45 protein-coding genes (1 of these 45 running past the window's edge) are annotated in these 57,671 nt (G+C 72.1%); 31 read left to right on the top strand and 14 right to left on the bottom strand.

Going from position 1 to position 57,671, the window contains the following annotated elements:
• Positions 1 to 683: the 5' portion of a DUF5685 family protein gene (locus ACFY9I_RS21275; protein WP_391003816.1), read on the bottom strand. The gene continues 682 nt to the left of window position 1, outside the view; only the first 683 of its 1,365 coding nucleotides appear in the window; its start codon is at positions 681 to 683; the stop codon falls past the left edge of the window.
• Between the two features lie 395 nt (positions 684 to 1,078).
• On the opposite strand from ACFY9I_RS21275, the gene ACFY9I_RS21270 reads away from it, so the two are divergent.
• Positions 1,079 to 2,227, top strand: a complete 1,149-nt coding sequence (locus ACFY9I_RS21270; protein WP_391003814.1) for a hypothetical protein — start codon at positions 1,079 to 1,081, stop codon at positions 2,225 to 2,227.
• Between the two features lie 288 nt (positions 2,228 to 2,515).
• On the opposite strand, the gene ACFY9I_RS21265 is transcribed toward ACFY9I_RS21270, so the two are convergent.
• Entirely contained in the window at positions 2,516 to 3,397 is an 882-nt protein-coding gene (locus ACFY9I_RS21265; protein ID WP_391003812.1) for an LLM class flavin-dependent oxidoreductase, read from the bottom strand.
• Between the two features lie 96 nt (positions 3,398 to 3,493).
• On the opposite strand from ACFY9I_RS21265, the gene ACFY9I_RS21260 reads away from it, so the two are divergent.
• Positions 3,494 to 4,288 carry a methyltransferase domain-containing protein gene (locus tag ACFY9I_RS21260; RefSeq protein WP_391003810.1) on the top strand — a complete coding sequence of 265 codons (795 nt, stop codon included), beginning with the start codon at positions 3,494 to 3,496 and terminating at the stop codon, positions 4,286 to 4,288.
• Here ACFY9I_RS21260 and ACFY9I_RS21255 read toward each other — a convergent pair whose 3' ends face one another.
• Together ACFY9I_RS21255 and ACFY9I_RS21250 are read right to left on the bottom strand one after the other, a co-directional pair.
• Positions 4,289 to 4,723: a cupin domain-containing protein gene (locus ACFY9I_RS21255; protein ID WP_391003808.1), complete on the bottom strand. Its 435-nt coding sequence runs from the start codon at positions 4,721 to 4,723 to the stop codon at positions 4,289 to 4,291.
• A 153-nt stretch (positions 4,724 to 4,876) separates the two neighbouring features.
• Positions 4,877 to 5,440: a snapalysin family zinc-dependent metalloprotease gene (locus ACFY9I_RS21250; protein ID WP_391003806.1), complete on the bottom strand. Its 564-nt coding sequence runs from the start codon at positions 5,438 to 5,440 to the stop codon at positions 4,877 to 4,879.
• A 203-nt stretch (positions 5,441 to 5,643) separates the two neighbouring features.
• On the opposite strand from ACFY9I_RS21250, the gene ACFY9I_RS21245 reads away from it, so the two are divergent.
• The 5 genes from ACFY9I_RS21245 to ACFY9I_RS21225 all read left to right on the top strand — a co-directional run bounded on the left by ACFY9I_RS21245 (position 5,644) and on the right by ACFY9I_RS21225 (position 10,294).
• Entirely contained in the window at positions 5,644 to 6,381 is a 738-nt protein-coding gene (locus ACFY9I_RS21245) for a DUF1524 domain-containing protein (protein ID WP_391003804.1), read from the top strand.
• A 160-nt stretch (positions 6,382 to 6,541) separates the two neighbouring features.
• Positions 6,542 to 7,309, top strand: coding sequence for a restriction endonuclease (locus ACFY9I_RS21240; protein WP_391003802.1), 768 nt, complete (start codon positions 6,542 to 6,544; stop codon positions 7,307 to 7,309).
• A gap of 102 nt (positions 7,310 to 7,411) precedes the next feature.
• Complete coding sequence (locus ACFY9I_RS21235; RefSeq protein WP_391003801.1) at positions 7,412 to 7,837, top strand: DUF6003 family protein; 426 nt, start codon at positions 7,412 to 7,414, stop codon at positions 7,835 to 7,837.
• A 223-nt stretch (positions 7,838 to 8,060) separates the two neighbouring features.
• Complete coding sequence (locus ACFY9I_RS21230) at positions 8,061 to 9,164, top strand: hypothetical protein (RefSeq protein ID WP_391003799.1); 1,104 nt, start codon at positions 8,061 to 8,063, stop codon at positions 9,162 to 9,164.
• Between the two features lie 137 nt (positions 9,165 to 9,301).
• Positions 9,302 to 10,294 (top strand): alpha/beta fold hydrolase, encoded by a 993-nt coding sequence (locus ACFY9I_RS21225; protein ID WP_391003797.1) that lies wholly within the window; start codon positions 9,302 to 9,304, stop codon positions 10,292 to 10,294.
• A gap of 295 nt (positions 10,295 to 10,589) precedes the next feature.
• Here the strand turns inward: ACFY9I_RS21225 and ACFY9I_RS21220 are convergent, their stop codons facing one another.
• Entirely contained in the window at positions 10,590 to 10,880 is a 291-nt protein-coding gene (locus ACFY9I_RS21220; protein WP_391003795.1) for a hypothetical protein, read from the bottom strand.
• A gap of 532 nt (positions 10,881 to 11,412) precedes the next feature.
• Between ACFY9I_RS21220 and ACFY9I_RS21215 the strand changes: the two genes are divergently transcribed.
• The 15 genes from ACFY9I_RS21215 (at position 11,413) to ACFY9I_RS21145 (ending at position 27,409) form a co-directional block, all read left to right on the top strand.
• Positions 11,413 to 11,718 carry a hypothetical protein gene (locus tag ACFY9I_RS21215; RefSeq protein WP_391003794.1) on the top strand — a complete coding sequence of 102 codons (306 nt, stop codon included), beginning with the start codon at positions 11,413 to 11,415 and terminating at the stop codon, positions 11,716 to 11,718.
• Positions 11,719 to 11,942: 224 nt separating this feature from the next.
• On the top strand, positions 11,943 to 12,461 hold the full coding sequence (locus ACFY9I_RS21210; RefSeq protein ID WP_391003792.1) for a DUF4396 domain-containing protein: 519 nt from the start codon (positions 11,943 to 11,945) through the stop codon (positions 12,459 to 12,461).
• A gap of 21 nt (positions 12,462 to 12,482) precedes the next feature.
• Positions 12,483 to 12,938 (top strand): DUF6153 family protein, encoded by a 456-nt coding sequence (locus tag ACFY9I_RS21205; protein ID WP_391003790.1) that lies wholly within the window; start codon positions 12,483 to 12,485, stop codon positions 12,936 to 12,938.
• 83 nt (positions 12,939 to 13,021) lie between these two features.
• Complete coding sequence (locus ACFY9I_RS21200; protein ID WP_391003788.1) at positions 13,022 to 13,702, top strand: DUF305 domain-containing protein; 681 nt, start codon at positions 13,022 to 13,024, stop codon at positions 13,700 to 13,702.
• Positions 13,703 to 14,264: 562 nt separating this feature from the next.
• Positions 14,265 to 15,896: an ATP-binding cassette domain-containing protein gene (locus ACFY9I_RS21195; RefSeq protein ID WP_391003786.1), complete on the top strand. Its 1,632-nt coding sequence runs from the start codon at positions 14,265 to 14,267 to the stop codon at positions 15,894 to 15,896.
• Positions 15,897 to 16,322: 426 nt separating this feature from the next.
• On the top strand, positions 16,323 to 17,267 hold the full coding sequence (locus ACFY9I_RS21190; protein WP_391003784.1) for a C45 family autoproteolytic acyltransferase/hydolase: 945 nt from the start codon (positions 16,323 to 16,325) through the stop codon (positions 17,265 to 17,267).
• A 257-nt stretch (positions 17,268 to 17,524) separates the two neighbouring features.
• Positions 17,525 to 17,665 carry a hypothetical protein gene (locus tag ACFY9I_RS21185; protein WP_391003782.1) on the top strand — a complete coding sequence of 47 codons (141 nt, stop codon included), beginning with the start codon at positions 17,525 to 17,527 and terminating at the stop codon, positions 17,663 to 17,665.
• A 213-nt stretch (positions 17,666 to 17,878) separates the two neighbouring features.
• Positions 17,879 to 19,087 carry an RNA ligase gene (locus tag ACFY9I_RS21180; RefSeq protein WP_391003780.1) on the top strand — a complete coding sequence of 403 codons (1,209 nt, stop codon included), beginning with the start codon at positions 17,879 to 17,881 and terminating at the stop codon, positions 19,085 to 19,087.
• A gap of 2 nt (positions 19,088 to 19,089) precedes the next feature.
• Positions 19,090 to 20,004: an AAA family ATPase gene (locus ACFY9I_RS21175; RefSeq protein ID WP_391003778.1), complete on the top strand. Its 915-nt coding sequence runs from the start codon at positions 19,090 to 19,092 to the stop codon at positions 20,002 to 20,004.
• A 119-nt stretch (positions 20,005 to 20,123) separates the two neighbouring features.
• Positions 20,124 to 21,557, top strand: a complete 1,434-nt coding sequence (locus ACFY9I_RS21170) for a DEAD/DEAH box helicase (RefSeq protein WP_391003777.1) — start codon at positions 20,124 to 20,126, stop codon at positions 21,555 to 21,557.
• A gap of 97 nt (positions 21,558 to 21,654) precedes the next feature.
• A complete protein-coding gene (locus ACFY9I_RS21165) occupies positions 21,655 to 21,828 on the top strand; it encodes a hypothetical protein (protein WP_391003775.1) in 174 nt (57 codons plus the stop codon).
• Positions 21,829 to 21,904: 76 nt separating this feature from the next.
• Complete coding sequence (locus ACFY9I_RS21160) at positions 21,905 to 23,899, top strand: GDSL-type esterase/lipase family protein (RefSeq protein WP_391003773.1); 1,995 nt, start codon at positions 21,905 to 21,907, stop codon at positions 23,897 to 23,899.
• A gap of 153 nt (positions 23,900 to 24,052) precedes the next feature.
• Positions 24,053 to 24,403: a VOC family protein gene (locus ACFY9I_RS21155; protein WP_391003771.1), complete on the top strand. Its 351-nt coding sequence runs from the start codon at positions 24,053 to 24,055 to the stop codon at positions 24,401 to 24,403.
• A 244-nt stretch (positions 24,404 to 24,647) separates the two neighbouring features.
• Positions 24,648 to 26,810 (top strand): SpoIIE family protein phosphatase, encoded by a 2,163-nt coding sequence (locus tag ACFY9I_RS21150; RefSeq protein ID WP_391003769.1) that lies wholly within the window; start codon positions 24,648 to 24,650, stop codon positions 26,808 to 26,810.
• 155 nt (positions 26,811 to 26,965) lie between these two features.
• Entirely contained in the window at positions 26,966 to 27,409 is a 444-nt protein-coding gene (locus ACFY9I_RS21145; protein WP_391003767.1) for a hypothetical protein, read from the top strand.
• 118 nt (positions 27,410 to 27,527) lie between these two features.
• Here the strand turns inward: ACFY9I_RS21145 and ACFY9I_RS21140 are convergent, their stop codons facing one another.
• Both ACFY9I_RS21140 and ACFY9I_RS21135 read right to left on the bottom strand, forming a co-directional pair.
• A complete protein-coding gene (locus ACFY9I_RS21140; RefSeq protein WP_391003765.1) occupies positions 27,528 to 28,130 on the bottom strand; it encodes a hypothetical protein in 603 nt (200 codons plus the stop codon).
• A 120-nt stretch (positions 28,131 to 28,250) separates the two neighbouring features.
• The gene (locus ACFY9I_RS21135; protein WP_391003763.1) at positions 28,251 to 29,288 is read right to left on the bottom strand and encodes a GNAT family N-acetyltransferase; all 1,038 of its coding nucleotides are present in this window, start codon (positions 29,286 to 29,288) and stop codon (positions 28,251 to 28,253) included.
• 116 nt (positions 29,289 to 29,404) lie between these two features.
• Here ACFY9I_RS21135 and ACFY9I_RS21130 point away from each other — a divergent pair, with 116 nt between their 5' ends.
• The 5 genes from ACFY9I_RS21130 (at position 29,405) to rfbH (ending at position 37,914) form a co-directional block, all read left to right on the top strand.
• Positions 29,405 to 30,265 (top strand): hypothetical protein, encoded by an 861-nt coding sequence (locus ACFY9I_RS21130; protein WP_391003761.1) that lies wholly within the window; start codon positions 29,405 to 29,407, stop codon positions 30,263 to 30,265.
• Positions 30,265 to 33,075 (top strand): ABC transporter substrate-binding protein, encoded by a 2,811-nt coding sequence (locus ACFY9I_RS21125; RefSeq protein ID WP_391003759.1) that lies wholly within the window; start codon positions 30,265 to 30,267, stop codon positions 33,073 to 33,075. Before ACFY9I_RS21130 ends, ACFY9I_RS21125 begins: the two co-directional genes overlap by 1 nt.
• A complete protein-coding gene (locus ACFY9I_RS21120; RefSeq protein ID WP_391003757.1) occupies positions 33,075 to 35,327 on the top strand; it encodes an ABC transporter substrate-binding protein in 2,253 nt (750 codons plus the stop codon). Before ACFY9I_RS21125 ends, ACFY9I_RS21120 begins: the two co-directional genes overlap by 1 nt.
• 71 nt (positions 35,328 to 35,398) lie before the next feature.
• Positions 35,399 to 36,331 carry a hydroxymethylbilane synthase gene (gene hemC / locus ACFY9I_RS21115; protein ID WP_391003755.1) on the top strand — a complete coding sequence of 311 codons (933 nt, stop codon included), beginning with the start codon at positions 35,399 to 35,401 and terminating at the stop codon, positions 36,329 to 36,331.
• Between the two features lie 284 nt (positions 36,332 to 36,615).
• A complete protein-coding gene (rfbH, locus tag ACFY9I_RS21110; protein ID WP_391003753.1) occupies positions 36,616 to 37,914 on the top strand; it encodes a lipopolysaccharide biosynthesis protein RfbH in 1,299 nt (432 codons plus the stop codon).
• A 16-nt stretch (positions 37,915 to 37,930) separates the two neighbouring features.
• Here the strand turns inward: rfbH and ACFY9I_RS21105 are convergent, their stop codons facing one another.
• Positions 37,931 to 38,461 carry a GNAT family N-acetyltransferase gene (locus ACFY9I_RS21105; RefSeq protein ID WP_391003751.1) on the bottom strand — a complete coding sequence of 177 codons (531 nt, stop codon included), beginning with the start codon at positions 38,459 to 38,461 and terminating at the stop codon, positions 37,931 to 37,933.
• Positions 38,462 to 38,705: 244 nt separating this feature from the next.
• Here ACFY9I_RS21105 and ACFY9I_RS21100 point away from each other — a divergent pair, with 244 nt between their 5' ends.
• Positions 38,706 to 39,947 carry an activator-dependent family glycosyltransferase gene (locus tag ACFY9I_RS21100; protein WP_391003749.1) on the top strand — a complete coding sequence of 414 codons (1,242 nt, stop codon included), beginning with the start codon at positions 38,706 to 38,708 and terminating at the stop codon, positions 39,945 to 39,947.
• A 139-nt stretch (positions 39,948 to 40,086) separates the two neighbouring features.
• Here the strand turns inward: ACFY9I_RS21100 and ACFY9I_RS21095 are convergent, their stop codons facing one another.
• From ACFY9I_RS21095 to rfbA, 5 genes are all read right to left on the bottom strand, one after another.
• Positions 40,087 to 41,229, bottom strand: a complete 1,143-nt coding sequence (locus ACFY9I_RS21095) for an aminotransferase class V-fold PLP-dependent enzyme (protein WP_391003747.1) — start codon at positions 41,227 to 41,229, stop codon at positions 40,087 to 40,089.
• Entirely contained in the window at positions 41,226 to 41,981 is a 756-nt protein-coding gene (locus ACFY9I_RS21090; protein WP_391003745.1) for a methyltransferase domain-containing protein, read from the bottom strand. The genes ACFY9I_RS21095 and ACFY9I_RS21090 overlap by 4 nt, the downstream gene beginning before the upstream one ends.
• A gap of 69 nt (positions 41,982 to 42,050) precedes the next feature.
• On the bottom strand, positions 42,051 to 42,668 hold the full coding sequence (locus ACFY9I_RS21085; protein WP_391003743.1) for a dTDP-4-dehydrorhamnose 3,5-epimerase family protein: 618 nt from the start codon (positions 42,666 to 42,668) through the stop codon (positions 42,051 to 42,053).
• A gap of 167 nt (positions 42,669 to 42,835) precedes the next feature.
• The gene (gene rfbB, locus ACFY9I_RS21080) at positions 42,836 to 43,792 is read right to left on the bottom strand and encodes a dTDP-glucose 4,6-dehydratase (protein ID WP_391003741.1); all 957 of its coding nucleotides are present in this window, start codon (positions 43,790 to 43,792) and stop codon (positions 42,836 to 42,838) included.
• Positions 43,789 to 44,697 carry a glucose-1-phosphate thymidylyltransferase RfbA gene (gene rfbA / locus ACFY9I_RS21075; RefSeq protein ID WP_391003739.1) on the bottom strand — a complete coding sequence of 303 codons (909 nt, stop codon included), beginning with the start codon at positions 44,695 to 44,697 and terminating at the stop codon, positions 43,789 to 43,791. The genes rfbB and rfbA overlap by 4 nt, the downstream gene beginning before the upstream one ends.
• A 337-nt stretch (positions 44,698 to 45,034) precedes the next feature.
• Between rfbA and ACFY9I_RS21070 the strand changes: the two genes are divergently transcribed.
• Genes ACFY9I_RS21070 through ACFY9I_RS21060 form a run of 3 tightly spaced genes read left to right on the top strand, consistent with a single transcriptional unit; the run spans position 45,035 to position 48,626 of the window.
• Positions 45,035 to 46,225: a cytochrome P450 gene (locus ACFY9I_RS21070; RefSeq protein WP_391003737.1), complete on the top strand. Its 1,191-nt coding sequence runs from the start codon at positions 45,035 to 45,037 to the stop codon at positions 46,223 to 46,225.
• On the top strand, positions 46,219 to 47,625 hold the full coding sequence (locus ACFY9I_RS21065; RefSeq protein WP_391003735.1) for an NDP-hexose 2,3-dehydratase family protein: 1,407 nt from the start codon (positions 46,219 to 46,221) through the stop codon (positions 47,623 to 47,625). The genes ACFY9I_RS21070 and ACFY9I_RS21065 overlap by 7 nt, the downstream gene beginning before the upstream one ends.
• Positions 47,622 to 48,626, top strand: a complete 1,005-nt coding sequence (locus ACFY9I_RS21060) for a Gfo/Idh/MocA family oxidoreductase (RefSeq protein WP_391003733.1) — start codon at positions 47,622 to 47,624, stop codon at positions 48,624 to 48,626. The genes ACFY9I_RS21065 and ACFY9I_RS21060 overlap by 4 nt, the downstream gene beginning before the upstream one ends.
• 174 nt (positions 48,627 to 48,800) lie before the next feature.
• On the opposite strand, the gene ACFY9I_RS21055 is transcribed toward ACFY9I_RS21060, so the two are convergent.
• Complete coding sequence (locus tag ACFY9I_RS21055) at positions 48,801 to 57,668, bottom strand: SDR family NAD(P)-dependent oxidoreductase (RefSeq protein ID WP_391004244.1); 8,868 nt, start codon at positions 57,666 to 57,668, stop codon at positions 48,801 to 48,803.
• Between the last annotated feature and the right edge of the window lie 3 nt (positions 57,669 to 57,671).

The raw sequence follows: 57,671 nt of genomic DNA, 5'->3' as shown, positions 1-57,671 counted from the left end.
TTCCACGCGCCGGACGCCTCGTCGGTGTCCAGGTCCTCCACCGCGTCCAGCAGATGTGCCAGGCGACCGAACAGACGGCCGGCCTCCGCCAGGGGTTCGGCGTTGCCCGGGCGGTCGGCGAGCACCGCGGTGTGGGCGAAGGCAGCGGCGGTTGCCGTCTCCGTGGGCTCCGTGACCCTCAGCAGCGAGCCGCCGGGGCCGGTCGACCGCTCGATCTCCGGCTGGCGTTCGACCGCACCGAGCAGTACCGCCGTGTCGAAGCCGAGCCGTTCGCCGCCCGCGGCGCCCGCACGGTCCCAGCCATGGGCGATGCGGCGTGCCGCCAGCGTCACCGGGCGGCGCCCCAACAGCCCGTCACCGTCGGCCACATGGTCCCGTATCTTCGCCGCCGCCAGCACCAACGACACCGTCGCCGCCAGCCGCGCGCCCTCGCCCTGCGCCACGTCCGCCGACCGCATTCCGCGCAGCGGACAAGGACCGGCGCCTCGCCGCCAGTCGCCGGTACGCTCCGACTGCGCCTCGGTCAGCACCGAGACGATCAGCCCGTCATAGTTGGTGGCCACCCGCGCGAACTGCCCGTACTCTCCGCGCAACGCCAGGCACAGCCCACACAGATGCGCCATCCACTCGGTACGCATGCCCTCGCCCAGGCGGTGGCGGCATGGCCTGATGATTCCGAACACCGAAGTTCTCCCCCGTAGATGCTGTTACCCGGACACCGCCGGACGAACCGGCTCACGGACGTACAGCCGCCCAACAGGGACGACCGCGCGTGACGTCAACCGCGCGTGGACGTCAACCGCATGTGACGTGACGCGCGGCGGACATCCTAGAGGGTCGGTTCAGAAGGGTGTCCACAGAGACGAGAACGCGGGTGTACGAGATCGTCGTGTGACGAACCGCCTGGTGGAGATGGTTGCCGCAGGACGAGGGGGTTGCCGCGCGGCAGGAACGCCGGGCCCCTCCCGGACCGGGGGTGACAGGGGCGGGGCCGAGGCCGTCGGGACCCCGAGTGATCTCCGCCGGGCCGGGGCGGCGATACTGGCATGCGCACGTGCCCCTGCTCCCCGGTGGACCCATGCCGACCTCCCTCACAGACCGTCCCACAACTCCCCCCACGGTGTGGCCGGCTCGCGGCCGCCACGTCGGACCCGACGCGGAAGGCGTACTCCGTCGTACCCTGCGACAGCTCAAGGACAGCCAGGTCATCGACGACTTCCTGGAGGTGCCCCAGGCCGAGGGCGACCTGCCGGAGCGGGTGTTCGAGGCCCGTTGGCGGGTTCCCGACGACGTGACCGTACGCGCCCGGCTGAGCCTCGCCCCCGATCTGGGCGGCGGTCGGGAGTGGACCCTCCTGGCGGAGGCGGAACAGCCGTGGGATCCGGCCTGGCCGTCCCCCGTCACCCGGTTCTGGCCGGAGTACGGCGACTGGGACCACGACGCCGCCACGGGCCTCTCACTGAGCAGGATCAACGCCCTGCCCGATGAGGACAAGGACGTGCGGCGCCTGCTGAGGACTGCCGGGCACGGCGGATGGTGCGTCCACGTCGTCGTCCACGAGGCCATGACCACGGACGAGCGCGGGCGGCTGCCCCTCGCGCGGTGGCTGCCGCCGAGCCTGCGCCACCGCATCGTGGAACACCGGGCCGCGCCGCAGCAACTACGCGTCGTGAACTGGGCGCTGCGGCAGTTCGACGTGGAGGTGCCACGCGGCGGTGCGGTGGTGCTGCCCGGCACCCCGGAACCGTCCGGATACGACTCCGACGACTTCGCCGTCCGCGCGGTGTTCCTGGACGGTTCGGAGCCGGCCGACCTCGTCGCGGCGGTGACTCGGTTCGCCGCGCTGCCGCGGCTGCTGCCGGACGGTGCCGACGACGCGCTCACCGCGTTGCGGGAGGACTGGCACCTCCTCACCCTTGAGGAGGAACTCGCCCGGGAACGCCAACGGGTGGCGATGTACGCCGAGGCACTGGAGGCCATGACACAGTCCCGGGACCTGTACCGGGAGGCGACCGAGCGTGCCCACGAGGCGCTCGCCGCCTACCGTGAGGCCGCCGAGGCCACTCCCGCCGGACAGCAGCAGTCCGGGACGTGGACGACATCCGCGTTCCAGCAACTGACGCGCACGCTGGAGCGCCTGAAGGACAGCACCAAGGCCCTGCGGCCCGCAGCCGACGCCCAGGGCAAGGAGGACACGGACGCCGGGCCGACCGGTTCGGAGCGCTAGGGGTGTTTCGAAAGTCCCGCACAGCACCCATGGCGCCCGGCACGCTCCCTCACTCTCGGCTTCGCTCGAGCGGGAGGTGCCCCCACCGCCGCACCGGCCGAAAGCCCAAGTACGTCCAGTACGCGGGCTTTTATCCGGCACGCACGGGGCACCACGGGCACCACGGGCACCACACAGGACTTTCGAAACGCCCCCTAGCGTTCCAAGGGCGGAGGACCGGCCCGGGCGTCGGGCCGGACCTCGTGTCCCACGGAGGAGGGAGCGGGGAGGATCGTTCTACGGAGCGCCTCAGGCCGAAGGCGGGCGAGCGGCTCCGAGCACGGCCTCCAGTTGCCCCAGCGGATCCTCGCCCACGAAGCGCAGGACGACCGTGTCCGCACCGGCCGCCGCGAGTTCACGGATGCCGTCGGCGGCCCCGGGGGCGTCGCCGGACACGGTGAAGACCTCGTCCTGAGGACGGCCCAGCCAGGCGCCGTGGCCCTCGGTGTGGGGGTGGAGGGTGCGGGCCACCTCGTCGGGGTCGTCGCCCACGCATGCGAAGGCGAAGACGGTCATGAGGTGGTCGGGGCCGGCGCCGCCCTTGCCGGTCAGCTCACGGATCCGTTCCAGATCGCGTGGACCGTGGCCCTCGGCGATGAGCGTGCCGTCGGCGACCCGGCCGGACAGTTCGAGGGAACGAGGGCGCACCACGCCGGCGACGACCGGCGGGACCTCGGTCGGCGGATGCACCAACTTGACGCCGTCCAGCGTCACTTCACGTCCCGTCAGTTCGACCCGCTCACCGCGCAGCAGCGCGCGCACGGATGTGATCGTCTCCTCCAGCAGGGCCAGCGGGGAACGGGGCGCGACACCGACCTGGACCATCCATTCCCGCACGCCGTGCCCGATCCCGGCCACCAGCCGACCGGGGAACACCCGTGCCAGCGTGGCGAGTTCCATCGCAAGCAGCGCCGGGCTGCGCAGCGGGGCCGGGGCGATGCCGATGCCCACGCGCAGCCGGTCCGTCGCCCCCAGGGCCACGGCCGCCCCCGTCACACCACCGTTCCAGCCGAGGTCCTCCACGACCCACAGGTCGTCCGCGCCGAGCGCCTCGGCCCGCCGCGCGAACTCGGGCAGCCCCTCCGGGTTCCAGTCGCGGTCGTACATCACACCGATCCGTACGTTCGTCATGCCGGGAACCTACGCGCCGGACGAGGAGTGGATCAACGGCATTCCCTCCTCCCCCCCACACACAATGGGTGTCCCGACCATGGAAGGACATCCACAGTGGCCGACTACTCACTGACCCTGGACGACTCGGAGATCGCGCGCTACCGGCTCATGGCCGACATCGCCGAGCGACGTGAACGCGATCTGTGGACGGCAGCCGGGGTGGTGCCGGGGGCGCGGATCGCGGACGTGGGGTGCGGGCCGGGCGCCCTCTCGGTACGGCTGGCGGACATCGTCGCCCCCGACGGTGCCGTGTGGGCGGTGGACCGCGACAGTGACGCGTTGGCCGTCGCCTCGGCGCTCGCCGAACGCTCCGAGGTGCCCGTGCACACCGGCACCGGCTCCGCCGAGGCCACCGGGCTGGCCCAAGGCACGTTCGACGTGGTGATGCTCCGGCACGTCCTCGCCCACAACGGCGGCCACGAGCAGGCGATCGTGAACCACCTCGCCGAGCTGGCCAGGCCGGGCGGTGCGGTGTACCTCGTCGACGTCGACGCGACGGGCTTCCGGCTGCGGGGCGCCCCCGCCGCATACGACGAGATGGACGAGCGCTACCGCGAACTGCACGGACGTCGGGGCAACGACCTCGGCATCGGCACCCGGCTCGACCTGCTGCTCACCGCCGCGGGTCTCGAAGTCACCGCCTACGAGGGCCACATCAACGTCGTGACACCCCCGCCCGGCATGCGCGGCCCCGCCTGGGCCGCCCGTGACGCCTTGCTCTCCGAGGGCCTCGTCACCGAGGACGACCTCGGCCGCTGGGACGCGGCGTTCAGAGAAGTCGAACAGGCAAATGCCGACCTGCGCTTCTTCGGCAACACCTACGTCGCCATCGGCCTCCACGCCGGGTGATCACTCGAACGAGCAACCCGGGTTCGGGGCGTCCTCGGAGAACGGGGAACCGTGGGGCAGAACGTAGAGGACGACCAGGACGAGCGGGGTGTCACCCAGGTTGCGGCCGAGGTGGACGTAGTCGGACCCGGCCGGTTCCTGGATGGTGTCGCCGGAGCGGTAGACGCCGTCGGTCTCGCAGGTCGAGTCGTAGTGGCTGAGGGTGCCCTGCTTGACGATCCCGTACAGCGGCCCGTCGTGGTAGTGCCAGCCCGTGGCCTGGCCGGGAGGGATCGTGACCTCTCGCAGGATGTAGTCGGTGCCGTTCGCGGTGGTCTGGCTGATCACACGGCCCGTGACCCCCGGTCCCGCGGGCGTGGCGTGGGCGGTGCCGCCCACCCCGAGGCAGGCGGCGGTCACCACCCCGGCCAGGGCGGTGCGGAACGTGCGGTGCATTCGGGGCCTCCTGCTGTGTGCGGCGGGCGCGGCGGGCGCGGTGGGTGCGGTGGGTGCGGGCACTGCACCCACCGCGGATGCCGTCGGTCGTCCTGGTGCTGGTGCGAGCGGTCGGTCGGAGAGGCGCGGTGGCCTCGCGCGGCGAGCGACGCGTCAGTCCACGATCACCCCGGCAGGTACTTTCGGCGCCCGCCCGACGAGCAGGCCGCCGAAGTTCCCCTCGACCTCGGCCTTCTCCGCCGCGTCGGGGTAGGGGTTGGTGCACGCGGTGCCCGCGGTGGATCCGGACATCAGGCTCGAACAGGGTCCGGGCTTGCGGTCGGGCAGGCCCAGGATGTGCCCGAGTTCGTGGGCGGAGATACGAATCGTGTCGTAGCCCTGGTCGACGGCCTGGCGCCCGATGTAGACGGTTCCGTTGCCCAGGGTCGTGGGCAAAGCGCGCGGCCAGCCGTTGTCCGCGAGGACCCGGATGTTCGCGCGTTGTCCGGCGGCTGCCGGCCGCAACTCGACGGCGTCGACGCTCTCGTTCCAGATCGCCGCGCCCCGGTCGACAGCGCTCCTGAACTCCGCCGAGCCGCCGGCGTCGTAGGTGAGGACGCGGGCGGCCGTAGCGGCGTCAGCCGCGTCGGGAGAGGCGGCCATGGCCTGGCCGCCCGTCAGGGAGAGGGACACCATCAGGGCGACGGCCAGGCCGCCGGTCAGCGTACGGACGCGCATGTTCGACCTCCTTGTGGGGGAAGGGGCAGTCGTGCTCATGACACTAGTGGCTCGTTGCCCGGTAGGGGTGGAGGTGAACCCGTCAATCCGAAGCACCTGAGGGGAGCACGCGGCGCGTCAGCGCGGAGGGGCGACGCGTTCAGCGGACCGCTGTGCGGGTGACGGGTGATAAAAAAGCGGCGGCACGCGGTATCGATCCCCACATGAGTACACCTCACATAGGCACTACGCAGGGAGAAGCAGGCCTGTCCCAACGACGCTCCCTGGCCCTCGCCCTGGCCGTCGCCTTCCTCCCCCTCCCGGTCGTCCTCACAGCCGTCGTGCTCGAGCCGTCCGGACCGGCGACCGCGACAGCCTCCCCACCGGACCGTGCTCCGGTCTCCGCCATCCCACCGATGGTGCCGGAAGCCCCACCCGTCGACGTGGCCCGCAAGGAACTCTCGGCCCTCGTCATCGAAGCTCCGCATTCGATGGATGGGTACAGCAGAGAAGAGTTCCAGCACTGGGTCGAGGACCAGTGGCCCCGGACGCAGGAGGTGGTCCTCCACCGTGACGGGAAGCAGGTCGGCGCCAGCCAGGCCCAGACGGCCTCCAAACAGTGGCACAGTCCCTACGACGACCGGATCCTCACCACGAGGTCGGACGTCCACGTGGACCATGTCGTGCCTCTGGCCGACGCATGGCGCTCCGGAGCCGATGAGTGGAGTCCGGCAAGGCGTCACAAGTTCGCCAACGACCTGTCCACCACCCAGCTCATCGCCATCTCCGTCGTCGCCAACAGATCCAAAGGCGACCAGTCGCCCGACCAGTGGGTTCCGCCGAACACCGCCTACCACTGCGTGTACGGCAGGGCCTGGACCCATGTGAAATTCACTTATGGGCTCTCGGTCACCCCGAAGGAGAAGGACGCGTTGAACTCCCTTCTGGACACCTGCTCCTGACAACAGGATCGTCCGCACCGACAGGGCGGGCCTGCCCGAGGTCGTCCGGGGCAGGCCCGCCCTGTCGGTGGCGCCGCGAGGACGACGATCGATGAAGGTCCCGATCTTGGGCAGACGGATACGAGTGATCTTTCCGTAGGTCCCATGAGAGGGGCATCTCGTGACCGCACCCGCACAGAGCGAACCGTCCGCGCACCGTCGGCGCGGGTTCGACCTTCGCTCGACCACCCTGTTCTTCGTCATTCTCGCTGTGGTCGTGAGCGTCCTGGGTCTCACGGCCCGCACCGTGGTCGGCGCTGTCGAGCGGCGCCCCGCCTGGGTGTTCGTCCTCGTCGTCATGGCTGTCGCGGGCTTCTTGGGCCTGCGGCGCCGGTTGCATCCGTCGAGGGCAGCGCGCCGGGCCGCTGCGGCGCTCGACGAGGCGGCGAGAGAAGCCGCCGACGAGTGGGAGGCCGTCGCGGTCCCGCGTCCGCGCCCGGCCGTCGAGGCCATCGTCAGCTACGACGCCCTGACACCCGAGGCGTTCGAGGAGGCGATCGCCGATCTCTGCGAACGCGGCGGTTGTTCCGCCGTGGAGGTCGTGGGAGGGGCCGGGGACCTGGGTGCCGATGTGGTGGCGGTCGCCCCCGACGGGCGCCGGGTCGTCATCCAGTGCAAGCGCTACGGCGAGTCCCACCGGGTCGGCTCCCAGGATCTCCAGCGCTTCGGCGGCACCTGTTTCACCGTCCACGAGGCCGACGTCGCCGTGCTGGTCACCACCAGCGACTTCACAGCGCCGGCGGTGCAGTACGCCCAACAGTGCGGGATCGTGTGCGTGGACGGGGAGGCCCTCCGGGCATGGACGGACGGCACCGGAACGCCGCCCTGGGAGGCTGGACAACAGGGCGGGAGGGAAGCAGGTGTCGACACGGCGGGTGTCGACACGTGAACCGTGTCCTGCGCACCGTGCCTCGCCTCGGTGCACGCGCGGTGATCCGGGCGCCTCGGGGTAATGGGACGTCGATCAGCACCCGTTGAGAAGGAGCCGTTGATGACCGACGACGCCTATCTGTTCCTGCTGGACGACGCGTCCGCGTCGCTCGGTGTGCCTCCCGCCGCCGTCGGAGAGCTCGCGTGCATGGAGACTCCCGCGGTACGCGCGTGGCTGGACGCACAGGGAAGCTCGCCGACCTCTGCGCACCTACGCCTGCTGCCACCGGAGGAGACGGCGGCCGTTCCCGAAGGAGCGGAGCGGCTGCCCGTTCCGCTGAGCGACGAGGAACTCAGCCGGGTCCGGCACCAGTTGGCTCCGGAGCCACTCGCCGAGGTCGAGGAGGAACTGCTCGCCTACCGCGACTGCGCGGACGGCCGGGACGGCCTGATCGCACGCGCGCTCGCCGCGGGGGTGCCCCCGCACCGCATCGTCGAACTGACCGGGGTGGATCCCGCGACGGTGACTGCCGCGGCGGACGGCTGACACCACCGGGCCGAAGGGCTCGGCCTCCGAGATGACCCCCTCGGCAGGCCGTTGCATCCGGCATGGAGGAGCAAGGCCACTCGGCCCGCCGTGGACCAATGCGCGTCCGTGTGCGCGCTTTGTCACGTGGATGGCTAGAACTTCGGGGTTCGCTGGTCCACGGTGGTCCCTCCTATCCGCCCGATCCGCCTGGAGGGATCCCGCATTGAGACGAAGGCGATTTGTGGCAGGGACGGTCGGCGCGCTCTCGGGGGTCGCGCTCGGTACGGGGCAGTCCCGGGCCGAGGCGCCGGCGCCCGGAGCGGAAGGCTGGCAGGCCGTACCCGCACCCGGCAGCGTTCCCGCCGCACAGTTGCGCAGCGCCGCCGCCGCCGGGCCGCGGCTGGCCTGGGCCGTGGGCGAAGAGAGATATGGCGGGCCGTCCCAGGCGCTGGCCATGGTGTGGAACGGTGATGGCTGGGCCAAGAGCGACCTGTCGCATCTCGATCACACGCAGTTGACGGCCGTCGCCGGTGTCTGCCCGGCCTCGGCCTGGAGTGTGGGCCGACCTGCCGGAGACGGCAGCCCTCTGCTGCGCTGGGACGGAGCCACCTGGCGCGAGGTCACGTTCCCGGGCAGGGGGGAGCCGGACGTTCGGCTCACCTCGGTGGCGGTCGGCCCCGATCGGCAGGTGTGGATCTGCGGCAGCCGAGGCGGTGCCGTCCGTCTCCTGCACGGGGACGGGCGGCGATGGCGGTGGCTGGACCCGTTGCCCGTCGCGAGCGTCAATCTCTACGGGGTCGTCGTCGGCCCGCGCGGCGCGGTCTGGGTCAGCGGAGACCGGTCGAACGGCGGGGGCTGGTCCGGACTCGTGGCGCGCTGGGACGGGGCGTGGACGGTTCTCCCGCCGATCACGGGGCTGCGGCTGGGCATCGCCGATCTCCACGCGGCCGGTCCGGACGACGTATGGGCGGTGGGCACCGAGGCCGGCGTGGGCGGGCCTCCGGGCCGCCCCGGCAACCCCGCCCTGAGCCACTGGGACGGCACGGCCTGGACCAGGGTGGAAGCGGGGTTCACGGTCGGGTCGTTGACGGGAATCGCGGGCGACGCACAGGGGCGCGCCGCATGGATCTCGGGCTGGAACTTCCAGGACCAGAGCCGCAGTACGTACCTACGCCGCGACGGCGATGCCTGGGTCGTCGTCCGGGGACCCGCCGGCGGGGCGCCGGCACCGTACCTCAATGCCGTGACGTCCGTTCCCGGCACCACGGGATTCTGGTCGGTGGGTATGACCAGCCCCTCCCCGTACCCTCCCACCGAGGCGTACACCGAACGTCACCACGCCTGACACGGTGCCGACGCCGAACCGGGCTCGGCGTACTCGTCCGGGTGCGTCGACGCCCGCCCCGGAACGTCGGCCGGTCGCCCGGTGGGCCGGGTTCCTTCCCTGCTGCCCGAAAAGACCGGGCCCGTACGCTCGTGCCCATGGTTGAGCATCGGATGGTTGACGTGAACGGGGTTCGGCTGCACATCGCCGAGCAAGGCAGCGGCCCGCTGGTGGTGCTGCTGCACGGCTTCCCCGAGTGCTGGCACTCCTGGCGCCACCAGTTCGGCCCTCTGGCCGACGCGGGCTTCCACGTGATCGCCCCGGACCAGCGCGGGTACGGGAGCAGTGACCACCCGGCCGACGTGGGCGCGTACACGATCCTTCACCTCGTGGGTGACGTCGTCGGACTGGTCCGGGCCCTGGATGAGGAGAAGGCGTACGTCGTCGGGCACGACTGGGGCGCGCCGGTCGCCTGGCACACCGCCCTGCTCCGACCGGACATGGTGCTCGGCGTGGCCGGGCTGAGCGTGCCGCCCCCGTTCCGGGGTACGCAGCCTCCCCTGGCCGCCATGGAGCAGAGGTTCGGCGGTCGGTTCTACTGGAACTACTTCAACCGTCGCGGCGTCGCCGACGCCGAGTTCGCCAGGGACGTACGCACGACTCTGCGCAAGTTCCTCTACTCGGCTTCCGGTGACGCTCCTCACTCCGGCGAGGGCGGGCAGCCGCTGGTCGACCCCGAGCGCGGCTGGCTTTCGGCCATGCCGGACCCTGAGGTACTGCCGGGATGGCTCACCGAGGACGACCTCGACGTGTTCACCGACACCTTCTCCCAGGGATTCACCGGCGCTCTCAACTGGTACCGCAACCTCGACCGCAACTGGGAACTCACCGCTCCCTGGCACGGTGCCGTCGTCTCCTCCCCCGCCCTGTACATCTACGGCGACCGCGACGTCGTCCCCGCCTTCCCGGGCACACCCGAACTCATCGAGAAACTGCCCGACCTGATGCCCGACCTGAGGCGTGAGCCCCTCCTCCTCTCGGGCTGCGGCCACTGGACACAACAGGAACGTCCGCAGGAGGTGAACGCGGCGCTCATCGAGTTCCTGAGGACGGCGGTCCCGGCCCCACGTCACAACGACGCGTCGAAGTAGTGCATTGGATGGCCGAGAGCACCATGGAGCCCTGCCGGTGCCGGCACACCAGGGCTGCCCGCACGAGGGGGCGACGGAGGCCGGTCCGTCCAGGGACGCGCCGCCGGGTTGCGGGCCGTCGATCTGAGGCGGGCGTGTCCACCATCCAGCGTGAGCTCGGGGCGCGCAATCGTGCCGGAATCGCGGCCCGGGCGTGGCGCGACAGCCAGACGCAGCGTCAGGTCGAAGAGCGTGGGTGGGGCTGACAGCCCCACTGTGGGGCGGACGGCCTCACCCTGCTCGGTGCACGCCGAGATCAGCTTGCGCCTGCGGCCTCGGCCGTCTTGCCGGCGTCGGCTGCTTCGTCCCGTGCCATGCCGAGGAAGCGCCGGATCGCTTCGACGGGCATGTCGAGCCCCTCGGAGGCGGACTGCTCGCCGCCGAACACCTGCACCGCCTCGGTGACGGCCAGGGCCAGTTCGACCTCCGCCTTGCGGGCCTTGGCCTCGGCCTTGTCCACGGTGTCGACCACTGCCAGTTGGCGGCGCTGCTTCTCCTGAAGTCGCTGTTTACGGGAAAGGGCCTTCTCGGGATTCTGCACGGTCATGACCAAGATCCTAGTCAGCCTCGCGTCCACCCACGACATAGACAACGCGCCTGCCCCGTAAGGGCGTTCCATCGGTCATTTCCGGGCGCGGACCATGCCGTGCCGCGCGGGACCCTCGCCCCGAGTCCGCTCAGGCGTAGCAGTGGATCCTCCCGCGCAGCGCCGGTTCGGCGCCCCTCGCAGTGCTGCACGAAGGTGGGCGGGACGAGCAGGGACCACCAGCGTTCCCGCTTGCCGGACGCGTCGTGGCTGAGGCCTCCGATACCCCCGTTCCCGCAGCGAGAAGACGCTGGTGACGCCGGTGTGGGTTCCGGAGCGGCCCCGGCCGGAGTGGTGGTGGCGGTTGGATGTCCGGGGCTAAACGCACGGCCACCTCGGCGACCGTGGTCCAGCAGGGTCTCCGGTCGGAACGTTGATAACCTCCGCATCTACAGCGAGGGAGTTGGCGAACGTGGGTGCAGCGCCGTCGAGTCCACCTGAACCGCGACTCAGAGGGATCGGTTTCGGAATCCTCTTCGGCGGACTGACCGCGGTGGTCTCCATTGTCCTCGTCGGAAGGGCCTGGGCCGCCTGCGGCATCGGCAGCGGCACGGCGGCCAACACCATGACCCTGCTCTTTCTCGCCCCTCTCATAGGGCTCGCCGCCGCGGTTCCTTGGGTGATCCTGTACAGCACCCTCGGGAGGCGTCACCGAGGGGGGACCCTCGCGGTGGGGCTCCTCTTCACCTTGTGGTTCATCTGGTTCCTGGTGACATGGCTCGGTATGCCGAACGACTACCCCACCCCCTTGTGCCCGGGCAACGTCCCGCCCTGGTGGCCCGGCTCGATCCCCGCGTGACCGCAGGAGGCAGGGCAGGTGGGCAGGCGGGCAGGCGCCATGCTCCGGACCGCGCCGCGAGAGCGGGAGCAGGTGCGGGAGCAGGTGCGGGAGCGGGAGCAGGTGCGGGAGCAGGTGCGGGAGCGGGAGCATGCGCGGGAGCCGCTCATACCCCTCAGGGGTATAGTGTTAGAGTGGGGAGCGAGGTACGAAACGAGCCACGCAGGAAGGGGGTGGGACGGCTGATGGATGACAGCGATCACCACAGCGATCACCACACCGGTACCGCGCACGGCCCGGACGCCCGTCACGGCGGGCACATGAAGGAGGCGGCCTCCTGGGGGACCGCCGCCAAGGCGACCTTGCACTGCCTGACCGGATGTGCCATCGGCGAGATCCTCGGGATGGTCATCGGTACGGCCCTGCTGTGGGGCAATGTGCCGACCATGGTTCTGGCGATCACGCTCGCATTCCTGTTCGGGTACTCGTTCACGCTGTTCGCGGTCCTCCGGGCCGGACTCGACCTGAAGGCCGCGATCAAGGTGGCACTGGCCGCCGACACCGTTTCGATCGCCGTGATGGAACTGGTCGACAACGCCATCATCGCCCTCACTCCGGGAGCGATGGACGCCCACCTGTCGGACGGACTGTTCTGGGCAGCCCTCCTGGGCGGGTTCGCCGTGGCGTTCGTGATCACCACGCCGGTGAACAAGTGGATGATCGGCCGGGGCAAGGGCCATGCCGTCGTGCACGCCTACCACTGACCTGTATCGGACAGGAGAGCCATGAAAGCCCGCGCACAGCGGCTCAGCGCGCGATCGCCCCTCGGGCGGTCGCGGGCGATGCTCGTGCTCGGGCTTCTGGCCGGACTGTTCGGCATGCACGCGCTGGCCCCCGGCGGCCTCGTCCACGAACACGCCGCACCGCGGCACCGGATGACGCTCGCCGTCGGCGCCCACGACGGCCGGGCCGCGGACCAGGACAGCCGGGCCGCAGACCACCAACGCGGGGCCTCGGACCACGACAGCCGGCCTACGGATCACGGCTCGGGCCATGCCCAGCACTCCGATCCGAACTGTGCGTCGGGCGCGGTGAACGGCGCACCGACGTTGCCCGGCCTCATGCCCGACCCCGTGCCCGTACCGGAGCACGCCGACATCGTGTGCGCGTACGCGCTCTCTCCCCCGGACAGCGCACGGGCGCCACCGTCCCTGGCGGAACTTCAACTCCTGCGGATCTAGACACCACCCGGTACCGCGCCTTCGGCTCGGCGACGCGGTGCCCGTCGGCACGTCAGATCCCTTTCAACAGCAGGAGTTCCAGTATGCGCAAGACCCGTACCCTGACCGGGCGCGCCGCCGTGGCGGCCGCGGCCGTCACCGCCGCTCTCGTCCTCGCCGCCTGCGGAAGCAACGGCGCGAGCAGCGGGAGCAGTCACGGCGGCGGTGGCCACGACTCCGCGCCCTCGTCGTCTTCCTCACCTTCGTCGACCGCCTCGTCGGCGGACGGAGATGACGCGTCCGGAGCGCACAACGCCCAGGACGTGTCCTTCGCGCAGGGCATGATCCCGCACCACCGACAGGCCCTGGACATGGCCCGGTTGGCCGCCGACCGGGCGGCCTCCCCCCAGGTCAAGGACCTCGCCGTACGGGTGGAGAAGGCGCAGGACCCGGAGATCAAGACCATGACCGGCTGGCTGAGGTCCTGGGGCGAAGGCGTGCCGAGCGGGACCGAGGCCATGCCGGGCATGGACCACTCGGGCCGGGCCGGGATGCCCGGCGCGATGGATGACAAGGACATGGACGCGTTGGAGAAGGCGTCCGGCGCCGCCTTCGACACCATGTTCCTGACCATGATGATCGAGCACCACGAGGGCGCCGTGGAGATGGCCGAGACCGAGAAGGACAAGGGCGCCTACGGGCCCGCCACGGCCATGTCCGACGACATCGTGATCGCACAGACCGCTGAGATCGCCGAGATGAACAAGCTCCTCGGCAAGGACTGACACCGCCCGGCGGGGAGGGGGGCGCTGGCGTCCGCGTGGCCTTCCTCCCCGCCCTCGGACCGTACGGTGAATCTGCTGCCCGGCGTACGCCGGCCGTGGCTCGGGCGGCGGACGGCGCGGCGGCCCGCGGCGACGACCGTCGGTCAATGTGGTGCGGCGGGTGAGCGCGGTCGACGGCAGCGTGACCGTTGGCGCCGGGGCCGGTCGAGGGCCGAGCGTCGGCCTGACCGGCGCTCGGCGTCCCGGCGCGGGCAGTCGTCGTCCCGTCGGACGTCCGCCGAGCCGTCCGTCCCGTGCCCCACTTGAGCGGCGCCCGGCGCACGTTCGTTTTTATCGGTGGCCCGTCCGGCGAGCAGGTTGTTACGCTGATCACATGAGTTACGTCCTCTACCTCTGACCGGGCCGCGAGGCTCCGCTCCTCACCCGGGTGAAGAGCCGGGAGCCACGAGTTCGCCCGCGGCCACGGCCTCTCTGCCGGTTCGGCCGTTCGTCAGAGCTGGGCACACCCCCTGCGAGTCCTGGATTCCCGGGTGACGTGTGCCTCCTTCCGGAGGAAGAGAACGTGACTGCCCTTACCCTGCCCGCCCGCGACCGGGCTCAACTGACCTGCGCCGGAGTCCGTGTCGATCGTGGTGGGCGCACCGTGCTGCACGACGTCGAGATGAGGGTGTCCCCGGGGTCGCGCTGGGGCGTCGTCGGTGAGAACGGACGCGGCAAGTCGACCCTGCTGCACGTCCTGGCCGGCGCCCTGGCCCCCGACGAGGGAGCGGTACGCCGCGTGGGCACCCTCGCCCTGGCCGAGCAGGAGATGCCGGCGGCGGACGAGCACACGGTCGGTGACGTCGTCGACGAGCATCTCGCCGACGCCCGCACGGCCCTGCGCCGGCTGGACGCCGCCGCGTCGGCCCTGGCCGAGGAGCGGCCCGGCGCCGTGCAGGAGTACGCCGAAGCCCTGGAGGCGTCCCAGGCGTTGGACGCCTGGGACGCCGACCGCCGGGTCGATGTCGCCCTCGCCGGGCTGGGCGCCGTCCGCGACCGTGCCCGTTCGCTCACCACGCTCTCCGTCGGTCAGCGCTACCGGGTCCGGCTGGCCTGTCTGCTGGGCGCCGAGTACGACTTCCTGCTGCTGGACGAGCCGACCAACCACCTCGATCTGGCAGGGCTGGAGTACCTCACCGCCCGGCTTCGCGCCCACCCCGGAGGCGTGGTCCTGGTCAGCCACGACCGGGCGCTGTTGTCCGACGTGGCCACCACGATCCTCGATCTGGACCCCACGCGGGACGGCCGTCCGCACGTCCATGGCGGCGGCTACGCCGGCTACCGCGAGGGCCTGGAGGCCGAACTGGTCCGGTGGGAGACGGAGTACGAACAGCAGCGGACCGAACAGGCCCGTCTGCAGCAGGCCCTGTCGGAGGCGCAGAACCGGCTGAGCACCGGGTGGCGCCCGGAAAAGGGCACCGCGAAGCACCAGCGCGCCACCCGGGCCGGTGCGCTGGTCCGCTCGGTCCACCGCCGCCAGGGCGATCTGGAACGCCACGAGATCACCGCGCCGGTGCCGCCACGGCGCTTCCTGATGCCCGAACTCCCCGCCAGGCCCGGGGTGGTACTGCTGAGCGCACACGAGGTGAGCGTCCACGGCCGACTGCATAGGTCGACCACTCTGGCGGTGACGTCGGGCGACCGGCTGGCCGTCACCGGACCGAACGGCGCCGGCAAGTCCACGCTCCTGTCCGTGCTGGCCGGACAGGTCGCGCCCACCACGGGCCGGGTGCACCGGTCGCGGACCGTGCGGCTGCACCTGTTGGGGCAGGAGTCGTCGCACCTGACGCGCCGACGGGCCCGCGACCTCTACGAGGCGCACACCGGGCGGTTGGTGACCGCCGGAGTCCTCAAGGAGGGCGACGTCGTCGGGCTCGGCGCGCTGGGACTGCTCGCCCCGCGTGACACCGACAGGCCGGTGGCCGAGCTGTCCATGGGGCAGCAGCGCCGCCTCGACCTCGCCCTGGCGCTCGCCACCCGGCCCCACGTGCTGCTGCTCGACGAGCCGACCAACCATCTGTCCATCGCGCTCGTCGACGAACTCACCGACGCCCTGCACGCCACGCACGCGGCCGTCGTCGTCGCCACGCACGACCGCCAGATGCGACGCGACATCCGCAACTGGCCACGCCTCGCTCTGACCACTGACCACTGACCGCTGCCCCCCTGATCACTGCCACTGACCGCCCACTGTCCCGACGGGAGTCGGCGCCCCTACCAGCGGTGGCGATCACTGAGGACGCGTCGTCGCCGAGCGGCTGCGCGGCCCGTGGTGCCGTGGTGAAGAGCTCACGATCGTGCGCCTGCTTGGCGGCGGGCGCCCGCACGGGACGGCGGGGATGGACGAAGACGCCGACGACCGTGGGCTGCCCGGCCCCGCCCCACGTCGCTGTCGCTGTCCGGTCGCTGTCCGATCGCTGTCACTGGCGCAGTCGCCGTCGGCCACGCGCACGTGGTTCGGGCCGGAGGCTTGCCGCCGAGGCGGGGTACAGGGCACGCGCACCCTGGTGGACCCTGGTGAACTGCCGCTGAATTTACGTAGGTTGCGAGAACTCCATCAACATCAACGGGAGCGACAGCCATGAGTCAGCAACGGATGACCTTTCGGGCGATCGACGTCGGTGACGGCGGCGACGGACAGTGGGCCGCCCACACGCAGGCCCTGTGGCCGGTCACGGAGGGCTGGATGAGCGAGGAGGGCCGGACTCCGGAAGGCGCGGCCCGCGCCAGGAAGCTGTTCGAGACGCACATGCCGGAGTTGGTGCCGGTACTCGACCGGCTGGCCCGTCAGCTCGACCGGCCGGGAGGGGAGACCTTCCTGACGCTCGCAACCTTGCGCCCCTTCTTCGCGGGCTGCACCCAGATCGGCAGCGACGGCACTCTCCTGCGCAACTACGACTTCAGCCCCGACGAGTGTGAGGGCACCATCGTCTCGTCACACTTCCTCCGGCCGGTGATCGGAACCCAGGACGCGGGCTGGGGGTTGCTGGACGGGATGAACGACGCCGGGCTCGCGGTGTCGCTCACCTTCGGCGGGCGCTTCGTCCACGGCCCCGGCTTCGCCATCCTCATCGTGCTGCGCTACCTGCTGGAGACGTGCGACCGCGTCGACGAGGCGGTCGACAGGTTGCGGTCCCTCCCGATCGGGATCCCTCAGAACGTCACCCTCGTCGACCCCGACCGTGCGGTGACGGTCTTCGTGGGGCCGGACATACCGCTGACCGAGGCGCCGGAGGCCTGCGCCACCAACCACCAGCACCTGCCGGTCCCCGACGAACAGGAACGCTTCTCCCGTACCCAGGAGCGGTTGCGCACCATTCGCGGGGCGGGCGCGGACGTCGCGGCGATGCTGAAGCCGCCGCTGTACCTGTCCGCGTACGACCAGGGTCTGGGTACGGTCTACACCGCGCACTACCGGCCGACCGAGGGCCGCGTGACCTACCACTGGCCCGGAGAGTCATGGGAACAGTCCTTCGCCGACTTCGCTCCGGGCTCCCGGACGGTGACCCTCGGCGAGGCCGCCTGAGGCGTCACGACCGCAGGCGGCCTCGGCCGTGGTGGAGAATCCTCGGCATGACGACTTGAAGAGCACGGCACGGTCGGCAGCCCTGGCGCAAGGTCGGGGCCTGGGACACGGTCGCCGACGGGGATCAGCGGTTCTGTGCCCTGTGCGGGACGCCTGTCCGGTCGTACCAGTACCGCTTCCATCCGCGCGAGTCAGCCATGTTCGAGCGCTGCGTCGGACTCGCGTGGTGTGCCGGTTGCCGGATCTACCGCGGCTCGATGGTGCGCGTCCCCCGTGAGCGGGTCCTCAACGATCCGCTGGCCTCGCTGCCCGCCGAGCGACGGGAACGCCTCCTACGGAGCGAGACCAAGCTGATCGAGTTCCTGGAACGGCAGGCCAGGGGTCTCAGTGGCGGGTGACAGGGTGACCGCACGAGTGAGGAGCCGGACGGGTGCCGGCCGGCTCTGCGCGGGTATCACCGAGCTGGGCGCGGAGGGGTTCTGGTACGGCGTACGGCTGTGTCGGCCGATCCCTGCTGTGACCTGTGCCTCTTCTCCGCGGGCTCCGCGAGAAATTCGGTGGGCGCCGGCCCTCCCCCACGTGACAATCAGGCATCAGCAAGGGGAGGAAACATGAGCCAGGCCCACCTGACTCTTCATGAGCTGCTGCCGCCCGTGGAGTTGGCGGCGGCGCTCGACGCGGGGCACGTCACGCGCAAGGCGCACCCGGAACTGCCGCTGTCCATCTACACGTACACGAGGACATGCCAGTACGAGCGGGTGTGGACCCGGGTGACCACGCGCTGCCGGGGCCTCGTGGCCGACGATGTCACCGGTGAGATCGTCGCGCTTCCGCTGCCGAAGTTCTTCAACGTCGGTGAGCACGAGTCCGGTCAGCCGTACGCCCCGAGCCTTCCCGACGAGCCGTTCGAGGTGTACGACAAGGTGGACGGCAGTCTGGCGGTGGTCTTCCACTACGCCGGCCGGTGGCGGGTCGCGTCCAAGGGTTCGTTCATCAGCTCCCAGGCCACCTGGGCGCAGCGGCTGCTCGACCGGAAGGACACGTCCGGCCTCGTGCCCGGGGTGACCTACCTCGCCGAGATCCTGTACCCGGAGAACCGGATCGTCGTCGACTACGGCGACCGTCGTGATGTGGTGCTGCTCGCGGCGTTCGCCCAGGACGGCACCGAAGTCCCCCTGGCCGAGGCCGCCGCCGGCTGGCGCGGCATCGGCTCGGTCGTGACCGTGTGGCCCGCCGTGCCGCTCGCCGAGTTGCTGGCCATGACGGAGGCCAATCAGCGACCGGGCGGCCGGGCGGCCACGGGCACCGACGCGGAGGGTTTCGTGCTGCGCTTCGCCTCGGGCGTCCGCGCCAAGGCCAAGTTCGCCGAGTACGTCCGGCTCCACAAGGTGCTCACCGGTGTCACCGAGCGGGACATCTGGCGCGGGCACGGTGTCCAGCGGTTCGCCGGCCTGCCGGCCAAGCAGGTGGCGCAGGCGCTGGGGTGCTCGCCGGAGGACATCGAGGCGTCCGCCGGCCGGCCCCTGGACGCGCTGCTGGAGCAGGTGCCCGACGAGTTCGACACCTGGGTGCGCGGTGTCGTCGCGGGGATCGAGAAGCAGGTGGAGGACCGGGAGCAGGCGATCGACGAGGCGTTCGGGTCCCTCGCCCACCTGGGTGGCGACCGGGGAGCCTTCGCCCGCGCGGTGCGGGCGCTGCCCGACGCGGCCCTGCGCCCCGCCATGTTCCTGCGCCTGGACGGCCGCCCGACCGAACTCGTGACCTACCGTTCCGTCCGGCCCGAGGCGACCGACCCGTTCAAGACCGACGAGGAGAACTGACCGTGCCCGTGGTACACGTCATGACGGGGCTTCCGGCCTCGGGGAAGACGACCGCCGCGCGCAAGCTGCAGGCGGAGTCCGAGGGCCGGATGCGTCGGGTCAACCTGGACGATCTGCGCTCGATGCTCGACATCCCGGCACCCGAGCGCGGCCGGTCGTACGCGCATGAGCAGACCGTGCTGGCGATCCAGGACGCGGCGGTGCGGGCGGCCGTCGACGGCGGTTTCGACGTCGTGGTGGACAACACGCACATGACACCGCACATACCGAAGCGGTTGAAGGCGGCGGTGGCGGGGCTGGCCACCTTCGTCGTGCACGACTTCACGGACGTACCGGTGGAGGAGTGTGTACGGCGCGACGCCGAGCGGGACAGGCCGGTCGGGGAGGAGATCATCCGGATCCTCGCCGACAAGCACGCGAAGTCCCGCAGCGGCGGCTGGCGCCTCACCGCGGAGTGGCTGAACGACGAGCCCACCGTAGAGCCCTACACCGCCGACCTCGCGCTCCCTTCGGCGGTCATGTGCGACATCGACGGCACCCTCGCCCTCCGGGGCGACCGGAGTCCCTACGACTTCACGCGCTGCGAGGAGGATCTGCTCAACGAGTCGGTGCGCGGGGCGCTGCGTTCCTTCCGGCAGGCCGACGGCGACGTGATCGTCCTGCTCTCCGGACGTGGTGAGGAGCACCGAGAGCGGACCGAGGCGTGGCTGCGCACGCACGACATCCCGTACGACGAGCTGTGGATGCGCGCCGCCGGCGACCACCGTCGCGACGATGTGGTGAAGGCCGAGTTGTTCGACCGGCATGTACGCCACCGCTTCGCCGTACGGGTCTCCCTCGACGACCGTGACCGGGTCGTCGCCGTGTGGCGCCGTATGGGCCTGCCGACGTGGCAGGTCAACTACGGGGCCTTCTAGGTCTGCGGCTCGCCGGTGTGCCCACTGGTAAAATGGCGGCACGCTTCGACACCGCCGGGGCCCGTACCGAGGGGTACGGGCCCCGGCGCGTTCCGGGCGCCCGAGAAGGAAGGTTCCCCATGAACGCGAAGCCGTCGGCCTCCGAACTGTCCCCTGCCGGCGAGGGCCGGCGTGAGAGAGCGCCGAAGGGTGAACGCCCGCAGGGTGAACGCCCGAAGCCGGAGACGGGGCCGCAGAACCCGTCTCCGGCCGAGTCGTTCGAAGCGCTCGGACTGCCGCCGGAGCTGTTGGAGACCATGACCGGTCTCGGCGTGACGGCGCCCTTCCCGATCCAGGCGGCGACCCTGCCCGACGCGCTGGCCGGGCGCGATGTCCTCGGCCGCGCGCGGACCGGCTCGGGCAAGACGCTGGCCTTCGGCCTGGCGCTCCTCGTCCGGACGGCAGGCCGGCGAGCGGAGTCCAAGCGGCCGCTCGCACTGGTCCTGGTGCCTACCCGGGAACTCGCGCAGCAGGTGGGCGACGCGTTGGAGCCGTACGCACGGACACTGAAGGTACGACTGGCGACGGTGGTCGGCGGGCTGTCGATCAACCGGCAGTCGGCGCTGCTGCGGACCGGTGCCGAGGTGGTCGTCGCCACACCGGGACGCCTGGCCGATCTCGTGTCACGCCGGGACTGCCATCTGGATCAGGTGCGGATCACTGTGCTGGACGAGGCGGACCAGATGTGCGATCTGGGGTTCCTGCCGCAGGTGTCGGAGATCCTGGACCGGGTGCGCTCCGACGGGCAGCGGCTGCTGTTCTCCGCCACGCTCGACCGCGATGTCGACCATCTGGTGCGCAGCTATCTCCACGACCCCGTTCTCGCCTCGGTCGACCAGGTCGCCGGCTCGGTCACCACGATGGAACACCATGTGCTGAACATCCACCCCGCCGACAAGTACGCGACCGCGACGGAGATCGCCGCGCGGGACGGCCGGGTGCTGATGTTCCTCGACACCAAGGCGGGTGTGGACCGGTTCACCCGCCATCTGCGGGCGAGCGGGGTACGCGCCGGGGCACTGCACAGCGGGAAGTCGCAGCCTCAGCGCAGCCACACCCTCGGCCAGTTCAAGGACGGTGAGATCACCGTGCTGGTGGCCACCGATGTCGCGGCGCGGGGCATCCACATCGACGCGCTGGACCTCGTCGTCAATGTCGATCCGCCCGCCGATGCCAAGGACTATCTGCACCGTGGCGGGCGCACGGCGCGCGCCGGGGAGTCCGGGAGAGTGGTCACTCTGACCACCCCCGACCAGCGGCGCGAGGTGAACCGCCTCCTGTCCGACGCCGGGATCCGTCCGACGGTGACACAAGTCCGCTCCGGCGAGGCGAGGTTGACCGCGATCACCGGGGCGAAACGCCCGCCGGCCGGGACGAGGTCCGCCGGCGGCAACGCCCCCTTCCGAGGCATCGGCACTCGTCCCGGCCGCCCCGCGAAGGAGTCCCGCAAAGCCGCCGAGGCCCGCAAGGCCGCGGAAGCCCGCGCGGCGGCCCGGGTACGCAAGGGCCGCTGACACCGAGGCACGCCGCTCAGCGGTGGGGGCGGTGGCGGATGGGGGCCAACCGCGGAGGCGACGGCGCCGCGAACCACGCACTGCACACCATGTGCTCGTGCGCATGCGTTTCGACGAACGCACCCGCACCTACGTCGAACACCGCACCATTTTGCAGGTGTCGCGTGGCCGCACCGGCCAGTGGGCCTGGAGGTATGCCGAGCAGCTCCATGCCCCTGCGGCCTTTTCCCTCACGAAAACGCCCAACTTCCTTCTCTGCGCGGCCTCTTGACGGTGAATCGTTTCACTGGTTCCGTGAGAAGGCTGTTTATGGGAGCGCTCCCACAATCGGTGAGAAAGGATTCCCCATGCAGACCTCCCCCCACAGGTCAGCGAGACGAGGCCTGGCGGCCGTCCTCATGGCGGTACTCGTCGGCTGTCTGCTGTCCTTGACCGGCCTCCACCCGGCGCACGCCGCGCCGGGTGACGGCTCGGTCTCCGACCCCAACCTCGCCTACGTCGGCCGCTGGGACACCGGTTCCGGCACGACGGCCGTCGCCAACTGGACCGGTGCGTACGTACAGACGTCCTTCACCGGCACCACCGTGAAGGTGAAGGCCAGGAACGCAGTCAACCTCTATGTCAGCATCGACGGCGGACCCGATGTCTTCCACGCGGGTGTACGCGGCACGGTCGACCTCACGCCCCGGCCCCTTGCTTCGGGGACCCACACCCTGCGGATCACCTACCGTTCCGGGGACACGGTGTTCCAGGGCCTGGTCCTGGACGCCGGTGCCCGCACGGTCGCTCCGAGCCCGTCGTCCGGCCTGATCGAGTTCGTCGGCGACTCCATCACCGCCGGCGCCCTCACCGACCGGCTGGCGCTCGACTCGTACGCCTGGAAGACCGGCGAGCGGCTGGGCATGCGGCACACACAGATCGCCCGCTCCGGTTACTGTCTCGTCGCCGCGTCCGGATGCACCGGTCTGAGCGGCCAGTTCTTCAAGTCGGCCAGTACGGGCGCCACCGACTGGGACTTCTCCCGCTACCGGGCGAACGCGGTCGTCATCAACCTCGGCACCAACGACATCGGGCGCGGTGTGTCCGGCGCCGCGTTCCAGTCGGCGTACACCACCTTCCTGCGTGACGTGCGCGCCAAGTACCCGAACGCGACGCTCTTCGCGGTGCAGACCCTCAAGAAGCGGTACGTCGCCGAGACCAAGGCCGCCGTCAGCGCGCGCAACAGCGCCGGTGACTCCAAGGTGCGCTATGTCGACACCACCGGCTGGCTCACCGACGGCGCCGACTACGAGGACGGCAACGGGCATCCCAACGAGGCGGGCCACACCAAGTTCGCGAGCCGTCTGGCGCCGATCGTCGGCGCGGCCCTCGGCACCGCGACCACCACGTCGGTGAAGGCGGCCGCCCCCGGTCAGCCCGGCGACCCGAACATCAAGTTCGTCGGACGCTGGGACACCAGCAGCTCCGCCACCGCGTACACGCCGTACTGGGCCGGCGCCTACTACCGTGTCGGCTTCACCGGCCGGACCGTCCAGCTCAAGCAGCGCGGCACGATCGACTTCTGGGCGCGGATCGACGACGGACCCGTGAAGTTCTACGACGACGTGAAGGGCACGGTGAATTTGACTCCCACCGCGCTGTCGGCCGGCCGCCACACCCTTCAGGTCAACTACCAGGTGGTGGCGGGCTCCTATCGCGGTGACGCCGTCTTCCAGGGGCTGGTCCTGGACAGTGGGGCCACGACCTTCGCGCCGCCCTCGCCGTCCAAGCTCGTCGAGTTCGTGGGTGACTCGATCACCGTGGGCACGACGTCCTCGCAGAACGCGCGTACCGCCTACGGCTGGCTGATCGGGGAACGGCTCGGCACCGAGCACACCCAGATCGCGCAGGGCGGCGCGTGTCTCGTCGCCGCGGCGGACGGCTGCGTGGGCCTGGAGCGGCAGTACACCAAGCTCAATCCCAACGCGGCGACGCCCGACTGGAACACCTCGCGCTACCGGGCCGACGCCGTCGTCATCAACCTCGGCACCAACGACGTGGGCCACGGGGTCAGTTCGACCCAGTTCCAGGCGGCCTACAGCAGTCTGCTGCGCAAGGTCCGCGCGGCACATCCACAGGCCTGGATCTTCGCGTTGGAGACCTTCCGAGGACGGTACGTCCCGCAGACCGAGGCCGCCGTCCGGGCGGCGGTCGCAGGCGGTGACACCCGGCTGTCCTTCGTCGACACGACGGGCTGGCTGGGCTCCGGCGATCTCAGCGACGCCGTCCACCCCAACGATCGGGGCCACCGCGCCATCACCGACCGCCTCGCCCCGATCATCGCCGCGAGGATCGGCGTCTGACGCACAGCGTGCGGCACACCGCACCAGCGTGACACCCGCGCCGCCCGCGGCAGCCGCGCCGCCCGCACCCGCCGCTCCCCCGGCCCAGGTGCGGGCGGACTCCCCGAGGTCGGTGCCCGGGGCCGGGGCGCCCGCCGGGCCTACCATGGCCGCATGGCCGTCGATCTCTTCGCAGGCATTCCGGTGAACGACTACGCGGGGGCGCTCGCCTGGTACGAGCGCCTCCTGGGTTCCCCGCCCGCGTACTCACCGAACGACACGGAGGCCGTGTGGGAGTTGGCGGAGCACCGGTACCTGTTCATCGAGCACCGGCCCGGGCGCGCCGGCCACGCCCTGCACACCGTCTTCGTCGACGACCTCGACACCCGTGTCGCAGGCATCACCGAGCGGGGGCTGCGGCCCCGTAGCCGCGAGACCTACTCCAACGGCGTACGCAAGGTCACGTACGAGGATCCGGACGGGAACGAGATCGGCTTCGGCGGCGGCCCCGTCCGACCTGTCTGACCACGGGCGGGGGGGCGGCGGCGCGGCCGCCGCGGTGGGGGCCGTGCGACCGCCCCGCACCGGCATGCCGCCACCGCCTCGGGGGCGTATGGTCCGCATATGGGTGACGTGCGGTGGATGTGGTGCGCGGTCGCGCTGCCGGGGTCCCCTGAGCGGGTGCCTTCATCCTCCCGTGGCCCGGTGGACCGGGCCGAGGCCGCCCATCGTCGCGGCCGCTTCCGGTGCGTAGAGAGTTCCGCGTCCCATGGGCGCGCGGTCCGGGGCGGGTGAGGGCGTGCCGGAAGCTGGTGCCGTTCGGTCGGGTCGGGGCTGTGCGCCGGAGGTGCTGGAGTCCGCGCTGCTCGAGTCCGCCCGGGAGATCGGCACGTCCGTGACGGCGGTGTATCTGCTGCCACCGGGCGAGTCGGTGCTGCGGCTGGCGGTGCTGGGCGGGGTCCCCTGGGAGATCTCCATGCCCTGGGCGCGGGTGCCGGTCAATGCCTCCTCCCCGGTGTCCGACGCGGTGCGGGAACACCGACTGGTGTGGATCAGCGGCGAGGAGGAGCTGGCCCGCCGCTATCCACGCATGGCGCTGGTCGTGCCGTACCGTTTCGCGCTGGCCGCCGCTCCGATCAGCACCGGTACGCACACCTGGGGCGGCCTGGTGCTGCAGTGGCCGGCCTCGCATCCGCCGCAGCCGAGCCCCAGTGAGCGGGAGGCCATCACCGGCGTCTGCCACCGGCTGGGCATGCTGCTGCGGAAGGCTGCGGACGACGGCCATCCGGTACGGGCCCCGGACGAGCCGCTGATGCTGCCCCCGCCGCGCTCGAGGACGGCCGGGCCGGCCGAGGCGCAGGCCGCGGTCGACTTCGCCGAGCGCCTTCCCGGCGGCTGCTGCTCGCTCGACGTGGACGGACGGATCACCTTCCTGAGCGCCAGGGCCGCCGAACTGCTCGGGGCCGACATCCCCGACCTGCTGGGTGCCAAGCCGTGGGAGGCGCTGCGCTGGCTGGCGGACCCGACCGCCGAGGACAGCTACCGGGCGGCCATGCTCAGCCGCGAAACGGTCTCCTTCATCGCCCTGCGCCCGCCGGACCGGTGGCTTTCCTTCAGCCTCGTACCGGACGCCTCCGGCATCAGCGTCCATGTCGCGCCCACCCATTCGGCCCACGCGCACGCGTCGGTCACGTCCTCACCCCGGCCGCGTCCGTCGTCCCCCTCCGCGCCGGGGAGGGCCACTTCGCTGTACCACCTGATGCATCTGGCCGCCACGCTCACCGAAGCCGTCGGGGTACGCGATGTCGTCGACCAGGTCGCCGAACAGGTGCTGCCCGCCTTCGGCGCGGCGTCCCTCGCCCTGATGACCGCCGAGGAGGGCCGGCTGCGGATCATCGGCTACCGCGGCTACACCGCCGAACTCATGGAACGCTTCAACGCCGCCCCGCTCACCTCGGACACCCCCGCCGTACGCGCCCTGACCACGGGCGTGCCCGCCTTCTTCGCCACCTTCGCCGAGCTCGAGCGCGCCTATCCCCCGGCCATGCTGCAGGACGACATGGCCGCCTGGGCCTTCCTCCCGCTGATCACCTCGGGCCGCCCGGTCGGCTCACTGGTTCTGGCCTACCAGCGGCCCCATCCCTTCGCCACGGAGGAGCGCGCCGTCCTCATCTCCACCGCCGGACTGATCGCCCAGGCACTGGACCGGGCCCGTCTCTACGACACCAAGCAGCAGCTCGCCCGCGATCTCCAGGCCGGCCTGCTGCCCCACGCCCTGCCCCGGGTCGCGGGACTGGACGTGGCCGCCCGCTACCTACCCGCCACCCGTGGCATGGATGTCGGCGGCGACTTCTACGACCTCATCCGCCTGGACGCCACCACGGCCGCAGCCGCCATCGGCGACGTCCAGGGTCACAACGTCAACGCCGCCGCCCTCATGGGGCAGGTCCGCACGGCCGTCCACGCCACGGCAGGCGCGCCGCCCGACGAGGTCCTCGCCCGCACCAACCGCCTGCTCACCGACCTCGAACCCGACCTCTTCACCAGCTGCCTCTACGTCCATCTGGATCTCGCCACGCACCGCGCCTGCCTCGCCACGGCCGGGCACCCTCCCCCGCTGCTGCGGCATCCCGACGGCCGCACCGAGCCCCTCCACCTACCCCCGGGCCTCCTCCTCGGCATCGACCCGGACGCCGCCTACTCCTCCACCGTCGTCCCGCTTCTCCCCGGCTCCGTACTGGCCCTCTACACCGACGGACTCGTCGAGGCACCCGGTGTCGACATCGACGACGCGGTCGACGACCTCGCCCACGCGCTGGCGCGAGCCGAACCCCCGGCCATGGACACGGTCGCCGAATCCCTCGTCCACCATGCCCGCCGCGCCGCGCCCCGCAGCGACGACATCGCCCTCCTCCTCATCCGCCCCACGTGATGCCGCCGACGGTGACACCGAGCCGTCCCGGTCGGCTGAGCAACAGCGCCGTACCACCCGGAAGCCCCGTACAACCTTCGAACCCTTTGGCTCGTCTTCACCACTGAACGGAACAATCCGACCCTTTGTCCAGACTCGTTCCAACGGGGGAACACATGAACTCGACCCGCACGCGTCGCGGCACCGCCGCAGCGCTCACGGTCCTGGTGGCGGCCGCCCTCGGGGCCGCCGGCGCGGGAGCCTCGAACGCGGACACCGCCGCCCCACGCGCGCGGCAGATCGCCTCGTCCACGCTCGGCTCCGACTACAAGATCACGCTGACCGCGCTGCGGTCGACGCAGGACGAGTACGCCGCGTCCGTGCGCCTTCAGGTCTACACACAGTCCGGTGGCGCGTGGAAGGAATCGGACCGGGTGACCGTGGGCGATGTGGACGGCTGGTTCTGGTACCCGCTCACGGGCAAGGGGGCCGTCTGCCAGTTCTCGACCGCCGGCACCGAGCCGGCGCCACTGACCGTGAGCCTGCTCCTCACGCCCTCCCTCGGCTGCTCCGATCCCGTCCCCTACGTGGTGAAGCAGGGCAGGATCTACGCCGGCTGAATTCCCCCGGCGCGTCCCGTCTCCGACGACGTGCGCACAGGCGGTGCGCATGAGGCCTCCCGGTGCTCGGTTCGCATGACGATGCCGAACGAGCGCCGGGAGGCCTCTGCTGACGGCGTCAGCCGGTAGCGTCCGGACCGCGTGGTAGCCGCACGTCCCGGGGCCAGCCGTTCAGTCGGGGGAATTGCCGCATGAAGCGCTCGCACCGGGCGGCGAAGTCGTCGCCTCGGTCGGGTAGCCGGGTGAGCTCGATCATCCGCGTGGGATCCGGCTCGGGCTGCCGCAACATGGAGATCTCCGCGTCGATGAACTCGCCATCACCCAGGCTGCCGGCGGCCAGGGCAAGGGCGGTCGCGGTCACGACGCCCACACATGTCCGCGAGGGACTGAAGACCGCCTCCACCGGTTCACGCCGGTCAGGCAGAGCATCGTCGTCCGCAAGCTCTCGCGGGTCCCACACCATCAGTCGCACCGTGTCCCTCAGGCCGGCGACGCGGAAGCCGAAGTCACGCTCGCCAGGACACTCCTCGGCAAAGGTCGTGGGACGCTCGCCCACCAGCACGGTGCCGAGCTCTCGGTCGCCGAGTCGTCGACCCGCGTCGACGAGACGTCCCTGATCGAATACACGGTCAGTGATCACGTCGATGACAGGGACCGTTCGCAGACCGAGCAAACGCGTCAAGGTCTCCCGAGCCGCGGCAACGAGCGCGTCCAGGGGCACGGGAGCGTGCATCGTTCCGACGAGGTCTACAGACATGCCGCCGAAGATAGCCCCAACTCGCTCTGTTCCTCGCTGAATTCATGGGCCTGTTCCCGCCCTCGTCGTCCCGGGCCGAGGTCGTCACAGGAGCGTGGCGTGGATGTGAACGGGGAGGCCGGAGCGGGAGACGGCGGCGCGTTCGAAGGGAAGGCCGATCTTCTCCGCGACGCGCTGGGACGGGCGATTGGCGGGACGGATGACCGCGACGAGTCGCTTCGCGTGGAGGACGTCGCGGGCGTGGTCGCGGCAGGCGGCCGCGGCCTCGGTGGCGTAGCCGTTGCCCTGGAGGTCGGCCCGGACCCGGTAGCCGACCTCGAGTTCGATGACTCCTTCGATCTCCTGTGGTGTCAGACCGCAGTCGCCGACGAACTCGCCGGTGGCGCGGAGGGTGACCAGCCAGAGTCCATGGCCCTCCTGCCGGTAGAGGCGCTGGTTCCAGGCGATCCAGGCCAGGGCTTCCTCTCGGGTCATGGGCTGGGGGTAGTGGCGCATCACGCGCGGGTCGCCGAGGAGCGCGGCCATGTCGTCGAGGTCGTCCTCGGTCATCTGACGGAAGGCGAGTCGTGGGGTGGGGGTGGGAACCGGGGTGGGAGTGAAGGCAGGGATGAGGGTGGGAGTGAGGGCAGGGATGGGGGTGGGAGCTGGGACGGGGGTGGGAGCAGAGGCGGGGGTGTGCCGGCGGTGGCGATCCACGGGGTTTCCTCGTCTTCTCTCCGTGTCCGGGTCGTTCGGCTCGCCGGGTCTCATCTCACCCTGCGTGCCCGGCGGGTGAGGCGGGGGACGCGGTCGAAGATCGATGCCAGGCGGGTGGCCTGGTCGAAGAGGGTAGTGAGGGGAGCGGTCGCCGTCCACGTGGGTGAGGGTCTCCATGCCGAGGTGGAAGGCGACCGCCGCGCCGGCCAGTACGCGCACCCGGACGGCGGATGCGAAGGGTATACCGCGCAGGAGGGCTGTGCGGTGTTCCTCGGACAGCTCCTCCCACTTGCGGGTTTCCAGGGCGAGTTGGGCCGCCAGTCGGGTGCCGGGCCGTGCGCCCGCGTACAGCTCCTGGACGCCGGCGATGTGCCCGGTCTCGGTGTCCTCGTCGTACAGCTCGCGCAGCCGCGCCACGACGGACACGTGCCCGGTCGATGCCGGCGAGTGCGAATCGACTCGTCGGGAACCGCTCCCTCCCCGATTGCGTGCCTCTGTACGATCTCCGGTCACACAGGGGGATCTCGGTGGAGGGGGCGGCGATGGAGAGCAAATCGGCTGGACACAGAGGGGGTTGGCGGCTGAGGGCCGCCGCGTCGGGCACCGCGGCGGTGGTGCTGCTCGGTGGGTGCAGCGCTGACGCGGCGGACACGGCGGCCGAGCCCGGCGGCAGGGCTTCGGAGGGCTCCACGCCGTCGGCTTCCGCCTCCGGACAGGCTTCGACGGAGGACGCGGAGCCGTCGGCGACCCCGTCCCCGACGCCCTTCCAGGCGGACCCAAACCGTGTGCCGCGTTCCAGGGAGCGGGGCGCCACGTTCGCGGAGGCAGTCGTGATGCGGCCGCAGGACTGGGGACCGGGCTTCCAGGCGCAGCAGCCGCTCGCCCGCAGCGCCGAGAACACCGTCGCCGTACTGGACAAGGAGTGCCGGTGGCAGCGCCGGGCCCTGCCCGACGACGTACTCGCCTCCGTGTCGCTCTACAGCCGACTCCCCGGCACCGGCAAGCGCGGCACGATCAGGGTGACGGCCTCCGTGACGGTTCACACCACAGTGGCCGATGCCGACGACGCGCTGTCCGAAGCGCTGGAGGAGGCGCTGCGCTGCCCCGAGCAGCAGGTACGCGCCGACGAGCGGATCGCGGGACTGATGTCCGTGGGCACACCCTTCGGCCGACGCGACAACACCTACGCCGACGACTCGGTCTTCGAGTCGGGCGACTATCTGACCGGCAGCGGAAAAGAGCCGTACCGGTGGATGGTCACCAGGCTCGGAACGGTGACCGTGGCGGTGTCGATCAAGGGCGCCCAGGGGTACACCGCCCCCGAACTGGACCAGTACATGACGCGCGGCACCGTCACCATGCTCGACCGGGTGTCGTACGAGCTCGGCGGAGGCGAGGGCTGATGGAGCGGTTGCGTTCTTCCGACCCGGCGCGGGTCGCCGGTCACCGTCTGCTCGGCCGGCTCGGCGCCGGTGGCATGGGCGTGGTCTACCTCGCGCGTACGGCGACCGGTTCGCTGGTGGCGTTGAAGGTGCTGGCGGCCGAGTATGCCGAGGACGAGGGTTTCCGGGAGCGGTTCCGGCGTGAGGTCGAGGTCGCGCGTCGCGTCGGCAGCCCGTGGGCGGTGCCCCTGGTGGACGCCGACGTGGACGCGCAGGCGCCGTGGCTGGCGACGGCGTACGTACCCGGGCCGTCACTGGCCGAGGCGGTGGCCGCGCACGGGCCGTTCACCGAGTACGGGTTGCGTGTCCTCGGCGGACGGCTCGCACTGGCGCTGGGCGAGGTCCACCGGGCCGGACTGGTCCACCGCGACCTCAAGCCGGGCAATGTGCTGCTCGCTCCGGACGGGCCTCGGCTGATCGACTTCGGGATAGCCAGGGCACCCGAGGACACCGCGCTCACCGCGACGGGTCTCGTGGTCGGCACCCCCGGCTACCTCTCGCCGGAGCAGGCCGAGGGGCGTGGCGGCCCGGCCATCGGCGCGCCCAGCGATGTGTTCTCCCTCGGCTGCGTCCTGGCATTCGCGTCGACGGGCCGCCCTCCGTTCGGCACCGGGGCGCTCGACGCCCTCCTGTACCGGGCCGTGCACGACCCGGCCGACCTCGACGGCGTCCCGGCCACGCTCACCGCACTGCTGTCCCGCTGCCTGGAGAAGGAGCCGGCCCGACGGCCACGGGTCGAAGAGGTGGCGCGCGAACTGCTTCCCGAGGAGGAGGCCGTAGGGGCGCCTGCCCGTGAGGCAGGGGCCGCACGGGCGCTGCCTCCGGAGGACACGGCCGTACGGGGGTCATCTCCTGATGAGAAGGCCTCCGTGCGGGCGCTGTCGCCCGTCGGCTCGGCGGGTCCTGCGAACGCGGAGGCCGGGGAGACCGGCCCGCAGGATGGTGAAGCCGAGGAAGCCGGCCCGCGCGACGCCGAGGCCCGAGAAAGCGACCCTCAGGACACCGAAGCCGCGGAAGCCGGCGCGCGGCGAGGTGAAGCCGGGGAGAGCGGCGCGCGGGACGGTGGGGTGGCCGTCGGCGATGCCCTGCCCGGCGGCGCCGCCGAGGCGCCTGCGGATGCGGTGCCGTACACCGGTGGCGAGGCCGCCTCCTCCGACGGACCTGTCGACGCACCGGACGGCGGGGCCGGGCCCACGCGCGGGCCTTCAGACGGGCTTTCCCAAGAGCCTTCGCGGATTTCGGCGAGTGCCGGGGTATCAGCCCGGTCCACTGACGGCCTGGACGGCACTGCTGACGGCCCGGTCGGCACGTCGGCCGACGCACCCGGCTCCTGGCTCCCCGAAGAGGTCGTCCGGTTGATCGCCCGGCGTTCGACCGAGGCGCTCGCGCTGCCGGACATCGAGCGCACCGAGGTCTCGGCCGGAAGGGCGGAGGCGGAGGCGGAGGCCGCAGCGAACGGCGACTCGCCGAGCGGGACCTCTCCCCGGCCCTCCGGTGCCGAGGACGACACCGCATCCCCCGCCTCCGGCGCCGGTGACACCCTGGCCACGACCGCCGGTGCCCCGGACGCCCCGTCCAGGCGTCGTCTTCTCCTCGCCGGCGCGGGCGCGGTCCTCGCCGCGGGGGGCGGTGCGACCTGGTGGGCGCTGGGCCGGGACGGCGCTTCGGGCGGCGGGAAGCCGGCCGCCGCCTCCCGACGCCCCGCCTACACCGTGGCCCTGCACGGCGACCTCAGCGGCGACCAGCGCGTCACCGGAAGGGCCCAGGAGAACGGAGTGCGGCTGGCCGTCGCGGAGTTCAACGCCCGGGGCGACGCCCCCTTCCAGGTAGCCGTACGGGCCGTGGACGACTCCGGCGACCCGGCGGAGTCGTCCCGGATCTCGAAGCGGCTCGCCGACGACCCCGCCGTCCTCGCCGTGGTGGGTCCGACCACGGACGCGACCGCCCAGTCGGCACTGGCGGCCTACGACGCCGGTCTGCTGCCGGTGATCGCGGTGTCCCCCGGCGCCATCGGCCTCGCCGTCCAGGGTTTCCGCTCCTTCCTGTACGCGCGGCTGCCCGACCCGGTGCTGGCCGTCTACATCGACCCGGTCCTGCGCGGCACCCGCCCCCGCAGGGTCGGTGTGGTCGTCGACCGGGCGTCCGACACCTACGGAGGGGAGATCGGCAGCAGTCTCAGCGCACAACTGCACACGGCAGGGCAGCCGTACATCCCCCGGGTGGTCAGCGCCATGCGGTCCGGCTTCGGCGACACGGTGGACGACCTGCTGGCCGCCGACAGCGACGCGTTCGCCTTCGCCGGACTCCCCGACCGCGGCGCGTCGTTCGCCCGGACGCTGCGGGAACGCGGCTTCTCCGGCGTCCGCGCCTCCGGGCCGGCCTTGCTCGACCAGGGCTTCCTGTCGGCGGCGCGGGAGGCCGCCGACGGGTGGACGATCGTCGCACCCGTCGTCGACGCGACGCGGGTACCGGCGGCGAAGGCGTTCGTGGACGCCTACCGGCAACGGTGGAAGACGGCCCCGCCCCGGTACGCGGCCGAGGCCTACGACGTGACCGGCATGGTGCTGAAGACGCTGGCGGAGCTGCCGGCGAAGAAGCGTACCCGCGAGGAACTGCTCGCCGGTCTGCGGGCCGCCGAGTACCAAGGCATCACCCGAAAGTACGCCTTCCAGAAGAACGGCCTGCCGGTCATCGACGGCACCGGCGGCTTCGTCTGGCACGTCGAGGACGGAGCGTTCGTGTACGGCGGCCCCGCGCCGCTGCAGGCCTGATGGAGCCGCTGCGTACCGCCGACCCGTCACGGCTGGGCGGCTACCGTCCACTGCGACGGCTGGGCGTCGGCGGTATGGGCGTCGTGTTCCTCGCCCGCGCGCCGGGCGGGGCCTTCGCCGCCGTCAAGGTGGTACGGGCGTCCCATGCCGACGACGAGGGGTTCCGTGCGCGGTTCCGCCGGGAGATCGAGGCGGCCCGGCAGGTCGCCGGCCCCTGGGTGGTACCGCTGCTGGACGCGGACGCCGACGCGGAGAACCCGTGGCTGGCGACCGCGTTCGTGCCGGGTCCCTCCCTCGCGGAGGTCCTTCAGGAGCACGGGACGTTGTCGCCCGCGTCCGTGGGCGTGCTGGGGCTGCGGCTCGCCGAGGCGCTGGACGCGGTCCACCGGGCGGGGCTGGTGCACCGCGACGTGAAGCCGGGCAACGTGCTGCTCGCCGCGGACGGTCCACGTCTGATCGACTTCGGTATCGCGCGGGCCTCGGAGGGTACGGCGCTCACCTCCACCGGTGTCATCGTGGGCTCGCCCGGCTTCCTGTCGCCCGAACAGATCCGGGCGGGCGGCGCCGGGATCGGCCCGCCCAGCGACATGTTCTCGCTGGGCTGTGTGCTGGCCTTCGCCTCGACCGGCGTACGTCCGTTCGGTGGCGGGGCGGCTCCCGGGGTGCTGTTGCGCACGGTCTACGACGAGCCGGAGCTGTCCGGCGTCCCGGAGGCCCTGGAGCCGGTCGTACGGGCGTGCCTGGACAAGGATCCGGCACACCGGCCCACGGCCGTCGAGGCCGGGGCGGCGCTGGACCGTGCCGTCCCCGGCGACCGGGAGCGATGGCTGCCGGAGCCGGTGGTCCGGTTGATCGCGGACCGGTCGGCGGCCGTGCTCGCCATGGGCGCGATCGAGCCGACCCGGGTGTCCGCGCCTGCCTCGACCGCGTCGGCCTCGGCCGGGTCGGAGGAGGCGATCGGGAGCAGGTCGGCGAACTCGGACGCGGCCACGCTCACGTCGCTCCTCGGGGCGCGCGGCGACGCCCCGTCGGCGAGCCGCCGGGGCGTCCTGGCGCTCGGTGCCACGGGGGCCGGTGTGCTGGCGGTCGGCGGCGGGGCCTGGTGGTGGCACGAACGGGGCGACCGGAAGAACGGCGCGGGCGCGGGCGGCTCGCCCTCGACCGCCCTGCGCACCGGACTCCTCGTGGCCTTCCAGGGCGATCTCTCCGGCACGGCCGGCGAGATCGGTCGCGCGCAGCTCAACGGTGCCCGGCTGGCCGTCGCGGAGATCAACGCCGACGGCACCCGGCCGCTGCGGCTCAGGCTGCGCGCGTACGACGACGGGGGCGAGCCCCATCGGACCCTCGACCGGGCGGCACGGCTGGTGGCGGACGAGCGGGTGCTCGCGGTGCTGGGCCCGACGACGGACGCGTGCTTCCGCACCGCGGAAGCCACGTACAAGCAGGGCGTCATGCCCGTGCTCACCGTGTCCGTGGGAGCGCCGCCGCAGGTCGGGGACACCACGAGCACCCTGCGGTCACATGCGCAACTGACGCCCACCGACGATCTGCTCGCCGCCCCGTGCCATCGGTATCTCACGGGATCCGTCGACGCCCGCGACGTGGCGCTGATCGAGGACCGGGCCGAGGGCGACTTCGCCTGGACCCTCTGCAACTACGTCCAGCGCGGCCTGAGCCGCTCCGGCAGGAAGGCGAGCGTCACGAGTGTCGCCGCCGGGAGGCTCGACCACACCGCGCTCGCCGAGCGGGTCGTGGCGGCGCGGGCCGACGCGGTGGTGTTCAGCGGTGGTCAGGAGCGCGCGGGCGCCTTCGCGTCCGCGCTGCGCCAGGCCGGGTTCTCCGGAGCCCGGGTCGCGACCCAACGGGCGTTCGGCACACGGTTTTTGGAGACGGCGGGCGCGGGCGCCGACGGGTGGGTGTTCGCCACCGCCTTCATCGATCCGACGGCCACCCCTGCAGCCCGCTCCTTCACCGAGGCCTACCGGGCGCGGTACGGGGAGCCCCCCGGCCGGTACGCGGCGGAGGCGTACGACGCCGTCCACTTCCTGGCCCGGGTGTGCGCGGGCGAGGTCTCCCCTCTGACGGAGCGCGGCGCGATCGTACGCCGTATGCGGGAGGTGCGTCACAAGGGTGTCAGCCGCACCCTCGCCCACACCACCGACAAGGGGTACGACAGCGACGGGATGTTCCTGTTCCGCGTGGTGGACGGGGAGTTCGGTTTTCTCGGGCAGTACGAGAAGGCGCAGAGGTGAAGCCCGGTGCGCGGCGGACGTGCGCGGCGGATGTGTCATCCGGACCGTGCCGGAGGGGCTATGGTGCCTCCATGCCGCAGGACCTGATTCGTATCGTCTCCCGGGACTCGCCCATGGCTCTGGCCCAGGTGGAGCGTGTCCGTGCCGAACTCGCCGTGCTCCACCCGGGACTTCGCACCGAAGTGGTTCCGGTGAAGACGACCGGCGACAAGTGGATGGGCGACCTCTCCAAGGTCGAGGGCAAGGGCGCGTTCACCAAGGAGGTCGACGCCGCGCTCATCGCGGGCGAGGCGGATCTGGCCGTCCACTGCGTCAAGGACATTCCGGCGGACCGGCCCCTCCCGGCGGGCACCAAGTTCGCGGCGTTCCTCAAGCGCGACGACATCCGTGACGCCCTGGTGGACCCCGCCGGGCGCACCCTGGACGAGCTGCCCGCGGGCACCCGGATCGGCACCTCCTCCGTACGCCGCACCGCTCAACTCGCGGCGTCCCACCCGCACCTGGACTGTGTCCCGTTCCGGGGCAACGCCAACCGGCGGCTGGAGAAGCTCGCCGCCGGCGAGGCGGACGCGCTGCTGCTGGCGGTCTCCGGGCTGGAGCGGATCGGGCGTGCGGAGGTGATCAGCGAGGTCCTGTCCGTCGACACGATGATGCCGCCGATCGGCGCGGGGGTCCTGGCGCTCCAGTGCCGGGAGGACGACGCCGAGACGGTCGAGACGGTCAGCGGCCTCGGCGATCCGGACACCCATCGCGAGACGCTCGCCGAGCGCATGTTCCTGCACGTCCTCCAGGGCCACTGCAACAGCCCCATCGCCGGCTTCGCCCGTACCGACCGGAGTGGCGAACTCTCCCTGCGTGCCTGCGTGTTCACCCCGGACGGCAAAACCGTCCTCAACGCCCACGAGTGGGCCGGCCGCCTGGACCCGACGACCCTCGGCACCTCCGTCGCGGTCGCCCTGCTCCGCCAGGGCGCTCGGGACCTCATCGACGGCATCCCCCACTGACCGTCGCCCGGGCCTGCTCACGTCCGCGGCGGACCTCCGGACCAGGACACTAGGGGGATGCCTCCCACGGCCCCCGATCATCCGCCTCGACCCCCCTAACCAGCAGGTCCGGGCTTGTGCCCGGCGTCGGCCGGTCCCTAGCGTTCCCTCGGCACGAAACGGCGTCCCGATCTCCGGAGTCGGCTGTGAGCGCGTGGTCCGTCCCGGCCCCGGACGACGCGCTGCGGGATGCAGTCGCGGCCGGCTCCGCGACCGAAGACCGACGCCGTGGGAGGCGATGAGCGATGAGCGACGCCAAGGCCCGCATCCTGGAAGAGGTACGTGCGTACCACGGCACGGACGAGCGGGAGTTCGTACCCGGGCAGACAGGTGTGTGGCCCTCCGGAGCGGTCTTCGACGCGGAGGACCGCGTCGCCCTGGTGGAAGCCGCGCTGGACATGCGGATCGCCGCCGGAGTCAGTTCCCGGCGCTTCGAGCGCGAGTTCGCGAGGTTCTTCGGGCTCCGCAAGGCACATCTGACCAACTCCGGCTCCTCGGCCAACCTGCTGGCGCTGTCGGCGTTCACCTCACCGCAGTTGGAGGACCGGCGGCTGAGGCCCGGCGACGAGGTGATCACCGTGGCCGCCGGGTTCCCCACCACCGTCAACCCCATCATCCAGAACGGGTTGGTGCCGGTGTTCGTGGATGTGGAACTCGGCACCTACAACACCACGCCCGAGCTGATCGCCGAGGCCATCGGCCCCCGCACCAGGGCCGTCATGATCGCCCACGCGCTCGGCAACCCGTTCGCCGTGGAGGAGGTCGCCCGGCTCGCGGAGGAGCGGGAACTCTTCCTGATCGAGGACAACTGCGACGCGGTCGGCTCGACCTACCGCGGGCGGCTGACCGGAACCTTCGGTGACGTGGCGACCACCAGCTTCTACCCCGCCCATCACATCGCCATGGGCGAGGGCGGTTGTGTGCTGTCGGACGATCTGGTGCTGGCCCGGATCGTCGAGTCGATGCGCGACTGGGGGCGGGACTGCTGGTGCGAACCGGGAGAGGACAACCGCTGTTTCAAGCGGTTCGAGTACCAGATGGGGACCCTGCCGAAGGGGTACGACCACAAGTACATCTTCTCGCACGTGGGATACAACCTGAAGAGCACCGACCTCCAGGCGGCGCTGGGGCTGAGCCAACTGCGCAAGCTGCCGGACTTCGGAGCGGCACGACGCGCCAACTGGCGGCAGCTCTATGAGGCACTGGACGGCGTGCCCGGACTGATCCTGCCGAGGGCGACCGAGGACAGCGATCCCAGCTGGTTCGGTTTCGCCCTCACGGTCGCCCCCGACGCGCGGTTCACACGGGAGGGCCTGGTGTCCTTCCTGGAGAGCCGCCGGATCGGCACCCGGCGCTTCTTCGCCGGGAATCTCACCCGTCACCCCGCCTACCTGGACAGCCCGCACCGGATCAGCGGCTCGCTGGCCAACAGCGACCTCATCGCCGAGCACACCTTCTGGGTCGGGGTGTATCCGGGGCTCACGGAGCGGATGGTCGGCTATCTCGCCGAGTCCGTCCGCGACTACGTGGTGAAGAACTCCTGAGAACCGGTCAGCCCGGTCAGCCGACCCGCAGAGCCAGCACCTGTCCCGGCCAGGTGCCGGAGAGGAAGCCTTCGGTGGGGGTGAAGCCGTTGCGCTCGTAGAACGCGACGAGTCGGCCTCCCTCGCCGGCCCAGCAGTCGACCCGCAGCAGACGTACGCCGGCCCGTCGGGTCTCCTCCGCGGCGTGGGCGAGCAGCGCGGCGCCGATGCCTCGGCCGGCGTGGCGTCGGTCGGTCACCAGCAGCCGGACGTACCGCTCGGGTTCCCCGGCCGGCGGGATCGGCATCTGCGGGCTGGGGCCGGAGTCCAGCACGAGGGCCCCTACGGGTGTGCCGTCCGACTCAGCGATGTACGGCGTGTTCTCGGTCGTGTACCGCTCGACGCGCGCCGGCCCGTCGGGGCGCCGCGAGTACGGGATTGTGCCCCACTGCTCGGTGTTCCCGCGCGCGTTCATCCAGGCCACGGCAGCGTCGAGCATGCCGAGAACGGCCGGGGCGTCGGCGGGGCCACCGGGTCTGACGCTTATGCCATGGGGGATATCGGTCACGGGGAAAGCCTAGTGCCGGGGCCTTCCCTGCCCCGGCGGCGGGGTGCCGGCCGGCACGTGCCGTCCCGTCGACGCGGGTGCGGCACCCCTGGTCCGTGGACGCGGTAGGTAGGGGGACCGCGTCCTCGGTCCCCAGAACGGTGGGGCGAGCGCGATAGGGGTTGGCTTGCGGGCCGGGGGCGGAGCAGCCTTGCCCGGACGGGCCGTCGCCCCCTTCGTCCGCAGAACGGAAGGATTCCGTCCCATGCGCGTGCTCTTCGCGACCCACGCCGAGAGAACACACTTCTACAGCATGGTCCCGCTCGCCTGGGCCCTGCGTACCGCCGGGCACGAGGTGTACGTGGCGTCGCAGCCCGCCCTGGTGGAGGACATCACGCGGGCGGGGCTGACGGCCGTACCGGTCGGTGAGGACCACACGTTCCTGCGACAGTTGGAGGAGGCCGGCGGTCAGGCCGACTTCTCGGGCGGGTTCGGGCAGGACGGCAGCGTCGAGTCGCCGGAGACCTGGGAGGGACAGGGGCTGTTGTACCGCGCGTTCATCGACTTCTACATGCGCGGCGTCAACAACGACACCTTCGTGCACGGGCTGGTCGACTTCGCCCGCCGCTTCCGGCCCGACCTGGTCGTCTGGGAGCCCTACACCTTCGCCGGCCCGGTCGCCGCGCGTGCCGTGGGCGCGGCCCACGCGCGGCTGGTGTTCAGCCCGGATCTGCTGCAGCAGATGAGGCGGACCTTCCTGCGGCTGCGCGACGGGGCACCCGAGGAGCAGCGCACGGATCCGCTGGAGCCCTGGCTCGGACCGCTGCTGGAGCGGTTCGGCGGCGGCGCGTTCGGGGAGGACGTCGCCGTGGGGCAGTGGACGATCGACACGGTTCCGGCCGAGGCGAGGTTCCCGCTGGATGTGCGCCGGGTCCCGATGCGGTACGTGCCGTACGGCGGGCCCGCCACGGTGCCGGCCTGGCTGCACGAGCCGCCCACCCGGCCCAGGGTGTGCCTGACCGGGGGGACGACCCTGCGCGAGCAGGCCGGACACGACGGCTTTCCCATCGGCGACCTGGGAATGTTCGACGGCCTGGACATCGAGCTGGTCGCCACCCTGAGGCAGCTTCCGGGCCGGGAGGAGCGGGTGCCGGCCAACACCCGGCTCGTGGACTTCGTACCGCTGCCGGCGCTCCTGCCCAGCTGCCGCGCGATCATCCACTACGGCGGCGGCGGAACGTGGAACACCGCCCTGGGCGCGGGTGTACCGCAGCTTTTGATCGCGAACACGTGGTACGCCCTCCACAAGGGCAGGCATCTGGAGGGGGTCGGCGCGGGCCTGTACGTGTCCGAGCGGGCAGAGTTGCGGGCGTCGCTGGAGCGGCTGCTGGACGATCCGTCGTTCGGCGAGTCCGCCCGCCGGCTGAGGGACGAGCGGATCACGACGCAGCCGACGCCGGCCGAAGTGGTGACGACTCTGGAGAAGCTGACGGCGGATCACCGCTGACGGGTCCTTGACGGATCCCGGGTGGATCCCTGACGGATCCCTGATGGGTTCCAGACGGCGTCCAGGCAGGCTCCAGGCAGGTTCCTGCCGTGTCCGGTCGTCGGGCGACGACCGGACACGGCCGTGTGGTCCCGTGGGCCTAGCCCGCGCGTGTCTCCATGGCCTTGCGGAGCGCCGCCGCCACCGTCCTCGCGTCCGCGTCGTCCAGTCCGGTGTGGAGCGGGAGACACAGGGTGCGCTCCGCGGCCTCGTCGGAGCGTGGCAGCGACCGGTCGGTGGCCCCGTAGACGGGGACCTTGTGCAACGGGGGGTAGCGGAACGTCGTGTAGACGCCGGCCGCGTACAGGTCGCTCGCGACCTCGTCCCGTATGCCGGGTTCCATCTGCACCCAGTAGAAGTAGAAGGTGGAGTGGTGTCCTTCGGGCAGGGGCGGTGGCAGCAGGAGGCCCGGTACGTCGGCGAGTTCACGGTCGTAGATCTCGACGATCTCCCTGCGGCGGTCCACGAACCCGGGCAGGCGGCGCAGTTGCACCGTGCCGATGGCCGCTGTCAGGTCGTTGCCCACGATGCGCCGGCCCACCTCGGGGACGTCCAGCTCCCACCAGCGGGAGGAAGCCGCCCCCGCCTGGCCGAAGCCGCTCGGCCGGGCGAGTCCGTGGTAGGCGAGCCGTCGGGCGCGGGCGGCCTGCTCGGGGTCGCGGACGTAGAGCATGCCGCCGTCGCCGCAGACGAGGACCTTCATGGCGTCGAAGCTCCACACGGCCAGGTCGCCGAAGGTGCCGGCCGCCCTGCCGTCGATGTGGGACGCGACGGCGCAGGCGGCGTCCTCGATGAGGGCGATGCCGCGCTCGCGGCAGCGGTCGGCGATGGCCGCGACGTCTCCCGGGTGGCCTCCGTAGTGCAGCACCATGACGGCCCTGGTGCGGGAGGTGAGCACACGGTCGATGTCGTCCACGGTGGGGTTCAGGGTGCGGGGGTCGATGTCGCAGAAGACCGGACGGGCGCCGCGGGCGGCGACGGCGTTCGCGGCGGCGACGAAGCTGACGGAGGGCAGGACGACCTCGTCGCCCTCGCCGAGCCCGAGCAGTTCCGTGGTGAGGAACAGACCGGCCGTGGCGCAGTTGACGAAGACGAGCCGGTCGGGTTCGACGCCGAGGTGTTCGGCGAACTTCGCCTCGAACGCCTCGGTCCGGGGCCCGTGGCCGATCCAGTTGCTGTCGAACACCTCGGCGACGGCCGCGAGTTCCTCCTCGCCCAGCTTGGGCTGGAACACCTGGATCACGACGCCTCCCGAGGACGGACGCCGACGAAGAGTCCGCGGCCGTTGGGGCCGCCCTCCAGATACTCCACGGCGAGACCGGCTGCCCGGAACGCGGTTTCGTACGCGTCCCGGGGGAAGAGCGAGAGGATCTCCCGAGAACCGAACTCCCTGATGCCGCCGGTGGTTTCGGCCACGGTGTACCGGACGGTCATGCTCGTGGCGTCGCCGTCCCGGACGGAGTGGGAGAGTCTGCTGACGACTCGTCCCTCCTCCTCGGCGACTGCTCCCGAGACGAAGCCGTCCAGGAACCTCTCCGGGAACCACCAGGGTTCGAGGACGAGCACTCCGCCGGGTTGGAGGTGGTGGGCCATGCGCCGCACGGCCCGGCCCAGTTCGTCGGTGTTCGCCATGTAGGCGATCGAGAAGCACAGGCAGGTGATCGCGGCGTAGGCACGGTCCAGTTCGAAGGTGCGCATGTCACCGAGGTGGATCGTGGTGCCGGGGAGCCGTCGTCGCGCTATGCGGCGCATGCCGTCGGAGAGTTCCACCCCCGCGACGTGCCGGAAGCGGGCACGGAAGGCCTCCAGGTGTTTGCCGGTGCCGCAGGCCACGTCGAGAAGGGAGTCGGCTTGCGGGTTCCGCGCGGTGACCAGGGCGGCGATGTCGTCCGCCTCGGCGGCCCAGTCCCTGCCGCGGGAGGTGTGGATGAGGTCGTAGATGTCGGCGTGTTCGTCGCTGTAGGCCATGACCGGTCGGGGGGTGGCGGAGGTCAAGGGGTGTCCTTTCCTGACGTGGCGGGCGGCCTTTCCTGGCGTGGCGACGGCCCCCGCGGGGGCCGTCGGTCAGGGGTGGCGGGCCGTGTGGCCGAGTTGTCGCTGGAGTTCGACGCAGTCCTGATAGCGGGGCAGGAGGCCGAGGGCGTGGGCCTCGGCGACGGTGAGGGCCTCCCGGTCCCGGGCGGAGACGACGAGGTCGTCCGCCTCGCCGAGGGGCAGACCGAGGGCGGGGTCCAGTGCCGACACGGCGTACTCGTGGTCGCTGACGTACTCGCCCGAGTGCATGTAGCACATGGCGGTGCCGTCCCGCAGGGCGAGGAAGGCGTGCCCCACACCCAGCGGGAAGTAGACGGCGGTCGGGCTGTCGGCGTCGAGCACGACCGTGTCCCAGGCCATGAAGGTGGGCGACCCCACACGGAGGTCCACCACGATGTCCAGGGCCCTGCCGTGGGCGCAGTAGACGTACTTCGTCGTACCGGGCGGGGTGCGGGTGTAGTGCACGCCCCTCAGCACGTCGCGCCGTGAGGTGCTGCAACTCGCCTGCCGCGTCTCGGGGAACCGGTGGCCGACGGCGGCGGTGAAGACGGACTCCAGGAACGGGGCGGTGAACGTGCCCCGCTCGTCGGGGAACGCGTCGGGTACGAACGCGAAGGCGCCCAGTACCCCGAGTGCGCGGTATTGCATGGAAGCCCTCCGTGGGAACACTCCGCGAGCGGCGGCGGACGGGTGGGTGGTGCGGGGCGAGACGGGGCGAGGCGAGGCGAGGCGAGGCGGGGCGGGGCGGGGCGGGGCGGGGCGGGGCGGGGCGGGGCGGGGCGTCGGACGGTCCGCCGTGCGGGGCGGTGGTCTCCTCAGCAGTCCCACCAGCGCCTGTGGCGGCGGTACCACTCCACGGTGCGCGCGAGGCCGGTCTCGAAGTCGGTCTGCGGCGCGTAGCCGCATTCGGCGCGTACCTTGTCGTCGCGGATCGCGTAGCGCAGGTCGTGGCCCTTGCGGTCGGGCACCTGACGCACGGCGCTCCAGTCGCGTCCGCAGGCGGCCAGCAGGAGGCCGGTGAGTTCGCGGTTGGTCAGCTCGGTGCCGCCGCCGATGTTGTAGATCTCGCCGGGCCGTCCGTGGAGCCGGACGGCATCCACACCTCGGCAGTGGTCGTCGACGTGCAGCCAGTCGCGTACGTTGCGCCCGTCTCCGTACAGCGGTACCTCACGGCCGGTGAGCAGCCGGGTCACGAACAGGGGGACGACCTTCTCGGGATACTGCCGGGGGCCGTAGTTGTTGCTGCAGCGGGTGACCCGGACGTCGAGGCCGTGGGTGCGGTGGCAGGACAGTGCCAGGAGGTCGGAGGCGGCCTTGGAGGCCGCGTAGGGCGAGTTGGGGTCCAGGGGGTCGCTCTCGGACCGCGCGCCGGTCTCGACGGAGCCGTACACCTCGTCGGTGGAGACGTGCACGAAACGGTCGATTCCTTGGCGCAGCGCCTGGTCCAGCAGCGTCTGGGTGCCGGCGACGTTGGTACGGACGAACGCGTGGGCGTCGGCGATGGACCGGTCCACATGGGACTCGGCGGCGAAGTGCACCACCTGGTCCACCCCGGTCATGGCCTCGGCGACGGTGTCGGGGTCGCAGATGTCGCCGTGCACGAGGGTCAGCCTCGGGTCGGTGAGGTCGAGGTTGTCCGGCCGGCCGGCGTAGGTGAGCTTGTCGAGCACCGTCACCCGGGAGACGTCGAGGGCGTCCGGGGCGCCGTTCAACAGCATCCGGGCGTAGGTGGAGCCGATGAAGCCGGCGCCACCCGTGACCAGGAGGTTCACAGTTCCTCCGGGAAGATCGGGGGCCAGGGGTCGGGGGTGTGGGCGAGGGCCTGCTCCATCACGTACCGGCCGTACGGGGACTGGCGCATCCCGGCGCCCAGCCGGTAGCAGTCGTCCGCCCCGATGAAGCCCATGTACATGGCGACCTCCTCGACACAGCCGATCCGTACGCCCTGGCGGCGCTGGATGTCGCGGACGAACTGGGCTGCCTCCAGCAGGGTTTCGTGGGTGCCGGTGTCGAGCCAGGTGACTCCCCGGCCCAGCCGGACGAGATCGGCCCGGTCCCGTTCCATGTAGGCGCGCAGCACGTCGGTGATCTCCAACTCGCCCCGGGCGGAGGGGGTCAGGCCCTTGGCGATGTCCACCACCTCGTCGTCCAGGAAGTACAGGCCGGGGACGGCCAGTGGAGACCGGGGGCGGGCGGGTTTCTCCTCGATGGACACGAGCCGGCCCCGGGCGTCGACCTCGGCGACGCCGTAGCGTTCCGGGTCGGCGACCTGGTGGCCGAAGAGGACGCAGCCGCGCAGCCGTTTCGCGCTCCGGCGCAGCAGGGCCGGCAGGTCCGCGCCGTGGAACAGGTTGTCGCCCAGGATCAGGGCGCACTCGCCGCCGGTGATGTGGTCGGCGCCGACGAGCAGGGCGTCGGCGATGCCGCGCGGCTCGTCCTGGACTGCGTAGTCGATGGTCATGCCCAGATGGCGGCCGTCGCCCAGCAGGACGCGGAAGAGTTCGAGTTCCGCGGGGCGGGTGACGACGAGGACCTCTCGGATGCCGGTGAGCATGAGGATGGACAGCGGGTAATAGATCATCGGCTTGTCGTAGACCGGCACGAGCTGTTTGGATCCGACGGCCGTCAGAGGCATGAGCCGCGTTCCGTTACCGCCCGCGAGGACAATCCCTTTCATGGCGCTCCGCGCACCGGTCGGGAAATCAAATCGGTCACTCCCTTTTGAGAACGGACACGCTCCGTGGAGGCGCGAGGGGCGTACGAGTACGGGTGTACGAGCAGTAAGGGAACACTCAAGGGAATGTTCTCCACTCCTGGGCGAGCAAGGGAAGAGCCCAAGGGCTTCAGCGCCCCTTAAATGCGCGGACTCCCCCCTTACCCACACCCCTATTTCAGAGTTTTCGCCCGGGTCGGCACCCCTACAAATGCGCTGGAACCGATCCCGGCCGGTCCGCAGCGTATAGCCTCGCTCGCATTCACTGCGCCCGCTTTCGCATATGACAGGAAGTCAGGCAATGGACGTGGCTGACAATATCCACCGGTTCCCGATGGACAAGCCCGTGGGCTTCGAATACCCACCCTGCTACCGCGAGATCCAGGAAAAGGAGCCGCTGGCCCGTATCCAGATGGCGTACGGAATGGAGGCGCGGCTGATCACGCGCCACGCGGACGTCAAGACCGTGCTGTCCGACCCCCGGTTCAGCCGGGCGGCGACGGTGGGCGCGGACGTTCCCCGGCCGACGCCGGTACTGCTGCACGACACGTCGATCCTGAGTCTGGATCCTCCGGAGCACAGCCGGCTGCGGAAGCTGGTCGCGCAGGCGTTCACGATGCGTGGTGTGGAGGCCATGCGGCCTCGGGTGGAGAAGGCCGTGGCCGCGCTGCTCGACGCCATGGAGGAGCAGGGGCCGCCCGCCGATCTGGTGACCGCGCTGGCCCGGCCGCTCCCCCTCACCGTCATCTGCGACATGCTCGGTGTGCCCGACGACCGGAGCGACACCTTCCGGGGCCTCGCGCACACCATGTTCACCGGCACCGAGCAGGCCGAGGTGGAGACGGCGGTCGGCGAGATGGTGGCCCTGGTCTCCTCGCTGGTCGCGGAGCGCCGTCGAAGTCCTTCGGACGATCTGCTCGGCCGGCTGGTCCTGGCCCGGGACAACGACGACCGGCTCAGCGAGGAGGAACTCGTCAGCCTCGCCCTCGCCCTGCTGGTGGGCGGCTTCGAGAACACCGCGCACGAGATCGCCAACTTCGCGGCGCTGGTGCTGCGCAGTCCCGAACACCTCGCGGAGCTGCGTGCCGCGCCCGGTCTCGTGCCGTCGGCCGTCGAGGAGATGCTGCGGTTCGCACCGCTGTCGACCACCGGCGGGTTCGTGCGCATCGCCGTCGAGGACGTCCAGCTCAGCACCGGTGTGATCCGCGAGGGCGAGGCCGTGGTGATCGACACACAGGCCGCCAACCTCGACCCGGCCGTCTTCGACCGCCCCACCGAGTTGGACTTCCACCGCTCCCCGAACCCGCATCTCATCTTCGGCCACGGCGCGCACCGCTGCATCGGCGCCGAACTGGCCCGCGTGGAACTCCAGGTCGCCCTGGGGTCCCTGCTGCAGCGCTTCCCCCGGCTGGCGCTCGCGATCCCGCCGGAGGACATCCCGTTCGCCGAGGGTGTCCTGCGCGGCCCCGCCTGCCTGCCCGTCACATGGTGAACGGGACGCGCACAGGCGGGCACGGGACACGCTCGGGTGGAAACGAGCCTTGTACCGGCGGTGACGGACCCCGCGCAGGCGCGAACGGGCCCCGTACGTCGGCGAACAGGGCCGGTACGGACGCGGGTTTCGACGCGTGGTTCGCGGAGCGCGCCCGGGTCAACGAGCAGCGGGTGGAGACGATTCCGTTCTCGGCGCTGTCGGGGTGGGACTTCGACCCGGCCACGGGCGATCTGCGGCACCACACCGGTCGGTTCTTCAGTGTGCGGGGACTTCACGTCCGGCCCGCCGGGCCCGGTGGCCCGCCCGGATGGTCGCAACCCATCATCGACCAGCCGGAGATAGGCGTCCTCGGCATCCTCGCCAGGACGTTCGACGGTGTGCGGCACTTCCTGCTGCAGGCGAAGGCGGAACCCGGAAACATCAACGGGGTGCAGTTGTCCCCGACGGTGCAGGCGACCCGCAGCAACTACACCCGGGTGCACCGGGGCGGGTCCGTCAGGTACCTGGAGCACTTCACCGACCGCCGGGGCCGGGTGCTCGTCGACGTCCTGCAGTCCGAGCAGGGTTCCTGGTTCCTGCGCAAGCGGAACCGCAACATGGTCGTCGAGGTCGACGACGACCCACCGGTCCACGACGACTTCCGCTGGTTCACCCTCGACGAGATCAGAGCCCTGCTCCACCGCGACAACCTCGTCAACATGGACGCCCGTACGGTCCTGTCCTGCCTGCCTCCGGAGCACCCGGCCGACGAGCACGGCGCACTGCACTCGCTGACGGAGGTGACCGGCTGGTTCACCGAGGCCAAGACGCGGTGCGAGATGACGGCCGAGGTCGTCCCGCTCACCGGGATCACCGGCTGGCGCCGGACACCGACGGAGATCGCGTCCGAGGACGGTGGGCGCTTCCGCGTCATCGCGGTGGACGTCACCGCACCGCACCGCGAGGTTCCCGCGTGGACCCAGCCGATGCTGGCGCCCTGCGCCCAGGGGCTGGCGGCGCTGCTGTACCGCACGATCGGCGGCGTCCCGCACTTCCTGGTCCAGGCACAGGCGCAGGAAGGCTGCCTGGACAAACTGGAGATCGGACCGACCGTGACCCGCGTCCCCGGCGAACACGGCGGTCTGCCCGCGGACATGCGGTCGCCCTTTCGCGACGTGCTCGACTCCCTCTCCCCCGACCGGATCCGCTACGACCGTGTCCAGTCGGAGGAGGGCGGCCGGTTCTTCGCGGCGGAGACCCGGTACGTGATCGCCGAGTTGGACGAGGACTTCCCCACGGAGGTCCCGTCCCGGTTCTGCTGGGCCACGCCGGGTCAGCTCAAGGAGCTGCTGCGCCACAGCCACTACGTCAACATCGAGGCGCGGACCCTCGTGGCCTGTGCGGAGGCTCTGGCATGAGCGACCCGGCCGGGAAGGGCCCGGAGCGAACGGTCCGGGTCGGCGTCCTCGGCTGCGCGGACATCGCCTGGCGGCGGGTGCTGCCCGCGATCGTCGCAGAGCCCAGGATGCGGCTGGTGGCCGTGGCCGGGCGGGACCCGGCGAAGGCCCGGCGGTTCACCGACCGCTTCGGCGGTGAACCGGTGAAGGGCTACGAGCGGCTGCTCGACCGCACAGACCTGGACGCCGTCTACATCCCCCTGCCCACCGGACTGCACGCGCCGTGGGCCGTCAGGGCGCTGCGCTCCGGCCTGCACGTGCTGGTGGAGAAGCCCCTGGCGACCAGTCGCGCCGAGGCCGTCGACATGCTCGACACCGCCCGCGCGGCCGGCCTGACGCTGATGGAGAACCTCATGTTCCTCCATCACCGTCAGCACGAGGAGGTGCGGCGGCTCGTCATGGCGGGCGAGATCGGCGAACCCCGCTCCTTCAGCGGTGCGTTCGGGATTCCCCCGCTGCCCTCCGGCGATGTCCGCCACCGCGCCGACCTCGGCGGGGGCGCCCTGCTGGACGTGGGCGTGTATCCGCTGCGGGCGGCACGGCTGTTGCTCGGCCCGGACCTCGACCCGGTCGGCGCGGTGTCGCGGGTCAGCCCGATGCTGGGCGTGGATGTGGCGGGCCATGTGCTGCTGACCACCCCGGGCGGCGTGACGGCCGAGCTGTCGTTCGGATTCGAGCACGCCTACCGCTGTTCGTACGCGCTGTGGGGCAGTACCGGCCGGATCGTCCTCGACCGGGCCTTCACCCCTCCGCCGACGCTGCGACCGGTGCTGCGCCTGGAGAAGCAGGACCACGTCCAGGAGTTCACCCTTCCCGCCGACGACCAGTACGCGGCCGTCGTACGGAGCTTCGCGGCGGCCGTGCTGGACGGTGTGCCGCCTCGGGACCGGGACGAGGACCTGCTCGGGATGAGCGATCTGGTGGACCGGGTGCGGGCGTGTGCCCGGGAGATCCGCCGGTAGACCTGACGCACCGCAGGGGCCCGGGAGAAGAACTCTCCCGGGCCCCTGCGGCGTTCGCCCGTCGTGGTCGACCTGACTGTCGTGGTCGGCCGCCCGTCGTGGTCGGCCTGACTGTCGCGGTCGATCGGCCGCGGCAGTCGATCGGTCGCGGCGGGCGTTTCCGCGCGGCTCGCTTCAACCTCCGTTGGCGGTCAGCCAGTCGTGCACGGTGCGCGCGGTGACGTCCGCGTGTATCTCGATCATGGAGTGGTGGTCGCCGGGGACGTCCACCACGTCCAGGGGGACGGGCCACGTCGACTGCCACTCGTCGGGGCGTTCACGCGGATGGTCCGGGTCGACGGCGATCGGTTCGCTGGCGCGCACCAGGAGCGCCGGTGTGCTGATCGGGCGCGGTCGCCAGGTCTCGAAGAGGGCGAAGTACGACGCCATCGCGGTGAGCCGGAGGCCGGTCATCCGGCCGAACTCCGCCTCGCGTTCGAGAGAACGGGATTCCATGGCGTGGACGATGTAGTCGGTCTGCGGGGTCCCGGCCACATAGGTGTCCAGCATCACCACGCCTGCCGCCGGGCTGCCGAGTTCTTCGAGGCGGGTGGCCACCGCGTACGCGAGCGAGCCTCCGGAGGACCGGCCGGCGAGGGCGAACGGGGCGCCGTCCAGGGCGCGGGCGATGGTGCGGGCCGCGTGTTCGACGGCCGCCTCCACGCTGCCCGCGACGAGTTCGTCGGCGACGAAGCCCGGCATCATCAGCGAGTGGGTGTCCCGCAGGCCGCGCAGTGGCCGGGCCAGGGCGACGAACTCCTGGTCGCTGGCCCACACGGAGGTGGACGGCAGGCCCACGAGGGCCGGGTGGCGGCCGCCGTCGCCGAGCCTGACCAGCGCCGGTGCCTTGCCGACCGCGTCGGCCGAGGCGAAGGCGGGGCGCAGTCCGGCGGAGGTCATCAGGACCTTGCCGGCCTGGTCGTAGCGGCCGGCGGTGACGGCATGGCGGTAGAGGGCCTCGACGGCGTGCGAGACGGTCGTGGTCGGGTCGGCGGGCGCGGGGGCGGCCGGAGAGGCTGCCTGCTCCGATCCCGTCGCCGTGGTGGTGAGCTGCCGGTCGAGGGCCGCGGCGAGGTCCCCGGGGGTGGGGTGGTCGAACACCAGGGTGGGTTGGAGCCGCAGGCCGGTGGTGGCGGCGAGGCGGTTGCGGAGTTCGACGGAGGTGAGGGAGTCGAATCCCAGCTCGCCGAAGGCCCGGTCGGGGGCGATGCCGTCGGTGCCGCCGTGGCCGAGGACGCGTGCGGCCTCCGCGCACACCAGGTCCAGCAGTGCGGTAGCCCGGGCGGCCGGGTCGAGTGCGGCGAGGGCGCCGGCGTCCGCGCGGTCGTCGCGGCGGGGGGCGGTGCGGTGGGGGACGGTGCCGCGCACCAGGGCGCGCAGGACGGCCGGGATCCGTTCCGTCGGATAGGGGGCTGTGCCGGGGGTGAGGCGGATCGGGACGAGCAGGGCCTCGTCCGGTGTCGCCAGGGCCCGGTCGAGGGCGGCCAGGCCGCTTTCGGCGGTGAACGGCCGGAGCCCGCTGCCCCGCAGGCGGGCCCGGTCGGCGGCGTCGAGTGCGTCGGCCATGCCTCCGGTGCCCTGCCAAGGACCCCAGGCCAGCGACAGGCCGGGCAGACCCAGCGCACGGCGGTGCAGGGCGAGGGCGTCGAGGAACGTGTTGGCGGCGGCGTAGTTGGCCTGGCCGGGGCTGCCGAGCACGCCGGCGGCCGAGGAGAACAGCACGAACGCGGTGAGGTCGAGGCCCGCGGTCAGTTCGTGCAGGTGCCATGCCGCGTCCGCCTTGGGGCGGAGCACGGCGGAGAGCCGCTCGGCGCCGAGACCGCCGACCGGACCGTCGTCGACGACGCCCGCGAGGTGGACGACACCGGTGAGGGGCCGTCCGGTGGGGATCCCGGCCAGCAGTTGGGCGAGCGCGTCCCGGTCACCCACGTCGCACGTGGCGAAGGTGAGCTTCGCCCCGGCCTCCGTGAGGTCGGCGGCCAGCTCGTCCGCGCCGGGCGCCGCCGGTCCACGCCGACCGACCAGCAGGAGGTGCCGGACGCCGTACCGGCGCACGAGGTGACGGGCCATGAGGGCACCCAGGGCCCCGGTGCCCCCGGTGACGAGGACGGTGCCGTGGGGAGTGAAGGGGTCCGACGGGGTGGGGGGCGGTGTGTCGGGGGCGGCTTGGTGCGGTGCGGCGGCGTCGTGTTCGGCCGCCCCGGACACGGCTGGGTCGCGCTCGGCGGTCGTCGTCGCGCCGGCCGGCGAGGCGCCCGCGGTCACGGCCGGGGCCCGGTGGTCCGTCGGCAGCGGCATCAGGCGCGGTACGTGGGCTGTGCCGTGGCGGAGGGCCAGTTGGGGTTCGGTCGTGGTCAGGGCGTGGGGCAGGGCCGCCAGGGATGTGTTCTCGTCGTCGAGGTCGACGAGGACCAGACGGGACGGGTGTTCCGCCTGGGCGGCACGGACGAGGCCCCATACGGCCGCGGGCCCGGGGAGGGGGCCCGAGTCGTCCGGGCCGGCCGTGACGGCGCCGTGGGTGACGAGGATCAGCCGGGTGTCGGTCAGTCGTTCGTCGGCGAGCCAGGGGCGCAGGACGTCGAGTGTGTGCCGGGTCGCCGTGTGGGCGTCGGCGGCCGTGTCACCGAGTCCCGGCGGGTCGCAGAAGACGAACACGCAGGCGGGTGCGGGGACGCCGGTGTCGATCGTCCCGGTGAGGGCGTCACGGTCGAGGTACGGGACGACGTCCTGGCCGATCGCGGTGGCCATGCGCGGGCGCAGCTCCCGTGGGTCGAGGCCGAGCATGCCCCATCCGCCCGTCGGGCGTGCGGCGGTGGTGGGGAGCGGCACGATCGGCCACTCCAGCCGGTACAGGGGCTCGGTACGTGGCCCGTCGGTGCGGGCCGGTACGGCGGCGGGTGCCCGCAGTGTCAGGGCGTCGACGTCCAGGACGGGCAGCCCGTCGGGGGTGGTGGCCCGTACGGAGACCGCGCCGTCGTCCCTGGGCGTGAGCCGGACGTGGAGTTCGGCCGCCCCGGTCGCGTGCAGCCGGACGCCCGACCAGGCGAAGGGCAGGCCCGCGGGGACGGCCGTGCCGCCGGGGCGGTCCGCGCCCAGGATGCCGAGGGCCAGCGGCTGGAGGGCGGCGTCGAGCAGCGCGGGGTGGAGGGCGTGTCCGTCGCCGCTGTCGCCGTCCGTCTCGTGGGGCTCGTGGTGCTCGGGGCCGTCGGGGAGGGCGACCCGGGCGTGGAGTTCGCCGTCCGCCTGCCAGAGTTCGGTGAGGCCCTGGAAGGTGGGGCCGTAGTCGAGGCCGGCTTCGGCGGTCGTGGCGTAGAAGTCGTCGAGAGGGACGCGCCGGGCGCGGGGCGGCGGCCAGGTGGCGGGGTCCGCGCCGGGGGTCGTGGGCGGGGCGGGGGCGAGGACGCCGGTGGCGTGGCGGGTCCAGGGCTCCTCGGGGTTGTCGTCGGGCCGGGCGTGGAGGGTGAAGGGGCGCCGTCCGTCGGTGTCCTCGGCGTCGACGGACAACTGGACGGCTACACCCGCTCCGTCCGGCAGGGGCAGCGGGGCGTGGATGACGAGTTCGTCGAGCCGGTCGCGGCCGACGTGCCCGCCGGCGTGCAGGGCCAGGTCCACCAGGGCGGTGCCGGGCAGCACCGGTGTGCCACCGAGCGCGTGTTCCGCGAGCCAGGGCTGGTCGGTGCGGTCGAGCCGGCCGGTGAGGAGCAGCCCGCCGGAGCCGGGCAGTGCGGTGACGGCCCCGAGCAGCGGGTGGCCCGCCGTGGTCAGGCCGACGGACGGCGCCGTGCTGCCGCCGCCGGCACCGCCGCCGAGGACGCGCAGCCAGAACCGCTGGTGCTGGAAGGCGTAGGTGGGCAGGGGGACGGTGTGGGCGCCGCTGCCCGCGAAGTACGCCCGCCAGTCGACGGCCGTGCCCTGGACGGCGAGCCGGGTGAGGGCGGTGAGGAGCGCGTCGCCCTCGTCGCGGTCACCGCCGCGCAGGGTGGCCAGGCAGGTCACGGCGTCCCGGGTGTGGTCGGCGGCGGTTCCGGCGGCCATAGCGGTCAGGGCGCCGCCGGGGCCGACCTCCAGGAAGGTGCGGATGCCCCGGTCGAGCAGGGTGCGCACCCCGTCGGCGAAGCGGACGGTGTCCCGGACGTGGCGTACCCAGTAGGCGGGGGCGCAGAGGTCTCGGGCGGCGGCGGGGGCGCCGGTGACGTTGGAGATGACGGGCAGGACCGGCTCGTGGAACTCGACCCGGGCGAGGACGGCGGCGAAGTCCGCGAGCACGGGCTCCATCAGCGGGGAATGGAAGGCGTGGCTGACGGCGAGCATCCGGGTGCGGTGACCGCGCCCGACGAACTCGGCCGCGGCGTCCAGGACGGCGTTCTCCGGGCCGGAGACGACCACCGAGGCGGGCCCGTTGACGGCGGCGATGCCGACGCTGCGGTCCGTGTGGGCGGCGAGCACGGCCACCACCTCGGTCTCGTCGGCCTCGACCGCGAGCATGGTGCCGCCGGGTGGCAGCGCCTGCATGAGCCGGCCGCGGGCGGCGACCACGCGGCACGCGTCGGGCAGTGACCAGACCCCCGCGATGTGGGCGGCGACGAGTTCACCGACGGAGTGGCCGATCAGCGCGTCCGGGCGGACACCCCAGCTCTCCAGGAGCCGGTACAGCGCCGTCTCCACTGCGAAGAGGGCCGGCTGGGTGTACTCGGTCCGGTCCAGTTCCGCACGCCGCCGCGGGTCCGTGGTGAGGACGACCTCGCGCAGCGGGCGGTCGAGCAGGGGGTCGAAGGCGGCGCAGACCTCGTCGAAGGCCGTGGCGAAGACGGGGTGCCGCTCGTACAGGTCGCGGCCCATGCCCGCCCGTTGGGAGCCCTGGCCGGGGAGGACGACGGCGAGCGGGGCCTCCCGCGCGGTCGCCCGGATCACTTCGGCGTCCGACGGGGTGCCGTCGGCGAGCGACCGGAGTCCGTCGAGCAGCGCGGGCAGCGTGTCGGCGACGACGGCCGCACGGTGGGTGAGGGCGCTACGGGTGGTGGCCAGCGAGCAGGCGATGTCGAGCGGTGCGGCGTCGGGCCGTTCGGCCAGGTCGGCGAGGAGGCGTGCGGCCTGGTCACGCAGGGCGGCCCCGGTGTGTCCGGAGACGAGCCAGGGGACGAGGGCGTGTGTGGGCGGGGGCGGCGTCGCAGGTGCCCTTTCCGCAGGAGGCGTCGCCGTGCCACGTGCCTCTTCGGTGGGCGGGGGCGGCGTCGCAGGTGCCCTTTCCGCAGGAGGCGTCGCCGTGCCACGTGCCTCGTCGGTGGGCGGGGTCGCCGTGTCGGATTCCGCCTGCGTGGGCGGCCCGTCAGCGGCCCGGTCCACGGGAGGCACCTCCAGCTCCTCGGCCTCGGCTAGCGAGTGGCCGCCCGTGTCAGCGGCCGAGGGCGCCTCGTCCGGGGCCTGTTCGAGGATCAGGTGGGCGTTGGTGCCGCTGATGCCGAAGGAGGAGACGGCGGCCCGGCGGGGGCGGTCCGTCTCCGGCCAGGGCCGGTTGTCGGTCAGGAGGCGTACCGTGCCGGCGGACCAGTCGACCTGGCGGGTCGGCTCGTCCACGTGCAGGGTGCGGGGCAGGAGGCCTTCGCGCAGGGCCAGGACCGTCTTGATGACGCCGGCGACGCCCGCGGCGTACTGGGTGTGCCCGATGTTCGACTTGACGGAGCCCAGCCACAGGGGCCGGTCGGCGTCCCGGTCACGGCCGTAGGCGGCGAGCAGGGCCTGGGCCTCGATGGGGTCGCCGAGGCGGGTGCCGGTGCCGTGCGCCTCGACCGCGTCGATGTCGGCGGGGGCCAGGCCCGCTCCGGCCAGGGCCGCCTGGATGACGCGTTGCTGGGAGGGGCCGTTGGGCGCGGTCAGGCCGTTGGAGGCGCCGTCCTGGTTCACCGCCGAGCCGCGCACGAGGCCCAGGACGCGGTGGCCGTTGCGTCGCGCGTCCGACAGGCGTTCCAGTACGACGATGCCGACGCCCTCGCCCCAGCCGGTGCCGTCGGCGGAGTCCGCGAAGGCCTTGCACCGGCCGTCGGGGGCGAGTCCGCCCTGGTTGGCGAACTCGGCGAAGGCCCCGGGGGTGGCCATCACGGTGACGCCGCCCGCGAGCGCGAGGTCGCACTCCCCCGCCCTGAGCGCCTGGCCCGCCAGGTGCAGTGCGACGAGGGAGGACGAGCAGGCGGTGTCGACGGTGACCGCCGGGCCCTCCAGGCCGAGGGTGTAGGAGACACGGCCCGACATGACGCTGCCGGACGAGCTGGTGAGGGCGTAACCGCTCGCCAGTGAGGGGGAGTTCATGAGCAGGGCGCCGTACTCCTGGGGTGTGCCGCCGACGAACACGCCGGTCCGGCTGCCGCGCAGAGACAGCGGGTCGATGCCGGTGTGCTCGATCGCCTCCCAGGAGGTCTCCAGGAGCAGCCGCTGCTGCGGGTCCATGGACAGGGCCTCGCGCGGGGAGATACCGAAGAACTCGGCGTCGAAGTCGCCCGCGTCATAGAGGAAGGCGCCCTGTCCGGCGAGGGTGGTCTGCCGGCCGGGGTCGTAGAGGGACAGGGCGTCCCAGCCCCGGTCGGTCGGGAAGTCCGCCATCTCGTCGCGGCCCTCGGTGACGAGCCGCCACAGGTCCTCGGGGCCCCGGACGCCACCGGGGTAGCGGCAGGCCATGCCGACGACGGCGAGCGGGTCGTCGTCCGGTGCCCGTCGCAGGGGTGGTGCGGTGGCCGCCGCCTCGGCTGTGCCGAGGAGTTCCTCGCTCAGGCGGGCGGCGAGGGCGGTGGGCGTGGGGTGGTCGAAGACGAGGGTGGCGGGCAGGCGCAGGCCGGTGGCCGTGTTGAGCCGGTTGCGGAGCTCGGTCGCGGTGAGCGAGTCGAAGCCGAGGTCCTTGAACGGGCGGTGGGCGGCGACCTCCGCCGCGTCGGGGTGCCCCAGCACCGCGGCGGCCCGCGAGCGCACCAACTCCAGGAGTGTGGCGCGCTGTTCGGGCTCGCTGAGCGCGGCGAGGGTGCCCCGCAGCCGTCCGGCGGCCGTGCCGTCCTCGCCCGTGCGGTCGGTGCCGGGCCGGTCGCCGCGCAGGGCGCGGGCGGCTTCGGGGATCTCCTCGATCAGCGGACGGCGGCGTGCGAGCGCGTAGACGGGGGCGAACCGTTCCCAGTCCATGTCGCTGACCGTCAGCGTGGTCTCCCCCTGCTCCACCGCCTCCCACAGGACGTCGATGGCCCACTCGGGCCGCATCTGCCGGACGCCCATGCGGTCCAGTTGGTCGGCGAGCGCCGGGAAACCCTCCAGCATGCCGCCGTCGGCCCAGCCGCCCCAGGCCAGTGAGGTCGCCGTCAGTCCGCGGGCCCGCCGCTCATGGGCGAGCCCGTCGAGATACGCGTTGGCCGCCGCGTACGTACCGTTGCCCGCACTGCCCCACACGGCCGCGCCCGAGGAGAACAGCACGAACGCGTCCAGGTCCAGACCGGCGGTCAACTCGTCCAGGTTCCGCGCTCCCCGCGCCTTGGCCGCCGTACCGTCCGTGAACTCCCGCTGCTCGACGTCGAGCAGCGGGCCGTAGCTGGTGGAGCTGGCGGTGTGCAGGACGGCGGTGAGCGGCCACCGCTCCGGCACCCCTTGCAACACGGCCGCCAGGGCGTCGCGGTCGGCCACGTCGCAGGCCGCGAACGTCACCGCCGCGCCCAGGGCGCGCAGTTCCTCCGCGAGCGTTTCGGCCCCCGGTGCCGCCGCCCCCCTGCGGCTGAGCAGCAGCAGGTGCTCAGCGCCCTCGGCCGCCAGTCGGCGGGCGAGGTGGGCGGCGATCCCGCCGGTGCCGCCTGTGATCAGTACGGTGCCACGCGGCTTCCACGGCCGGACGGGGCCCCGGTCGGTGAGCGGGGCCCGCACCAGGCGCCGCCCGTAGACGGCCGGTCCGCGGATCGCGAGCTGGTCCTCGTCCGTGGCGGCCCCCGACAGCAGGGCGGCCAGCAGGGTGGAGGTGCTCTCGGTCCAGGTCCGGGGCAGATCGATCAGCCCGCCCCACCGGTCCGGGTGTTCCAGACCCATCACCTGGCCGAGCCCCCACACCTGCACGGCCCGGCCGTGGACGGCGTCGCCGGTGGCCACGGCGGCACCGCCGCATGTCAGCCACCACAGGGGCGCCCGTACGCCCGCGGTGTGCAGGTGCCGTGCGAGCGCGAGGCCGTCGTCGGCCGAGTCCAGCAGGGATACGACACCCGTGTAGTCGCCGTCGACACCGGCGGCCGTCGCCTCGCGGACCTCGACCTCGGCCCCGCCGGTCCGCAGTGCCTCGGCGACCTCTCCCCCGTCGCCGCCGGGTACGACCAGCAGCCAGCGGCCCGACAGCGGAGAGGCGGCGGTCGGGTTGATCCGCCGCCACACCACCCGGTAGCGCCAGCCGTCGACGAGCCGGCCGGCCGGGGACCCGGTGGGGGCGGGTGCCTCCGTCCAGAAACGCTGGTGCTGAAAGGCGTACGTGGGCAGGTCGACGGTCCGGGCTCCCGTTCCGGCGAAGCAGGCCCGCCAGTCGACCGGGGCTCCGCGCACATACGCCTCGGCCAGCGACAGCAGCAGCCGCTTGGTACCGCCCTCGGTGCGACGGAGCGTCCCCGTGACGGCCACCTGGCGTTCGGCGGCCTCCGCCGTGTCCTGCACCGCTCCCGTCAGGACGGCGTGCGGGCTCACCTCCACGAACAGCCCGTGCCCCTGCTCCAGCAAGGCCCGCGTCGCCTGCTCGAACAGCACCGGCTGCCGCAGGTTCCGGAACCAGTACGCGCCGTCCAGCCCGGCCGTGTCGATACGGCCACCGGTGACACACGAGTGGAACGCCACGCGGGAGGCCGTCGGCGTCACCGGGCCGAGCAGGTCCGCCAGCTCCTCCCGGATCTCGTCCACCTGGGCCGAGTGGGAGGCGTAGTCGACGTCGATACGCCGGGCGCGCGCTCCCCGCGCCTCCGCCTCGGCGACGACCTGGTCCAGACCGTCCGGAGTACCGGCGACCACGAC

Origin of the sequence: Streptomyces sp. NPDC012510, from assembly GCF_042955065.1 — a bacterium.
Classification (GTDB): Bacteria; Actinomycetota; Actinomycetes; order Streptomycetales; family Streptomycetaceae; genus Streptomyces.
The sequence above is the reverse complement of the archived record's forward strand: the minus strand, read 5'-3'. Positions and strand labels throughout refer to the sequence as shown.

What these genes read in the sequence shown, in the direction of transcription:
- ACFY9I_RS21070 (WP_391003737.1), top strand. Translation starts at nt 45,035, where the DNA reads ATGGACGTGGCTGACAATATCCACCGGTTCCCGATGGACAAGCCCGTG.
- ACFY9I_RS21150 (WP_391003769.1), top strand. Translation starts at nt 24,648, where the DNA reads ATGGGCGCGCGGTCCGGGGCGGGTGAGGGCGTGCCGGAAGCTGGTGCC.
- ACFY9I_RS21235 (WP_391003801.1), top strand. Translation starts at nt 7,412, where the DNA reads ATGACCGACGACGCCTATCTGTTCCTGCTGGACGACGCGTCCGCGTCG.
- ACFY9I_RS21060 (WP_391003733.1), top strand. Translation starts at nt 47,622, where the DNA reads ATGAGCGACCCGGCCGGGAAGGGCCCGGAGCGAACGGTCCGGGTCGGC.
- hemC (WP_391003755.1), top strand. Translation starts at nt 35,399, where the DNA reads ATGCCGCAGGACCTGATTCGTATCGTCTCCCGGGACTCGCCCATGGCT.
- ACFY9I_RS21255 (WP_391003808.1), bottom strand. Translation starts at nt 4,723, where the DNA reads ATGCACCGCACGTTCCGCACCGCCCTGGCCGGGGTGGTGACCGCCGCC.
- ACFY9I_RS21130 (WP_391003761.1), top strand. Translation starts at nt 29,405, where the DNA reads ATGGAGAGCAAATCGGCTGGACACAGAGGGGGTTGGCGGCTGAGGGCC.
- ACFY9I_RS21100 (WP_391003749.1), top strand. Translation starts at nt 38,706, where the DNA reads ATGCGCGTGCTCTTCGCGACCCACGCCGAGAGAACACACTTCTACAGC.
- rfbH (WP_391003753.1), top strand. Translation starts at nt 36,616, where the DNA reads ATGAGCGACGCCAAGGCCCGCATCCTGGAAGAGGTACGTGCGTACCAC.
- ACFY9I_RS21270 (WP_391003814.1), top strand. Translation starts at nt 1,079, where the DNA reads ATGCCGACCTCCCTCACAGACCGTCCCACAACTCCCCCCACGGTGTGG.
- ACFY9I_RS21205 (WP_391003790.1), top strand. Translation starts at nt 12,483, where the DNA reads ATGAAAGCCCGCGCACAGCGGCTCAGCGCGCGATCGCCCCTCGGGCGG.
- ACFY9I_RS21250 (WP_391003806.1), bottom strand. Translation starts at nt 5,440, where the DNA reads ATGCGCGTCCGTACGCTGACCGGCGGCCTGGCCGTCGCCCTGATGGTG.
- rfbA (WP_391003739.1), bottom strand. Translation starts at nt 44,697, where the DNA reads ATGAAAGGGATTGTCCTCGCGGGCGGTAACGGAACGCGGCTCATGCCT.
- ACFY9I_RS21225 (WP_391003797.1), top strand. Translation starts at nt 9,302, where the DNA reads ATGGTTGAGCATCGGATGGTTGACGTGAACGGGGTTCGGCTGCACATC.
- ACFY9I_RS21265 (WP_391003812.1), bottom strand. Translation starts at nt 3,397, where the DNA reads ATGACGAACGTACGGATCGGTGTGATGTACGACCGCGACTGGAACCCG.
- ACFY9I_RS21190 (WP_391003784.1), top strand. Translation starts at nt 16,323, where the DNA reads ATGAGTCAGCAACGGATGACCTTTCGGGCGATCGACGTCGGTGACGGC.
- ACFY9I_RS21125 (WP_391003759.1), top strand. Translation starts at nt 30,265, where the DNA reads ATGGAGCGGTTGCGTTCTTCCGACCCGGCGCGGGTCGCCGGTCACCGT.
- ACFY9I_RS21220 (WP_391003795.1), bottom strand. Translation starts at nt 10,880, where the DNA reads ATGACCGTGCAGAATCCCGAGAAGGCCCTTTCCCGTAAACAGCGACTT.
- ACFY9I_RS21085 (WP_391003743.1), bottom strand. Translation starts at nt 42,668, where the DNA reads ATGCAATACCGCGCACTCGGGGTACTGGGCGCCTTCGCGTTCGTACCC.
- ACFY9I_RS21155 (WP_391003771.1), top strand. Translation starts at nt 24,053, where the DNA reads ATGGCCGTCGATCTCTTCGCAGGCATTCCGGTGAACGACTACGCGGGG.
- ACFY9I_RS21145 (WP_391003767.1), top strand. Translation starts at nt 26,966, where the DNA reads ATGAACTCGACCCGCACGCGTCGCGGCACCGCCGCAGCGCTCACGGTC.
- ACFY9I_RS21160 (WP_391003773.1), top strand. Translation starts at nt 21,905, where the DNA reads ATGCAGACCTCCCCCCACAGGTCAGCGAGACGAGGCCTGGCGGCCGTC.
- ACFY9I_RS21200 (WP_391003788.1), top strand. Translation starts at nt 13,022, where the DNA reads ATGCGCAAGACCCGTACCCTGACCGGGCGCGCCGCCGTGGCGGCCGCG.
- ACFY9I_RS21180 (WP_391003780.1), top strand. Translation starts at nt 17,879, where the DNA reads ATGAGCCAGGCCCACCTGACTCTTCATGAGCTGCTGCCGCCCGTGGAG.
- ACFY9I_RS21185 (WP_391003782.1), top strand. Translation starts at nt 17,525, where the DNA reads ATGGTGCGCGTCCCCCGTGAGCGGGTCCTCAACGATCCGCTGGCCTCG.
- ACFY9I_RS21120 (WP_391003757.1), top strand. Translation starts at nt 33,075, where the DNA reads ATGGAGCCGCTGCGTACCGCCGACCCGTCACGGCTGGGCGGCTACCGT.
- ACFY9I_RS21065 (WP_391003735.1), top strand. Translation starts at nt 46,219, where the DNA reads ATGGTGAACGGGACGCGCACAGGCGGGCACGGGACACGCTCGGGTGGA.
- ACFY9I_RS21245 (WP_391003804.1), top strand. Translation starts at nt 5,644, where the DNA reads ATGAGTACACCTCACATAGGCACTACGCAGGGAGAAGCAGGCCTGTCC.
- ACFY9I_RS21210 (WP_391003792.1), top strand. Translation starts at nt 11,943, where the DNA reads ATGGATGACAGCGATCACCACAGCGATCACCACACCGGTACCGCGCAC.
- ACFY9I_RS21170 (WP_391003777.1), top strand. Translation starts at nt 20,124, where the DNA reads ATGAACGCGAAGCCGTCGGCCTCCGAACTGTCCCCTGCCGGCGAGGGC.